Annotated in this window: 52 protein-coding genes (2 of these 52 only partly in view); 20 read left to right on the forward strand and 32 right to left on the reverse strand. The window is 63.5% G+C overall.

Annotated elements, in window-relative coordinates:
• Positions 1 to 974, reverse strand: partial view of a tartrate dehydrogenase gene (locus N675_RS04035; RefSeq protein ID WP_038038193.1) — the 5' portion only. 85 nt of this gene lie to the left of the window's left edge; the window shows 974 of its 1,059 coding nt (coding positions 1-974); the start codon lies at positions 972 to 974; the stop codon falls past the left edge of the window.
• Between the two features lie 15 nt (positions 975 to 989).
• Positions 990 to 1,838, reverse strand: a complete 849-nt coding sequence (locus N675_RS04040; RefSeq protein WP_038038194.1) for a M55 family metallopeptidase — start codon at positions 1,836 to 1,838, stop codon at positions 990 to 992.
• 136 nt (positions 1,839 to 1,974) lie between these two features.
• On the opposite strand from N675_RS04040, the gene pyrR reads away from it, so the two are divergent.
• Positions 1,975 to 2,544, forward strand: coding sequence for a bifunctional pyr operon transcriptional regulator/uracil phosphoribosyltransferase PyrR (pyrR, locus tag N675_RS04045; protein ID WP_038038195.1), 570 nt, complete (start codon positions 1,975 to 1,977; stop codon positions 2,542 to 2,544).
• A gap of 4 nt (positions 2,545 to 2,548) precedes the next feature.
• Positions 2,549 to 3,811 (forward strand): Zn-dependent hydrolase, encoded by a 1,263-nt coding sequence (locus N675_RS04050; RefSeq protein WP_038038196.1) that lies wholly within the window; start codon positions 2,549 to 2,551, stop codon positions 3,809 to 3,811.
• On the opposite strand, the gene N675_RS04055 is transcribed toward N675_RS04050, so the two are convergent.
• The 7 genes from N675_RS04055 to N675_RS04085 form a co-directional block, all read right to left on the reverse strand.
• Positions 3,803 to 4,654, reverse strand: a complete 852-nt coding sequence (locus tag N675_RS04055; RefSeq protein WP_038038197.1) for an alpha/beta fold hydrolase — start codon at positions 4,652 to 4,654, stop codon at positions 3,803 to 3,805. The two genes, N675_RS04050 and N675_RS04055, sit on opposite strands and share 9 nt — an antisense overlap.
• A 7-nt stretch (positions 4,655 to 4,661) precedes the next feature.
• On the reverse strand, positions 4,662 to 6,053 hold the full coding sequence (gene odhB, locus N675_RS04060) for a 2-oxoglutarate dehydrogenase complex dihydrolipoyllysine-residue succinyltransferase (RefSeq protein WP_038038198.1): 1,392 nt from the start codon (positions 6,051 to 6,053) through the stop codon (positions 4,662 to 4,664).
• Between the two features lie 18 nt (positions 6,054 to 6,071).
• Positions 6,072 to 8,873, reverse strand: a complete 2,802-nt coding sequence (locus N675_RS04065; protein ID WP_038038199.1) for a 2-oxoglutarate dehydrogenase E1 component — start codon at positions 8,871 to 8,873, stop codon at positions 6,072 to 6,074.
• Between the two features lie 333 nt (positions 8,874 to 9,206).
• Entirely contained in the window at positions 9,207 to 11,012 is a 1,806-nt protein-coding gene (locus N675_RS04070; RefSeq protein WP_038038200.1) for a copper resistance CopC/CopD family protein, read from the reverse strand.
• Positions 11,013 to 11,016: 4 nt separating this feature from the next.
• Positions 11,017 to 11,676 carry a hypothetical protein gene (locus tag N675_RS04075; protein ID WP_038038201.1) on the reverse strand — a complete coding sequence of 220 codons (660 nt, stop codon included), beginning with the start codon at positions 11,674 to 11,676 and terminating at the stop codon, positions 11,017 to 11,019.
• A 32-nt stretch (positions 11,677 to 11,708) separates the two neighbouring features.
• A complete protein-coding gene (locus N675_RS04080; protein WP_038038202.1) occupies positions 11,709 to 12,260 on the reverse strand; it encodes a hypothetical protein in 552 nt (183 codons plus the stop codon).
• Positions 12,261 to 12,333: 73 nt separating this feature from the next.
• Positions 12,334 to 13,608 (reverse strand): NAD(P)/FAD-dependent oxidoreductase, encoded by a 1,275-nt coding sequence (locus tag N675_RS04085; protein WP_038038203.1) that lies wholly within the window; start codon positions 13,606 to 13,608, stop codon positions 12,334 to 12,336.
• A gap of 159 nt (positions 13,609 to 13,767) precedes the next feature.
• Here N675_RS04085 and mgtE point away from each other — a divergent pair, with 159 nt between their 5' ends.
• The 3 genes from mgtE (at position 13,768) to N675_RS04100 (ending at position 16,882) form a co-directional block, all read left to right on the forward strand.
• Positions 13,768 to 15,123 carry a magnesium transporter gene (gene mgtE / locus N675_RS04090; protein WP_038038204.1) on the forward strand — a complete coding sequence of 452 codons (1,356 nt, stop codon included), beginning with the start codon at positions 13,768 to 13,770 and terminating at the stop codon, positions 15,121 to 15,123.
• Positions 15,124 to 15,191: 68 nt separating this feature from the next.
• The gene (locus N675_RS04095) at positions 15,192 to 16,190 is read left to right on the forward strand and encodes an MBL fold metallo-hydrolase (protein WP_231577929.1); all 999 of its coding nucleotides are present in this window, start codon (positions 15,192 to 15,194) and stop codon (positions 16,188 to 16,190) included.
• Positions 16,191 to 16,201: 11 nt separating this feature from the next.
• Positions 16,202 to 16,882 (forward strand): hypothetical protein, encoded by a 681-nt coding sequence (locus N675_RS04100; protein WP_038038205.1) that lies wholly within the window; start codon positions 16,202 to 16,204, stop codon positions 16,880 to 16,882.
• A gap of 80 nt (positions 16,883 to 16,962) precedes the next feature.
• On the opposite strand, the gene N675_RS13525 is transcribed toward N675_RS04100, so the two are convergent.
• Positions 16,963 to 18,354, reverse strand: coding sequence for an LGFP repeat-containing protein (locus tag N675_RS13525; protein WP_051914109.1), 1,392 nt, complete (start codon positions 18,352 to 18,354; stop codon positions 16,963 to 16,965).
• 57 nt (positions 18,355 to 18,411) lie between these two features.
• Positions 18,412 to 19,062 (reverse strand): ferritin-like domain-containing protein, encoded by a 651-nt coding sequence (locus N675_RS04110; protein ID WP_038038206.1) that lies wholly within the window; start codon positions 19,060 to 19,062, stop codon positions 18,412 to 18,414.
• A gap of 293 nt (positions 19,063 to 19,355) precedes the next feature.
• Here N675_RS04110 and N675_RS04115 point away from each other — a divergent pair, with 293 nt between their 5' ends.
• Positions 19,356 to 19,973, forward strand: coding sequence for a sigma-70 family RNA polymerase sigma factor (locus N675_RS04115; protein WP_038038207.1), 618 nt, complete (start codon positions 19,356 to 19,358; stop codon positions 19,971 to 19,973).
• A 49-nt stretch (positions 19,974 to 20,022) separates the two neighbouring features.
• Positions 20,023 to 20,790, forward strand: a complete 768-nt coding sequence (locus N675_RS13530) for an anti-sigma factor (protein WP_051914111.1) — start codon at positions 20,023 to 20,025, stop codon at positions 20,788 to 20,790.
• A gap of 6 nt (positions 20,791 to 20,796) precedes the next feature.
• Here the strand turns inward: N675_RS13530 and folK are convergent, their stop codons facing one another.
• The 4 genes from folK to N675_RS04140 are packed head-to-tail and all read right to left on the reverse strand — an operon-like array spanning position 20,797 to position 23,886.
• Positions 20,797 to 21,303 carry a 2-amino-4-hydroxy-6-hydroxymethyldihydropteridine diphosphokinase gene (gene folK / locus N675_RS04125; RefSeq protein WP_038038209.1) on the reverse strand — a complete coding sequence of 169 codons (507 nt, stop codon included), beginning with the start codon at positions 21,301 to 21,303 and terminating at the stop codon, positions 20,797 to 20,799.
• A complete protein-coding gene (folP, locus tag N675_RS04130; protein WP_051914113.1) occupies positions 21,279 to 22,124 on the reverse strand; it encodes a dihydropteroate synthase in 846 nt (281 codons plus the stop codon). The genes folK and folP overlap by 25 nt, the downstream gene beginning before the upstream one ends.
• Positions 22,090 to 22,506, reverse strand: a complete 417-nt coding sequence (gene folB / locus N675_RS04135; protein ID WP_038038210.1) for a dihydroneopterin aldolase — start codon at positions 22,504 to 22,506, stop codon at positions 22,090 to 22,092. The genes folP and folB overlap by 35 nt, the downstream gene beginning before the upstream one ends.
• A gap of 3 nt (positions 22,507 to 22,509) precedes the next feature.
• Complete coding sequence (locus N675_RS04140) at positions 22,510 to 23,886, reverse strand: DUF8173 domain-containing protein (RefSeq protein WP_038038211.1); 1,377 nt, start codon at positions 23,884 to 23,886, stop codon at positions 22,510 to 22,512.
• Positions 23,887 to 24,101: 215 nt separating this feature from the next.
• Here N675_RS04140 and N675_RS04145 point away from each other — a divergent pair, with 215 nt between their 5' ends.
• Positions 24,102 to 25,724, forward strand: coding sequence for a bifunctional aminoglycoside phosphotransferase/ATP-binding protein (locus N675_RS04145; protein ID WP_051914115.1), 1,623 nt, complete (start codon positions 24,102 to 24,104; stop codon positions 25,722 to 25,724).
• On the opposite strand, the gene N675_RS04150 is transcribed toward N675_RS04145, so the two are convergent.
• The 4 genes from N675_RS04150 to N675_RS04165 all read right to left on the reverse strand — a co-directional run bounded on the left by N675_RS04150 (position 25,721) and on the right by N675_RS04165 (position 29,158).
• On the reverse strand, positions 25,721 to 26,743 hold the full coding sequence (locus N675_RS04150; RefSeq protein ID WP_051914116.1) for a cation diffusion facilitator family transporter: 1,023 nt from the start codon (positions 26,741 to 26,743) through the stop codon (positions 25,721 to 25,723). The genes N675_RS04145 and N675_RS04150 overlap by 4 nt on opposite strands.
• Before the next feature lie 161 nt (positions 26,744 to 26,904).
• On the reverse strand, positions 26,905 to 27,090 hold the full coding sequence (locus N675_RS04155) for a hypothetical protein (protein ID WP_038038212.1): 186 nt from the start codon (positions 27,088 to 27,090) through the stop codon (positions 26,905 to 26,907).
• A gap of 42 nt (positions 27,091 to 27,132) precedes the next feature.
• Positions 27,133 to 27,903, reverse strand: coding sequence for a FadR/GntR family transcriptional regulator (locus N675_RS04160; protein ID WP_156100813.1), 771 nt, complete (start codon positions 27,901 to 27,903; stop codon positions 27,133 to 27,135).
• A 277-nt stretch (positions 27,904 to 28,180) separates the two neighbouring features.
• Positions 28,181 to 29,158 (reverse strand): tyrosine-type recombinase/integrase, encoded by a 978-nt coding sequence (locus tag N675_RS04165; RefSeq protein ID WP_051914118.1) that lies wholly within the window; start codon positions 29,156 to 29,158, stop codon positions 28,181 to 28,183.
• Positions 29,159 to 29,287: 129 nt separating this feature from the next.
• On the opposite strand from N675_RS04165, the gene ggt reads away from it, so the two are divergent.
• Positions 29,288 to 30,988 carry a gamma-glutamyltransferase gene (ggt, locus tag N675_RS04170; protein WP_051914121.1) on the forward strand — a complete coding sequence of 567 codons (1,701 nt, stop codon included), beginning with the start codon at positions 29,288 to 29,290 and terminating at the stop codon, positions 30,986 to 30,988.
• Here the strand turns inward: ggt and N675_RS04175 are convergent.
• The 4 genes from N675_RS04175 to N675_RS04190 are packed head-to-tail and all read right to left on the reverse strand — an operon-like array spanning position 30,985 to position 33,663.
• Positions 30,985 to 31,965, reverse strand: a complete 981-nt coding sequence (locus tag N675_RS04175) for an LLM class flavin-dependent oxidoreductase (protein ID WP_038038214.1) — start codon at positions 31,963 to 31,965, stop codon at positions 30,985 to 30,987. The two genes, ggt and N675_RS04175, sit on opposite strands and share 4 nt — an antisense overlap.
• The gene (locus N675_RS04180) at positions 31,962 to 32,402 is read right to left on the reverse strand and encodes a Rid family hydrolase (RefSeq protein ID WP_081886848.1); all 441 of its coding nucleotides are present in this window, start codon (positions 32,400 to 32,402) and stop codon (positions 31,962 to 31,964) included. The genes N675_RS04175 and N675_RS04180 overlap by 4 nt, the downstream gene beginning before the upstream one ends.
• A 14-nt stretch (positions 32,403 to 32,416) precedes the next feature.
• Entirely contained in the window at positions 32,417 to 32,830 is a 414-nt protein-coding gene (locus N675_RS04185) for a DUF1634 domain-containing protein (protein ID WP_038038215.1), read from the reverse strand.
• Positions 32,827 to 33,663 carry a sulfite exporter TauE/SafE family protein gene (locus tag N675_RS04190; RefSeq protein ID WP_038038216.1) on the reverse strand — a complete coding sequence of 279 codons (837 nt, stop codon included), beginning with the start codon at positions 33,661 to 33,663 and terminating at the stop codon, positions 32,827 to 32,829. Before N675_RS04190 ends, N675_RS04185 begins: the two co-directional genes overlap by 4 nt.
• Before the next feature lie 205 nt (positions 33,664 to 33,868).
• Between N675_RS04190 and N675_RS04195 the strand changes: the two genes are divergently transcribed.
• Positions 33,869 to 34,576: a cupredoxin domain-containing protein gene (locus N675_RS04195; RefSeq protein ID WP_038038217.1), complete on the forward strand. Its 708-nt coding sequence runs from the start codon at positions 33,869 to 33,871 to the stop codon at positions 34,574 to 34,576.
• A 70-nt stretch (positions 34,577 to 34,646) separates the two neighbouring features.
• Here the strand turns inward: N675_RS04195 and N675_RS04200 are convergent, their stop codons facing one another.
• On the reverse strand, positions 34,647 to 35,612 hold the full coding sequence (locus N675_RS04200) for a polysaccharide deacetylase family protein (RefSeq protein WP_051914123.1): 966 nt from the start codon (positions 35,610 to 35,612) through the stop codon (positions 34,647 to 34,649).
• A 122-nt stretch (positions 35,613 to 35,734) separates the two neighbouring features.
• On the opposite strand from N675_RS04200, the gene N675_RS04205 reads away from it, so the two are divergent.
• The 3 genes from N675_RS04205 to N675_RS04215 are packed head-to-tail and all read left to right on the forward strand — an operon-like array spanning position 35,735 to position 38,829.
• Positions 35,735 to 36,739 (forward strand): zinc-dependent alcohol dehydrogenase family protein, encoded by a 1,005-nt coding sequence (locus N675_RS04205; protein WP_038039283.1) that lies wholly within the window; start codon positions 35,735 to 35,737, stop codon positions 36,737 to 36,739.
• Between the two features lie 27 nt (positions 36,740 to 36,766).
• Positions 36,767 to 38,239, forward strand: a complete 1,473-nt coding sequence (locus N675_RS04210; RefSeq protein ID WP_051914125.1) for a gluconokinase — start codon at positions 36,767 to 36,769, stop codon at positions 38,237 to 38,239.
• A 53-nt stretch (positions 38,240 to 38,292) separates the two neighbouring features.
• Entirely contained in the window at positions 38,293 to 38,829 is a 537-nt protein-coding gene (locus N675_RS04215) for an MOSC domain-containing protein (RefSeq protein ID WP_051914127.1), read from the forward strand.
• On the opposite strand, the gene N675_RS04220 is transcribed toward N675_RS04215, so the two are convergent.
• Complete coding sequence (locus N675_RS04220) at positions 38,826 to 41,405, reverse strand: sensor domain-containing protein (RefSeq protein ID WP_038038218.1); 2,580 nt, start codon at positions 41,403 to 41,405, stop codon at positions 38,826 to 38,828. The genes N675_RS04215 and N675_RS04220 overlap by 4 nt on opposite strands.
• 177 nt (positions 41,406 to 41,582) lie before the next feature.
• Between N675_RS04220 and N675_RS04225 the strand changes: the two genes are divergently transcribed.
• From N675_RS04225 to N675_RS04240, 4 genes are all read left to right on the forward strand, one after another.
• A complete protein-coding gene (locus N675_RS04225) occupies positions 41,583 to 41,945 on the forward strand; it encodes a hypothetical protein (RefSeq protein WP_051914129.1) in 363 nt (120 codons plus the stop codon).
• Positions 41,945 to 43,918, forward strand: a complete 1,974-nt coding sequence (locus tag N675_RS04230; RefSeq protein WP_081886850.1) for an ABC transporter ATP-binding protein — start codon at positions 41,945 to 41,947, stop codon at positions 43,916 to 43,918. The genes N675_RS04225 and N675_RS04230 overlap by 1 nt, the downstream gene beginning before the upstream one ends.
• Before the next feature lie 381 nt (positions 43,919 to 44,299).
• Entirely contained in the window at positions 44,300 to 45,745 is a 1,446-nt protein-coding gene (gene glnA, locus N675_RS04235) for a type I glutamate--ammonia ligase (RefSeq protein ID WP_038038219.1), read from the forward strand.
• A gap of 165 nt (positions 45,746 to 45,910) precedes the next feature.
• Positions 45,911 to 47,284 carry a glutamine synthetase family protein gene (locus N675_RS04240; protein ID WP_231577930.1) on the forward strand — a complete coding sequence of 458 codons (1,374 nt, stop codon included), beginning with the start codon at positions 45,911 to 45,913 and terminating at the stop codon, positions 47,282 to 47,284.
• Positions 47,285 to 47,351: 67 nt separating this feature from the next.
• Here N675_RS04240 and N675_RS04245 read toward each other — a convergent pair whose 3' ends face one another.
• The 6 genes from N675_RS04245 to N675_RS04270 form a co-directional block, all read right to left on the reverse strand.
• Positions 47,352 to 48,158 carry an MIP/aquaporin family protein gene (locus N675_RS04245; RefSeq protein ID WP_051914131.1) on the reverse strand — a complete coding sequence of 269 codons (807 nt, stop codon included), beginning with the start codon at positions 48,156 to 48,158 and terminating at the stop codon, positions 47,352 to 47,354.
• Positions 48,159 to 48,172: 14 nt separating this feature from the next.
• Positions 48,173 to 50,461: a glycoside hydrolase family 15 protein gene (locus N675_RS04250; RefSeq protein WP_038038220.1), complete on the reverse strand. Its 2,289-nt coding sequence runs from the start codon at positions 50,459 to 50,461 to the stop codon at positions 48,173 to 48,175.
• A 29-nt stretch (positions 50,462 to 50,490) separates the two neighbouring features.
• Positions 50,491 to 51,849 (reverse strand): glucose-6-phosphate dehydrogenase, encoded by a 1,359-nt coding sequence (gene zwf / locus N675_RS04255; RefSeq protein WP_038038221.1) that lies wholly within the window; start codon positions 51,847 to 51,849, stop codon positions 50,491 to 50,493.
• A gap of 165 nt (positions 51,850 to 52,014) precedes the next feature.
• Positions 52,015 to 52,290, reverse strand: a complete 276-nt coding sequence (locus N675_RS04260) for a hypothetical protein (RefSeq protein WP_038038222.1) — start codon at positions 52,288 to 52,290, stop codon at positions 52,015 to 52,017.
• A gap of 5 nt (positions 52,291 to 52,295) precedes the next feature.
• Entirely contained in the window at positions 52,296 to 53,018 is a 723-nt protein-coding gene (locus N675_RS04265; RefSeq protein WP_051914133.1) for an HAD family hydrolase, read from the reverse strand.
• Complete coding sequence (locus N675_RS04270) at positions 53,015 to 54,364, reverse strand: M20/M25/M40 family metallo-hydrolase (RefSeq protein WP_038038223.1); 1,350 nt, start codon at positions 54,362 to 54,364, stop codon at positions 53,015 to 53,017. Before N675_RS04270 ends, N675_RS04265 begins: the two co-directional genes overlap by 4 nt.
• A gap of 234 nt (positions 54,365 to 54,598) precedes the next feature.
• On the opposite strand from N675_RS04270, the gene N675_RS13535 reads away from it, so the two are divergent.
• The 3 genes from N675_RS13535 (at position 54,599) to N675_RS04285 (ending at position 56,555) form a co-directional block, all read left to right on the forward strand.
• Positions 54,599 to 55,603, forward strand: a complete 1,005-nt coding sequence (locus N675_RS13535) for a CAP domain-containing protein (RefSeq protein WP_197066269.1) — start codon at positions 54,599 to 54,601, stop codon at positions 55,601 to 55,603.
• Positions 55,604 to 55,728: 125 nt separating this feature from the next.
• Positions 55,729 to 56,208 carry an MgtC/SapB family protein gene (locus N675_RS04280; protein WP_038038224.1) on the forward strand — a complete coding sequence of 160 codons (480 nt, stop codon included), beginning with the start codon at positions 55,729 to 55,731 and terminating at the stop codon, positions 56,206 to 56,208.
• A complete protein-coding gene (locus N675_RS04285) occupies positions 56,205 to 56,555 on the forward strand; it encodes a DUF488 domain-containing protein (RefSeq protein ID WP_038038225.1) in 351 nt (116 codons plus the stop codon). Before N675_RS04280 ends, N675_RS04285 begins: the two co-directional genes overlap by 4 nt.
• Here N675_RS04285 and N675_RS04290 read toward each other — a convergent pair.
• On the reverse strand, positions 56,552 to 57,042 hold the 3' portion of the coding sequence (locus N675_RS04290) for a TrmH family RNA methyltransferase (RefSeq protein ID WP_038038226.1). The gene runs 175 nt beyond the window's last position; only the last 491 of its 666 coding nucleotides appear in the window; the start codon falls outside the window, past its right edge; it ends in the stop codon at positions 56,552 to 56,554. The genes N675_RS04285 and N675_RS04290 overlap by 4 nt on opposite strands.

A 57,042-nucleotide genomic window follows, 5' to 3' on the forward strand; every position in this document is an offset into this window, starting at 1 on the left:
GCTGTCAAGCGCTCGAGCGCCGCCAGCACCCGCTGTGCCGCCTCGCGCTCGCCGAGATGCTCAAGCATCATCGCGCCCGCCCAGATCGTGCCGATCGGGTTCGCGATCCCCTTGCCGGCAATATCCGGCGCAGAGCCGTGCACCGGCTCAAACAGCGACGGTACGCCCGGCTGGGCGGCCAGGTTCGCGCTCGGCGCAAGTCCCAAGCTTCCCATAATCGCGCCACCAAGATCCGTCAGGATATCGGCGAACAGGTTGCTCGCCACCACCACATCAAAGCGCTCCGGCGCACGTACCAGCAGCGCCGCTGCCGCATCGACCAGCAGCGAGGTGACGGTCACATCGGGGTAATCGCGAGCCACCGCCGTGACAACGTCGTCCCAGAACGTCATGCCGTAGCGCTGCGCGTTCGACTTGGTCACGCTGGTGAGATGCTTGCGCCGTCCCCGCGCCAGCTCGAAGGCATAGCGCACCACGCGCTCGACATTGAACCGCGAGAAGACGGCCGTCTCAATCGCGACTTCGTGCGGCGTGCCAACATGCACCCGGCCGCCAACACCCGCGTACTCGCCTTCCGTGTTCTCGCGGATGAAGATCATGTCGATATCGGCCGGCCCTTTGTCACGCAGCGGCCCGCGCACGCCGGGCAGCAAGCGCACTGGGCGAACATTGACGTAGAGATCCAGCGCCTTGCGGATCGGCAGGATCAGTCCCCACAGGGTAATGTGGTCCGGAATCCGCGGCGGGTCACCGACCGCGCCAAGATAAATCGCGTCGAACTGCCGCAACTGCTCGACACCGTCCGCCGGCATCATGCTGCCGGTCTCACGGTAGTAGTCCGATCCCCACGGGAACACCTGCCAATCCAGCTTGGCCCGGCCAGCAACCGCGGCCTCAAGGACCCGCTGGCCCGCTGGGATGACCTCCTTGCCGACGCCATCACCTGGAATCACCGCAATGCGGTAGCTGCGCATCCCATCCCCTCCCTGCTACGCCAGCCAGCTCGCTGGCTCATAGAGCGCCGCTCGAATCGCCGCCCAGAGCGTCCGATACTGCTGCCACGGATCATCACCCACAATCCGCACCGTCACCGGCCCAAGCCGTTCGACACCGGCCGTCCGGCTCGCCCGATCGCACTGTTGCATCGTCAAGAAGTCGACTTCCAGCCGAAACGGTCGCTCTGGCTGATATGGCCGCATGTCCGGCAGCCGTGATAGCGCCCGCGCAGCCGCCGCGGTAATCTCAGGCCGGGTCGCCGATGGCGGCCGGCAGATCGCGGCATTGCGTCCACACGCCTCTTTCACCGCCACCGTCTCAATCTGCTCGCCGAGGAACGCCCGGGCTTCGGCGCAGGCCGCAGCATCGCCCGTGACCAGCACCACCGGGATGCCAAGCGCGCCGAGCACCGCCGCATTCAGTCCGCCTTCGCCATGCGGCCGCCCGTTCAGTCGCAACTCCGCCACCGCCGCGCCCGCAATCGTGTGCGGATGAATCGCGTTGAACGTCTTCGCCATCGCGTGATAGCCGATGAAGACCGCCGCATCGAAGGCAAAGCGATCCGCGCCCTCGAGCTGGCACCACGGCTTGGCATCACCGCTGCCAGAGAGCAGGTGCGCGGCCGGGTGCAACTCCTCAATCAACAGGTTGCGCATCGGCCCATGCCCATCGTTGACCAGAATAAACGTCGCCCCGGCTTGCACCAGCCCTTCGATCGCCGCGTTCGCATCGCCCGTCATCAAGCGCCGACCGCGGTCATACTCGCGCTCTCCCGGCATCATCATGTCGCCATGAACGATGCCACTAATCCCTTCCATGTCGACGGAGACAAACACCCGCATTGGCCATCCTCCCTCGTATGCCAATCCTGCGGCATTGTCGCGAGCATTTCCCGGCCTGCCAAGAGGGCATCGACAGGATTGGACCATGACCGGTAAGATCAGCACAGGAAAACGTGGCACACGGACAGGATGAGTGATGTCGTCACCGGAAGCTGCACGGTTTGAAGCCACGCTCGTCCTCGACGCCGCCGGATTAGCGGTCACTCTCGATCACCTCGCTGAGGCGATCGCCGCGCAGTTCGCTGGGCAAAGAGAGCTTGCGCTTGTCGGCATTCGGCGACGCGGAGACCTGCTCGCCCAGCGACTCGCCGAGCGGTTGGCCGCGCACCTCGGCTTTCGCCCGCCGATCGGCGCGCTCGACATCACTCTCTACCGCGACGACTTTGACAGCCTCGCCGAGCAGCCGATAATCGGCCAAACCGACATTCCCTTTGCCCTGCACGGCAAGACGATCATCCTCGTCGACGACGTGCTCTACACCGGCCGGACGGTTCGGGCCGCCCTCGATGAACTGCTCGATCTCGGACGGCCAACCCGCATCGCGCTCGCCGTCCTCGTTGACCGCGGCGGACGCGAGCTGCCGATTTGTCCCGATTTCACCGGCCTGCAGCTTCCCGTCGCACCTCATGCCCAGGTGCAAGTGCTGCTCGCCGAACTCGACGGCCGGGACGCGGTCGAGCATCTCCAGCCACGAGAAAGCGCTTGAACCGATGCAGTCACGCACGCGCGACTACGTTGTCAACGCCGAACGCATCCGCGAAGAACTCCGCGCCTTTGCTCGAATCGGCTATCGCGCCGACGGCGGCATGTATCGCCTCGCCTTCTCGCGCGCCGACCGGCAAGCGCGCCAGCGCTTCGTCTACCAGCTACGCCAGCTCGGACTCACCGTCGACGTTGACGCCTTCGGCAACGTCTTCGGCTGGCTGACTGATCAAGCGGCCGACCCAACCCTCCCGCCGATCCTCCTCGGCTCGCACCTCGATACCGTGCCCGGCGGCGGCCGGTTCGACGGCACGGCCGGCGTCGTTGCCGCTCTTGAGGTTGTCACCGTCGTACGCGAACATGGCCTGCGCCTCACGCGGCCGCTCGGCGTCGTCGCCTTCAGCTGCGAGGAGTCGAGTCGATTTGGACGAGGCACGCTCGGCAGTGCACTCGTCGCCGGCACGGTGACCCCCGAGGAGATCCTTGACCTGCGCGATAGCCAAGGCACGACCTTGCGGCAGGTTCTGGCCCGCAGCGGGCTCTACCCCGAACTGCTGGCCACAGTGCGCCGTCCGCCCGGCGCGTTCGCAGCCTACCTTGAACTGCACATCGAGCAGGGCCGCGTGCTGGAAAGCACTGGCGCGGTCATCGGCATCGTTGAGGCCATCGCCGCGCCGACACGTCTGCGCGTCACCATCGTCGGCCAAGCCGACCACGCCGGCGCCACGCCGATGCCCCTGCGCCGCGACGCCTTAACCGGCGCTGCCGAGATCATCCTGGCCATCGAACGGCTCGCCCTGTCGCACCCTGGCAGCGTCGGCACCGTTGGCGTCGTCCGCGTCGAGCCCGGCGCCATCAACGTCATCCCGGGTCGAGTCGAGCTGGGCATCGATCTCCGCAGCGCGGACGCCGGCACCAAGGCCGCGCTCGTCACCGCCGTGCAGCAGGCGATCGCGGTTATCGCTCGCGAGCGCGGCCTCGACGTCGAATGCGCCATCCTGACCGACGAGACGCCCGTGCCACTCGACCCTGCGCTCATCGCCTTGCTCGAGCAGTGCGCTGCTGCACGGCAGTTGCCATACCGGCGGATGATTTCAGGCGCCGGACACGACGCGATGCAGATCGCCCAGATTTGCCCAGCCGGCATGATCCTCGTCCCGAGCCGCGCCGGCATTAGCCACAACCCGCACGAGTGGACCACCCCCGACGACATCGCGCAGGGCACTCAGGTGCTGCTCGATGCTGCACTTGTGTTAGCAACATCAGGCTGACGATGACGACGCAGGCAGCAGTCCGAGACGCTCGAGGAACGCGAGCAGGACAGCGTTGAACCCCTCAGGGTTATCGGCCGGTGAGCCATGCCCGGCGTTCGGCACTTCAACGAGTTCCGCGTGGGGGCAAAGGTCAGCCAGCGCGAGCGTCATCGCGCGGTAAAACGGCTGCGTGTGCGCGCCATAGACCAGCAGCATTGGCCGATCAAGCGCGGCAATCACCCCCGGGCCAGGATCAAAGGCCAGCACAGCGTCGATCCACTGCGGGACGGAGAAAATGTTCCGTCGCCACTCAGCCATGCGGCGCGAGCCGGCCTTGTGCTGCCAGTCCGGGCCGAGGCGTGGCTCGAGGAAAATCGCGAGCGCCTCGTCGATCCGATCGGCAGCGAGCAACGCCCGCGCCTGCCGCGCCTCCTGCTCCAGCCGGACTCGCCCAGCATCATCACTGAGCAACGCCGGAATCGACGGTTCGACCAGCACGAGTGCATCCACGCGCTCGGGCCGAAGCAGTGCGAGCGCGAATGCAATCGTCGCGCCGAGCGAGTTCCCCAGCACCACAGCCCGCTCGACGCCCTCCGCGTCAAGCACGGCAAGGGCGTCGAGCGCCGCCTCTTCAATCGTCTGGCGAGGCTGAGGCGGCGGGCTTTCGCCGTGACCGCGAATATGGGGCACGATCCACCAGAACTGCGGCAGGCGCAGCATCTGATGGATCCAGTTCGAAGTCCCGACGAGAACGCCATGCAGGGCAAGCAGAGGCGGCCAGGCGCCCGGCTCGTGCCGCACCTCGTACGCCAGGAGTTCGCCGTCAGGGGCCGGAGCCCGCCGCAGCTCGGTCACTGGCATCAGCGGCCTATCCTTCGAGCAACAAGCGCTCGGGGTCTTCGATCAGCTCTTTGACCCGCACGAGGAACTGCACTGCCTCGCGGCCATCGACGATCCGATGGTCGTAGGTCAGCGCCACGTACATCATCGGGCGCACCACGATCTCACCGTTGACGACGACCGGCCGTTCCTCGATCTTGTGCATCCCCAGGATACCGACCTGGGGCGGATTCAGGATTGGCGTCGAGAACAGCGAGCCAAACACGCCGCCGTTGGTGATCGTGAACGTACCGCCGCTCAATTCCTCAAGCGTGAGGCGGCGTTCGCGCGCCTTACGCGCTAACTCTTCAATCTCGCGCTCGATCTGGGCAAACGACTTCCGGTCCGCATCCCGCACGACCGGGACAACGAGCCCTTCGTCGGTCGCCACAGCGACACCAATGTCGTAGTAGTGCTTCAGCACAATCTCGTCGCCTTGGATCTCCGCGTTGAGATAGGGGAACGCCTTGAGCGCGCCAACAACGGCTTTCGTGAAGAACGACATGAAGCCGAGGCTGACGCCATAGCGTTCGCGGAACTGGTCACGCCAGCGCCGCCGGAGCTCCATCACCGCGCTCATGTCGATCTCGTTGAAGGTTGTGAGCATGGCCGCGGTGTGCTGCGCCTCGACGAGGCGCTGTGCGATTGTCTTGCGGCGTTGTGTCATCCGGATGCGCTCTTCGCGGCGGTCGGCCGCGCCGACGACAAAGCCCGGCACTTCGACTGACGGCGCGCTTGGTGCTGCCGGCGTGCTCGGCACGGCCGCTGGCGCAGCAGGCGCCGCTGGCTGGCTGGCCGGCGCAGCCGTCGTGGTCGCGCCGTTTGTTGCTGGCGCGCTCGGCGCGGGAGCGGCCTGCCGCTGCTGGGCAAGGTAACGCAGCACGTCGTCGCGGGTGATCCGCCCACCCTCGCCACTTGGTGTCACCTGCGCGAGATCGATGCCATATTCTTCAGCCAGCCGCCGCACTGCGGGCGACGCTCGCACACCCGCAGCCAGTGCAGCGCCTGCGCTGCTCTCGACAGGAGGCTGTGACGGCGTTGTCGGTTGCGGGCTCGGCGGTGCGGCTGGCGCGCTGGGCTGTGCCGCCACAGCCGCAGGCTGGGCCTGGGCAGCGACAGCCGCTGGCTCAGCGGTGACCGCCCCGGCCTCGCCGAGCACCGCGATCACCTCACCGACTTGTACCGTCTCACCCTCACGCTTGAGGATCTGTTGCAGGACGCCGTCCTGCTCGGCCGCGACTTCAACGTTGACTTTCTCGGTTTCAAGCTCAACGAGCGCCTCGCCAGCCGCAACCCGGTCGCCCTCTTTCTTGAGCCACTGCCCGATCACGGCCTCGACGATCGACTCGCCGAGCGCTGGAACGCGCACCTCAATCGCCATTGCCCACTCCCATATGTGCTAGACGCGTGCAGCCCGCTCAGGCACGCCCTGGAGTGCCTCGGCCAGGATCCGCGCCTGCTCCCGCTCGTGCAACTCGGCGAACCCTTCGGCCGGGCTGGAGCGCTCCGGCCGCCCAACGTAGCGCAGCGGCCGGTCACCAAGCAGCGCTTGCAGCCGCGGCTGGATGAACGTCCAGGCGCCCATGTTCTTCGGCTCTTCCTGCAGCCAAATCCAGTCGACTGCCTGCCGGTAGCGCGCGATGACGTCAGCCAACTCCGCCTCTGGGAAGGGGTAGAGCTGCTCCACCCGCACCACTGCGACCTGCTGCTTGGCTTTCTCCCAAAGCGGGCTCGTGACAAGATCAACGAACACCTTGCCGCTGCAGAAGACGACGCGGGCAATGTCGTCAGGATGGCTGCGGGCTTCGGCGTCGTCAAGCACCGGCTGGAACGTCCCTTGGGCCAACTCGCTCAGGGCTGAGGCTGCCTTTGGATGCCGCAGCAAGCTCTTCGGCGTCATGACGATGAGCGGGCGCGGCATCACACGGAGCAGTAATGCCTGCCGCCGCAGCAGGTGGAAGTACTGCGCTGCCGTCGTGCAGTTGGCAACACGGATATTCTCTTCAGCAGCCAGCTGCAGGAATCGCTCGAGACGCGCACTGGAATGCTCTGGCCCCTGGCCTTCATAGCCGTGCGGCAGGAGCAAGACCATGCCCGAATCCTGGTGCCACTTCGCCCGGCCACTCACGATGAACTGGTCGATGATCACCTGGGCAACGTTGGCAAAGTCGCCGAACTGGGCCTCCCACAGCACCAGTGCCTCTGGCGCTTGCACGCTGTAGCCGTACTCGAAGCCAAGCGGCGCCGCTTCCGAAAGCGGGCTGTTGTGCACGTCGAAGCTCGCGCGCGCTGCTGGCAAGTGCTGCAAGGGGACGTAGCGCTCGTTGGTTTCGACGTCGAAGAAAGCGATGTGGCGCTGGCTGAAGGTGCCGCGAATCGTATCCTGGCCAGTCAAGCGGATCGGGATGCCGTCAGCCAGGATCGCGGCAAAGGCCAGCAGTTCGGCATGCGCCCAGTCAACCGGGCCATCGCCCTCGCCCACCTCGAGCCGCCGCTGGAGTTGACGGCGCAGCTTCGGATTGAGATGGAACGTTTCTGGTAATGCGTGGGCTTGGCGGTTGAACTCGCGCAGGCGCTCAAGCGGCACGGCGGTCTGAATCTCGAGCGCTCGCCCGTTGCTGCCCACCAGCCCATTCCCGCTGACGCCATCAGCATGCTGGGCCAACTCCTGGCGAATCTGCTGCAACGTGCCCAGCGCCTCCTGCACCATCTGCTCGGCTTGCTCGACCGTGACAAGCCCTTCGCTGGCAAGCCGCTCCGCCCAGATTGCCCGCACCGTCGGGTGCTTCGTGATCGTCTCGTAGAGCACGGGCTGGGTGAAGCTTGGCTCGTCACCCTCGTTGTGCCCCCACCGCCGATAGCCGATCATGTCGATCAAGATGTCCTTATGGAAGGCCTGGCGATAGGCGAAGGCAATGCGTGTGGCGATCAGGCATGCCTCGGGATCGTCAGCGTTGACATGGATGACCGGGATCTCGTAGCCGCGCGCGATATCGCTTGCGTACTGCGTCGAGCGGCCTTCCCATGGCTCCGTCGTATATCCGAGCTGGTTATTGACGATGATATGCACGGTGCCACCGGTGGTATAACCCGGCAACTGTGCCAGGTTGAGCGTTTCGGCAACGATACCCTCGCCAGGGAAGGCAGCGTCGCCATGGATCAAGACTGGCAAGCACGCATCGGCTGAACGCTTCGGCGCGCCTGGCGCTGAACGGTCATCCTGGAGCGCGCGGGCCATGCCTTCAAGCACCGGGTTGACAAATTCAAGATGGCTTGGGTTATTGGCAAGCACGACATGTACCGGCAAGCCATCACCGGCGGGACGGTCGGCCCCAAGGTGATACTTCACGTCGCCGGTATACCCGAACGTGCCGCCGCCTGCCTCAGAAACAGGCTCGCGATGGTGCAGCCCCATAAACTCAGCGATGATCGCTTCATATGGCTTCCCGAGCACGTGCGCCAGCACGTTCAACCGCCCGCGGTGCGCCATGCCAAGCGCCACTGTGGGAATACCGTTGAGTGCTGCCGAGCGCACGAGGAGATCGAGCATTGGCACGAGCATGTCGTTGCCTTCAATCGAGAAGCGCTTCTGCCCGACGAAGGCGCGGTGCAGGAACCGCTCAAAGACCTCCACCTGGGTCAGTCGCTCGAGCAAGGCCCGCTTTTCCTCCGGCGACAGCGGCGTTGCATAGCGCCCTGATTCGACAGCGTCAAGCAGCCAGCGCCGCTCAGCCGGCGCCTCGACATGGCCGAAGTCGTAGCCGATCGTGCCGCAGTAGACGTGGCGCAGCCGCGCAATCGCCTCGGCCGCATTCGCCGCGCCCTCGCTGAGCGGCCCTCCGACGACGCTCGCCGGCAAGGCCGCCAGGTCGGCTTCGGACAGCCCGTGGCTTGCGAGCTCGAGGGCAGGGTCGCCTGGCGGCGGCGATCCCAACGGGTCAAGGCGCGCGGCCAGATGGCCACGATGTCGAATGGCCTGGGCCAGGTTCACTGCCGCGACCACTTTGCTCAGATCAAAAACCGGCGCCACCCGACCATCTGGCGGCGCCGGCGCAGCCAACTCCTGCACGAGGCGAGGGCCCCAGTGTGCGAAGAAGGCTTGCCACGCCGGATCAACCGCATGCGGGTCACGCTGATACTGCTCGTAGAGGTCCAGGAGATACCCGAGGTTGATTCCTGTAAACTGCCGTGTGATTTGCATTGGTCTACCCACCCACCTCCGTGCACTGGCCTTCGTGCCTCCCAGATACCGGCAGGCATCCCCCACCTGGGAGGCTGGGCAGGGCCACCGCCATCTGAGGGCGCGTAACCCTCCCCCGGCACGAGGTGCCGCAACAACAATGATACTCGAGATGGGGCATTTGTGGGGCATTCAGCTTATCGCTCGGGCGCATTCACCTTATCGTGTGGTGGCTTTCCTGCCTGCCTACCCAGACACAGGGCCAGGGACCGATCTCCCAGCCTCTGGCCCTGTGCCGTCACCGATCGGCTCCGGATGGCGCATCGCGCGCGACGCACCCCGCAGCTGATCGGGTCACCGGCGAGGGCTGCCGCTCCCAACCGAGAGGCGCTGGCGCTGGCTGGCCGCTGGCACCACCGCGCGCCACCGCAGCCCGCCCACGATGCTGACAACGCCGCCGAGGACCACACCCGCGCCAACCAGCCAGACCAGCCACCCTGGCCGGGGCGCGGTCCAGGGCGCCGGCGGTGGTGTAGTGCCGATTGTCACCTGCCCAACGGCGCGCCAGTCGGTCATCCCCGGCCGGCGCACGATCAGCTCAAGCTCCCACGTTCCAGCCAGGCTCAGCTGACTGCCAACGGCGCTGAAACGCTGGCCACCGAGCGGCATCAGCGCCACTTCCTGCTCGCTCGTCGCGAGATCGCGCGGGGCAACCCGCAGCAGCACCTGGGTGGCAGGGTTCGCTGCCCCTGGCACCGCAACGTCTGCGGTATAGCGGTTCGGGCCAGCCATCCCCGGCTCGATCGTCAGGTACACCTGGCCGTGCTCGCCCGCGAGGGTGACAGCCACGCGCCCAGCCCGCGCCTCCACGACACTGCGCGCCGGCGGCAGGCTGACCAGGAGTCCCGTCACGGCCAATACCCCAAGGCCCAATGCGGCCTCCAGTACGAGGGTGCGCGCGAACCAGTGCGGGCCCTCAGCAAGCCGCGGCAGCGCAACCCATCGGTGGAGCGCAGCCAGCGCCAGCATCAGCACGACGAGCCCAAGCTTGACCGCCAGCGTCTGTCCATACGCGGTGGTCAGCCCGTCCGGTGTGCCGACGTCGAGCCAGGTCGCGTAGAGGCCGGTGAGCACAAGCGCGACCACACTCCCGAGAAACAGCGCCGAGCCCCGCTGCACCGCGGCGACAACGCGCGGCCGGTCACTCAGCGCCCGCAGCGTACCGAGCGTCAAGCTGACCACGATCACGCCACCGACCCAGCAACTCGCAGCCACGAGGTGCACGAGATCGGCCAGTACGGCAACGGGTGCGCCCACCGGCTGCGCCGCAGCGTGGCTCATCGCCGCCTGGACCAGCGCCGCCAGCCCCGCACCCCCCTCGACGATCCACCCGCGCCGCAGCCACAGTCCAACGCCCGCACCAGCGAGCGCGAGCAGGGCGAGCCCAAGCAACTGGCCGGCTTGGGTCGCGACCAGCGCCTGCCACACGGCTGCCGGGCCAAAACGGTGACGGCCGGTCAGCGCCTGGGCGAGCACGACCAGCCCCGTGCCGCTCAGAGCAAGCAGCCAGGCGACGGTTGCGGCACGCCAGACGCGCTGGGCAAGGCGGTCGGCCGCGGCTGCCTGCTCGACGGCGCGACGGATCAGCGCCCAACTGAGGAGGATGCCCAGCAGCCCTGCCAGGCCGATCGCGCGCAGCCCACGGGCCACGGCCGCGAGCCAGATCGGCGGGCCACTCGGTGCTGGCGGCGGCGGAGCAGGCACGACCGGCGCACTGCCAACGGTGAAGGCGACCAGCCCGCCCGTTTGGTGTCCGTCCAGCGTGGAGACGGTCACCCACTGCACGGTATAGGTGCCGGGCGGCAGCGTGGCAGGGAGCGGCAACACCAGGCTGTCAGCGGTAGGGCCGGGATGACTCGGCGCTGTCTGGACAGGTCGCCCCTGAGCGTCGAAGAGCTGGGCGTAGCTGTCCTGGGGCGCGATCGGCTCGGTGAACCAGAGGGTGACAGCAGCCGGTGGCGTCGGGAGGACGGCATTGGCGGGCGGGTCGCTGCGGGCGAGCAGGGCGTGGGCCATGACCAGCCCACGCCCCTCTCCGAGCGCGCACCCCATCCCAAGCAACAGGGCGAGGACAATCCCGCCCCAGCGGTGGGGACGCATCGCGTCAGTCTCCGCTCTGGCCCGGTGCCACTCGCGGTGCGGGGCGCATCGCCTGCGCCCGCCGCGCCGCCAGCAGCCCGCCAAGTCCAGCGATCAGGCCGAGCACGCCGACGACGAGGCCAGCAATGCCGAGCAGCCGCGCCTGATCCGCCGTGTGCTGGGCCTGCATGGTCATGTCGTGGACGGCCGCCAGCGGTGGTACCGCCGCCGGGAAGGTCAGCGTGCTGCGATCCTGCACAGGCGAGAAGGTAGTCGGGCTACTGGTAAAGCGCTCGTCAACGGACGTGCCGTTGATCGTGCCGAAGATGTGGAACGTGTAGTCGCCCGGCTGCGTTGGGATGAAATCGGCGGTGTACGAGCCAGGCTTGCCGTAGACCGCCCGCAAGGTCAAGGGCATGCGCTGCCCGCCGAAGAGTACTTCGGCCTTCAGCGTCTTCTCCAACCCTTCGACCGGCTTGGCATCCTGCCCTTCCCCTTGCGTCACCCGCAGGTCAAGGCCGTTCGGCTCATCGGCAATCGCAGGCTCATTGCGAAAGCCGACCGTTAGGGTGTATGGGCCAACATCGCGATGCTCATGGGCACTGGCCAGCCCGACAACGCTCACCAGCATGCTCACGGCGAGCGCCAGTGCCGCCAGCATGCGCAACCACCGCGCACCACGCATGACTGCTGCTCCTTTCGCGCTTTCGTTCGCGTTTACCCGACAGAAACTACTGCGAGTGGTCGTGCGTGGATCACGCGCGGGGGCGGCGGATCAGGGGTGACCGAGCGGCCTTGTCCCATCAGGGGTGCACCGAAGAGGACGCCCAGTTGATCACGACGACGAAGCAGCCAGGCCAGCGCCAGCGCCGCAGCCAGCGCCTCGCCGAACGCTGGCGTCACGGCCGGCGCCTGCAACTGAGGCCCGCTCGCCGTCGCCAGAGGACCCTGCACCTGGCGGCCCGCTGGCGTTTCAGCCAGAGGACCGCCGTGGTAGTGGCCAGGCAAGAGAAACAGCACGTGCGGGTGGGGCAGGACGTCGCCACATTGGCATGTCGTGGGAAACGTCAGGAGGCCGCACAGTAGCGCAAGGGTGAGCACGACACGCAGGCCACGCGGAGCACGCACCCGGCCAGTTGACGCTGCTACCTGGGTGAGCGCTGCCTGGCTGACGGATGCAACAGCCCCAGCGGCAAGCCACACGCCACCGCCGGTGGTAAGGTCAGCAGTGGAAATGGTCGGCAGGTTGCTCGTCAGTCCAAGGCACATTGGTCAGTCCGCCAGGGCCAAGCCTGCCGCCGTCGCTATGGTAACTATAGGCGAACGCACCGCGACCGTGTCGTCAGGAAAAGCTTGACGCATGCGACTGCAGTATGCCGGCCGCCTCAACCGCCGCTCGCACGGCCGCTGGCGAGTAGACTGTCGCTGGGTCAACGGCGTGCGTCATTGCTGCCACACGCTGCTGGGCCAGTACCGCATCCTGCCAGGTGAGCTGGCTGTAGGCCTCCCAGACGTCCTCGCCGACTGCTTGCTGGAGGCGGAAGGTAGTAAAGTCGTACATTGGCCGCAGGTCGGCATCGCGCGCCTGCTGGTACCAGGCAAGCGCCTCGGCTTCTGACCATTCGCCACTCCACCAGCGATCGAGCGCGTGCGCGAGCAGGCGAGCGCTCCGCATGGCGTCGCCGATGCCCTGGACGGAATGCGGATCTTTATGGCACCCGGCATCACCGACGAGCGCCCACCCTGGGCCTGCGGCAGTGCGGAAGAAATTCGGCAATTCGCCGGTGCCGTAGATCGGTGTCTCCTGGCGCGCCAATCCGACACGGTCCCAGATTTCAGGCCAGCAGCGCAACCCTTCCCAGAACCAGCGCCGCGCGTTGCGCCGCATCCGCGGGAACGCCGTGTGGTCAACACCAAAGCCAACGAGCGTCAGGCCATGGTCAGCGGGGAAGAGGAACGCCGCCGCATAGCGTGCAGCAAGTGCGGGGAACTCGCCACTCACGGCAAACGCACTCGGTGGGCTATCGATCGGCACGTCAGCGCAATAGGTGTAATACCAGGCGTAGAGGGGCGGAACAGCGTCGTACGTTGCGGCCTTGACCGCCTTGGCGACGAACGACGCTCGACCATCGGCCCCGATCACGATGCGACCGCGGGCTTCGTGCTCAGCCCGTGAGCGGCGCAGCCGATAGCGCACGCCACAGACACGGCCATCGTCCCACAGGAGGCCGGTCACCTGGGCCTCTTCGCGCACGGTGATCAGCGGATGCTCGGCCGCGCGAGCGAGCACAAGCGGATCGAGCACCTCGCGCCGGATGCAGAGTGCAAATGCGTGGCCAGCCTGCTCGGGAATCGGCGCAGCGACGTAGGGGAAGCGGATCCACTGCAGCCGGGGCGCCGGCACAGCGAGCACGGCATCGAGCGCGCCGATATCGCGCAGGACAGCCAGGGTATCTGGGAAGAAGAGGTGGGTTGACAGCGTCGGCCGGTTGACACGGTCGCGCTCGAGGACGAGCACTCGCGCGCCACGCTGCGCCAGGAGCACTGCAGTCGTCGCCCCGGCAAGCCGCCCTCCAACAAGAATAGCGTCGTAGTGCTCGGTGTCCCTTTGCAGCATGCCAGTATCCCTTTCCCCACTCTGTAGTATCGCACGGGCTGGCAACCGATGATTGCCGGCTCATGCCACGCGCTGTAGACTCGCCCAGGGCAGAGCAGCACCCTTCAAACGACCGGTTGCCGAGGCACTCCAGGGAAGCGTGAACGGAGAACGACGACCATGGCGACGGAAATGGGACATGCCACGCTGCTCATCACCGCTATCACGCAGCATGACCGTGAAGCGCTTGAGCACACCCTGTGGCAGCTCGCCGAGCAGGGGGAGCTGGCTGCGGCACTTGAGCAACTCAGCCCTGACCAACTCCGGCAACTGGCTGACCTGCTGGGCGATGAGACCTTGAGTGACATTCTCTCGGAACTCGAGCCGGATGAAGCAGCGAGCGTGCTGGAACGGCTCGGCTCAGCTGAGGCCGCCGACGTCCTCGAAGCCATGGCCCCCGACGATGCGGCCGATGTCCTCGCCCAGCTGGCGCCGGAGAATGCCAGCCAAATCCTTGTCGCCATGGAACCGCTCGAGGCCGAAGAACTGAAGTCGTTGCTCGCCTACCCACCCGACTCCGCTGGCGGCCGGATGACGCCCGCGTTCGTCGCCCTCTCGCCTGATATCCGGGTTGACCAGGCGATCGCCGCACTGCGCACGCTGGCCCAAGCCGCCGAGACGATCTACTACGTCTACGTGACCGACGAGCACGGTCACCTGCTCGGCGTCGTGTCGATGCGCGACCTCGTCCTCAGTCCGCCAGACCGCACCGTCGGCGAGATTATGGAAACTGACATTGTGAAAGTGCAGGCGACCGCTGACCAAGAAGAAGCGGCGCGCCTGCTGACCAGTGAGGGGCTGATCGCCCTCCCGGTGGTCGACGACCAGAACCGCTTGCTCGGCATCATTACGGCGGACGACGTTGCCGACATCCTTGAACAGGAAGTGACCGAGGACATCGAGCGACTCGGCGGTTCCCAGCCGCTCGATATCCCTTACATGAAGGCCAGTCCGATCCTGCTCTGGCGCAAGCGAGTTGGTTGGCTGCTGCTCCTCTTTATCGCCGAGATGTACACCGGCACGGTGCTCCGCCACTTCCAGCGGGAAATTGAACAAGTCGTGGCACTGTCCTTCTTTGTCCCGTTGCTCATCGGCACCGGCGGGAATGCCGGTTCGCAGGTCGTGACGACGCTCGTGCGCGCGATGGCGCTGGAGAAGATTGGCCTCCGCGACATTCCGCGCATTATTCCCAAGGAATTTGCCACAGCGATGTTGCTCGGCGCCGTCATGGCACTAGCAGCCTTCGCCCGGGCAGAAATCTTACAAGTCGGCACGGTCGTCGCCCTGACGGTGGCCATCGCGATCTGGGGGATTGTTCTCTGGGCGGTGACCGTGGCATCCGTCTTGCCGTTGGTCTTGCGTCGTCTTGGTATTGATCCAGCGGTCGTTTCCTCGCCCTTCATCGCAACGCTCGTTGATGGGACGGGACTTGTCATCTACTTCACCGTTGCACGCGTGATGCTTGGTTTGCAGTGATAACAGCAGCGAGGCAGCCAGCGTATCCTTAGACACTGCAGAAGGCGGCAGTACGAAGGGAGTGTGTGGTGGAGCCGATCGTCCAAGAGCTTGAGCCAGGAGTGTTTTCCATTGACCTCGTCTTCCGTGATGCACCGCAGGCGATTTTGGTCTACCTCATCGCGAGTCGGGAGGGCCTTACGCTCATTGAGACCGGCCCGGCTTCAACGATTGACGCGCTGCGAGCCGGGATCGCCGCAGCCGGTTTTGCGTTTGAGCAGGTCACGCAACTCGTCGTGACCCACATCCACCTGGACCATGCGGGAGCAGCTGGTGCACTGCTTGCTGCGCTCCCGAACGCCCGGCTCTTCGTCCATCGTCTGGGCGCGCCACATATGATCGACCCAACGCGGCTGTTGGCCAGCGCGGGGCGCATCTACGGCGACCAGCTGATTCCGCTCTGGGGCGAGACACTGCCTTGCCCAGCTGAACGCGTTATCCCGCTCGACGACGGCGATCTGATCGATGCCGGGAGCCGGACGCTCCGCGCCGTCGCAACACCCGGACATGCAAGCCACCACCACGCGTTCCACGATGTTACGAGCGGCGCGGTCTACACCGGCGACGTTGCTGGCATCCGTATCAACAGCCGGCCGTTCGTCTTCCCGCCAACGCCGCCGCCGGACATCGACCTTGGTCACTGGCGGCAGAGCATCACGCGGCTGCGTGCGCTGCGTCCGTCTCGTCTCTACCTCACCCACGGCGGGCCAGTTTATGATCCCGACTGGCACTTTGACGACCTGCTTGCCCGCCTCTTCCTCTGGAGCGGGTTGGTTGGCGCGCGGCTGCAGGCCGGCGACACCCCAGAAGCCATCACCGAGATGTTAATGCAACTCGGCGAGGCCGAATTCTTCACCACGTGCGGCGACGCAAGCACGCAGCCGGCCTACCGCTGGGCATCTGGCGGCTACCGCATGTCGGTCGACGGGCTGGTGCGCTACTTCCGCCGCCATGCTCCGAGCGCATCGGGGCTGTTGCGTGCGGACGATGTGCCCGGGGCAGCCAACCAGGCGGCAAGCTCGAGCTGAGGAGGCAGGCGATGACGGAATACCGTGCGCACGAGCAACCACTCCTCACCAGCCTGCTGGGCGAGGCGGCATCGTGGACACTGGAGAGCGACCTGCTGCACTTTGACGGGCATACAGCTGTGGTGCGCGTGACCCTCCGGCTCGACCTGCAGACGGTCAGCGCCCTCGGCTCGGCCTCGACTGACGAGGGTGCACCGCCAGTCGAGCAGGCCGAGGACCGTGCACTGACGCGGTTGCTTGCACGGCTCGGCCGCGCGAGCATTCCGGCTGAACCGGCGCGTCCGGCCCTCGCCGGCACGTTCTCGCCTTCGGGCATTGACGATCTGCTCACGCCAGCGCCACCCGAGCCACCACCCCCGCCACCACTCGAGACGGTCCAGCCACCGTTTACGGCGTCATCGCTGTCAGAAGAGCTTCCGGTAAGCGTTGTCTCCCCAACGCCGCCGGCGGGTCAGCCGCTCGCCAAAAATGCGGCAGCACAGACCGCTGGTCGCAGCCGCTCCATCCGACAGACGGAGTGGGACAGCTTCTGGCGTTGGGCGCGCAGCATGGGCATCCGCAGCCGTCCCGAAATTGAGGAACTGCTTGGGCAGAGCATTGAGGGGCTGTCTCCGCGGGAGGTTCGCACCGCACTTGAGGCGAAGCTCGCGCAGCGCCATGCTGGCACCAGCCAAGGGACAAGCCTGCGGTAGGCAGCAAAGGCGTAGCCGCCCGGCGCGATGCCAGGCGGCTACCGTTTGGGGTGGGGAATCGGGCGGGCAGGAGTGCACGGTTATGGATAGGGCACGCCGTAGCGCTTGTTGAGCACCTGGGCGCCGAGACGACCGAGCATGATGTCCCAGCGCTCCGGCCACTCGCCAGGGTGCCACTCGAGCCGAGCGCGCTCGAAGTACTGGACAACGTAGGTCTTGCCGTTGTCCGGGTTTTGCTCGCGGAACTCCTCGCTGATCGGGAAGCCAAAGATCTCGAGTCCGCCGAACTTCTGCCAGTAGCGCAGGAACCCGTGTCCGAGATAGTGGCCCGTTTGCGGGAAGTACACGACCTCGACCGAGTCGGGGACCATGCCACCGTTCCAGACCGGGGCGTTGCCCTGCGGCAGCGGGCGGAACGGCGGCTCATTCTCGCGCCCGGCCGTCACCTCGCGGCCGACGAGGCCGAGCAACACGTCGTAGCGTTGCGGCGCAGCGCCGGGGTGCAGTTCGAAGCGAGCCCGCTCGAAGTACTGCACCGTGAGGCCGTTCTCTTGCATCACTTCGGTCAGCGGGTATCCGAAGATCGCTAGCCCACCGAACGCCTGCCAGTAGGACAGGAACGCGCCCGAGACATTGTGGCCGGTTTCCTTGAAGTATGTCGCGCCTGGTTGGGGTTGTGCCGGCGCCGTAATACCTGGCATCGCCGGGGGCGTTGCCGCTGGCGAGCATGAGACCGATGGGCCAGTCGGCGCCGTGACCGTCACGTTCGCCTTGTTGATCGTCCCTGGCCCAGGATAGGTCACCTGCGGGCCACTACCACCAATGTAGCCGAGTTGCTGGAGTGTCTGGGCAGCTTGTCCAACGGTAGTGAAGAGCGCTTTTTCGAACGCGACATCGCTTGCCGGCCGGGTACCAAGTGCATAGTTAGCCAGCACCCGGTGTTCGGCCTCAGTGCCAGCAATCTGGAACGCGACCTTGACCAGTTCTGGCTGGTTCATCGCAGCGAACTCGCGTGCCGCCGCGATGTAGGCCGCGATAAATGCCGTCTCGAGTGAGACGATCGTGCTGAAGAGCTTGGTGTATGAGGACAGGATACTTGTATCAGGAACGGTAAACGTCTGCGTCAACGGCTGTGCCCCTGCGCTGAGCAAGTACTCGAGGTGAAACTCTTCCTCGGCCCGTGCTGCGTCAAGGATTGCCACGACAACATCAGGAATTGGCTTATCATAGCCGCCCTTCTTGGCGCTGTCGATTGCACCACCGAGCAACGTTACTGCCATTGATTCGGCGGTCGCTGCAATGTTAATGATATCCTTAACCGACTCAGGCGAGTCGGCGAGTACCGACCGGAAGAGCCCAAGCCGTGACATGAGCAGTCCGGCACCAGCAATACCGGCGCCTTTAAAGAGCGTGCGCCGTGAGACGCGCGCATTCGTTACCGTGTTCAAGAGATCGACTGGATTCGTGGCCATCGTTTCACTGCCTCCTTCTCCGTCTATCGCCAGCCAGTGCAGCACCGTCCGGCACCACTACGGTCGCAGCTGGGTTACCCCGGTGTTGTCGATCGAGCCGGGGCCGGGGTAGGTCACCTGTGGGCCGCTGCCGCCGATGAAGCCGAGTTGCTGCAAGGCTTGCGCAGCCGCGCCAACGCTGGTGAACATGGCCTTCTCAAAGGCGAGGTCGTTCGGCACACCCTGGAGAATGCCTGAGGCAATGGCGAAGAAGCGCAGGTGCGCTCGATGCTCGGCCTCGACTGCCCCGATCTGGAGTGCCAGCTTGACCAGATCAGGCTGGCCGAGAATCGCGAACTCCTGGGCAGCTGCCATGTAGGCCGCGATAAACGCCTCTTCGAGCATGATACCGGTCTTGAGCAACGTCGCCGGATCGGTCACGATCTTCGGATCGGGAATCGTAAAGGTCAGGGTCAGTGGCTTGGCCCCCGCCCCGGTCAGGACCTCATAGTGGGCTTGCTCTTCAGCGCGGGCTGCCGTGAGAAATTGCACGACTTCGGCGTTGACATTCAGCTGGCCATTTTTCGCGGCATCGATCGCGCCACCCAGCGCCGTGACTGCCAGTGCCTCCGCTGTCGCCGCGATGTTGATGATGTCCTGCACTGACTCGCACTGCTGCGCCGCTGCAGCAAGCCGTGCGAGCTGATTCGTGCTTACGGTCAATGACATGGGTTCGCCTCCTTCGCTTCCATTCTGACCAGACGGACGCGTGTACTGCGCTGGACTCGCTGTTGCGCTCGTCGGGACGTTCCCGCTGTTCCACCCTCCACCGCTTCGCCGCCGCTACCTCCTCTCCTGCATGCGTGCTGCCATCGCACAGTGCTTGCAACGGTGCCTACGGCAAGAGCAACAGGAATAGATCACCAGAGACGTGGCAAAGCGGCAATTTCTTGCTAGACTGACCGCAGAAACCGGGTCAGCCTTGGCAACGCAGATGGCGACCGGGGAGGGGAACTGGGCAAATGGTACGGAACAATGCGCCAAACGAGCGGGCTGCTGCCCAGCACGATCCCCGTACTGACGCGGAACTCTTGGCGGCGATCGCCGCTAGTGATCCTGACGCCCTCGTGGCACTGTATGACCGGTATGGTCGGCTTGCGTTCGGCCTCGCGTATCGCATCCTGGGCGACGCGTTTTTGGCGGAGGAAGTAGTGCAGGATGCCTTCATGAATGTCTGGCGCAACGCAGCCAAGTTCGATGCGAACCGTGGGGCCGTGCGCTCGTGGCTGCTGGCGATTGTCCACCACCGCGCTGTTGACCGACTCCGCGAATGGCGCGGGAAGGCACCGGAAGTCGACCTCGATGATGCTGCGCTGACCCTGGCTGCTCCTGACGTCTGGGGAGCGTTGCTTGACCAGCTCGAGCTGGAAAGCGTGCAACAAGCGCTTGCAGCGCTGCCGGAGGAACAGCGTCTTGCTCTCGAGCTCGCCTACTTCCAGGGTCTCACCCACCAGGAGATCGCTGAGCGAACCGGGTGGCCACTCGGTACGGTCAAGAGCCGGCTGAGGCTTGGCCTGGCCAAACTTGCCGACCTGCTGGCACCGTTACGAACACCAGGAGACCAGAATGCTCGGGGTTAACTCCCATGGCGCAGGCCCGCATCGAAACCTAGGTTCAAAGGAGCACGACGTGTGGGAACAGGAACACTCTAACCACGAGCAGATTCGCGACCTCCTCGGCGCGTATGCCCTTGATGCGCTGAGCGCTGAGGAGCAACAGCGTGTCCGTGCTCACCTTGCCCAGTGTGCTGAATGCCGAGCTGAACTTGCTCGCCTTCAGCTTGCTGTCCACGCCTTACCGCTCAGCGTCGCGCCGCGCACGCCCTCGCCCGAACTGCGCGAGCGCATCCGCGCGGCCGTCACTGCGCAGCCGGCTGCGAGCGAGCAGCCAGCGGCAACGCGCCACCGCTTGCCGCACCCGGCGCTAGAGCGTGCAGAACGTCCAGCAGAGCCGAGCAATGTTCGGGTCTTCCCGCGCTGGCGTGCGTTCGCTCCGTGGGCGGCCGTGGCCGCGCTCTTCATCGTGTGTCTCGGCTTGCTCGGCTGGAACCTGCAGCTGCGCCAGCGCGTCTCGCCCGCGCCGCAGGTCATCGCGCTGCAGCCGAGCAACGGCGCCCCAGTGCAAGGCCAGGTGATCTATCTGCCGGATCAACGGGTGGCAGTGCTGCGTGTCGAGCAACTCCCGCCGCTGGCTGCCAACCAGGTCTATGAGATCTGGTTGATCAAAGATAATACGCCGGCACCGGCTGGTGTCTTCACCCAAAGCCAAACGGCCTACGCGATACCGGCGGATATTCAGAACTATCAACTCCTGGCACTGACTGTTGAGCCGGGGCCATCGGGCAGCCCGCAGCCGACCTCGAAACCGTTCGCCGTGGCCTCGCTGCAGCGCACCTAGATGTTCTCAGTTGAGATCAGCCCATGCCGGGTCTGCTATCTTCCGGACGACCGCGCTGACGTCGCCGAGCGCGTCGAGCAACTCGGCGACCGTTTTGCCGAGGACGGGATGCCGAGCCGCTGGTGCCAGCTCCGCCAGCGGCACGAGCACGAACGCCCGCTCGTGGAAACGTGGGTGCGGCAGGGTTAGTTCCGGCGTCTGCATAACGACCTCATCGTAGAGCACGAGGTCGAGGTCGAGCGTGCGCGGGGCATTCGGAAACGGGCGCTGGCGTCCCGCCGCATCTTCCAGCACACGGAGCGCGGCGAGCACCGCCTGCGGCGGTAGCGTCGTTTCCAGGGCAACGACGGCATTCAAAAAGTCTGGCTGGTCAAGATAGCCAACTGGCGTGGTCTCGTAGAGCGACGAGACGGCCACAACGTTGCCGATCCCGCGCATCCCGCTTACGGCCAGCCGCAGAAACGCTGCTCGATCGCCGAGATTGCTGCCTAGGCTGATGAAAACCCGCGCCATCCACGCACCACCGCATCGGTCATCCGCACGACTCGCACCATCTGCGGCACATCATGCACGCGCACAATATCCGCGCCATTGGCAATGGCCAGGGCCACGGTCGCTGCTGTCCCCTCGACGCGATCGTCTGGCGGCGTGCCAAGCACGTGGCCGATCATGCTCTTGCGCGAGGTGCCGACGAGGATCGGCCGGCCCAGCGCGCGCAACTCGCCAAGGCGACGGAGCAACAGCAGATTGAGATCTGGCGTCTTGCCAAACCCAAAGCCCGGGTCGACGATGATCCGCTCCCACCGCACTCCCGCCGCCAGCGCCTGGTCGATCCGGCGCGCCAACTCCCGGACGACATCAGGAATGAGACGATCTGCCGATGGAATCTTCTGATCATGCATGATGATGACCGGCACGCCAGCCTCGGCTGCAAGTGTCGCCATGGCTGGATCGGCCTGCAAGCCACGCACGTCATTGATGATCGATGCACCAGCCTGGAGCGCCGCTTCCGCAACAACCGCTTTGGACGTATCGACCGAAATCGGCACCGGCACTGCCGCAGCGAGCGCACGAATTGCCGGAATGACGCGGCGCAGTTCTTCCTCCGCTGGCACCGGCTGATGCCCTGGCCGGGTCGACTCCCCGCCAACGTCGATGATGTCTGCGCCCGCTTCGACCATTGCCTGGGCCCGGGCTACAATCGCATCGAGTTGATCGACCAGCCCATCGCCGCTGAACGAGTCCGGCGTCACGTTGATGATCCCCATCACAAACGTCCGCTCGCCCCACGGCCACTGCTCAAGAGCTGCTGGCAGTCGCTGTGTCTGCGTCATGCCCTTCCTCCTTTGCCCGTCCGCGGACGACGCGCACCCCGACCCGTCCCGTTGCATGCCCGGGCATCGGGGAACTCATCTTCCAGACCGTCACCGTGACTCGCACGATCAAGGGGAACCGCGCAAGTACCTGCTCCGCTACCGCTTCAGCCACTGACTCAAGCAACTGATGCGGCGGCCCTTCCAGCACCTCGCGCACGGCGTCGAAGAGCGCACGATAGCTCACCGTGTCGGCAAGCCGATCACTTCGCCCGGCCGGACGCAAGTCGCACTGTGCGACGAGATCGACCTGGAAGCGCTGGCCAAGTCGTTGTTCTTCTGGATGCACGCCATGGTAGCCGTAGAACGTCAACCCTTCGAGGATGATCGCATCGTGTGTCATAGGTTACGACTCCGGCGAGGTGCGTGGCGTATCTGGCGGCGTATCCGACGGAGACAGTGGCTCGCTTGGTGGCTCGGCCGCTGCTTCGGACGTCGGCTGCGGGCCTGTCTCCGTCGTCGTGCTGGGCGGCGCTGGCTCCTCGATTGACCGAATCGCGACCGGCGCAGAAGCTCCCGTAGCAGCCGGTGCTGGTTTTGGCAGCCCCCACCCCGTCACATCCGTCCAGAATGCTCCCAAGCCAAAGACGGCAACCAGCAGGCTCAGCACCAGCGTCCACCAAAAGCCAACGACGCCCGGCAGTGGCACGAGCCGGATCAGCACGAGCACAGTCGTGCCAACAAGCATCGCGATCCACAGCGGGCCACGCCGGGTACTGCGCAGCCGTCCCGGCAAGATCCAGCGGACAAGCCCGAGACCGACGATGACCTGACTGAGATAGAGCACTGCGAGATACACCACCGTGACAAGAAACGCGACCGGCAAGCCCACAATGGTGACGGCGAAAATCACGGCAGCGAGCGGCCCAGCGAACAACACCACAATCCCCCACAGCGCGCTGGGCAATGGTGCGCGCGTGACCGTTACGCTGATCCGCGCTGACCGCTGGGGCAAGAGCAACACCAGCAGCGTGCCAGCGATCAGCGCCCATGCCAGCCGGAGCGCGACATGCTGGAGCCACGCCAAAGCCCGCTCGGTGAAGGTGCGCGGGGCTGGTTGAGGCGCTGTGTTCGTGTAGTGCGTTGTCCCACGCACTTGCGCATCTGATGCAAGTGTTGCCTGCCGCGGCGCCTCGTAGTCAAGGTCACCGCCAATGACAGCACCGGAGCCGAGCGTCAACGTTTGCACGGAGGCATGAACGGTGCCATCCACCTGACCCTGGAGCGTCAACTGCGACAGCGCAGCGCGGAGGTCACCCTTCACGTGGCCTTGCACAAGGCCATCGTTGCCGGCAATCCGCGCTTCATGGTCGACGGCCGCGTTCGGGCCGAGCGTGACCGACTGGCCAAGCAGTAACGCATCCCAGCCGACCGGCCCATTGATGCGCACCGTCCGACCGGCTGCCCGCACACTGCCACGGACCGGCCCGCTCACCTCGACCGTGTTGCCAAGCACGTTGACGTCACCGTCGACCGTGCCAGTGATCCGGACAGAGCCAGCCACGACAAAGACGTTACGCAGCACATGCCCGGCAATCGTAGCCGACCCACCAACAATGTAGACATCGTCGTCGATTGTCTGGTCTGCTGGGATCTCAGCGGGAGAAACTCCCTCAGAGAAGAATGTGGCGGCCTTCGTCGTGGGCTGCCACAGCCATAGCGTACTGGTAAGGCTGGCTACTATCGCTACCAGCACGCACCACCGCCACATGCGCTGTCGCATCCCGTACTCCTTCCCCATCCACACCCAGCCTGCTCTGCCCCGTCCAACCGAAAACGCCGGTTCAAGCGTGCCACATCAGGCAGGAGGATGGGTGAACTGGTATGCTTGCGGGCGTGTGACATCGAGCCGAGGAAGAAACCTGCCTCAGGAGATTGGGAACGTTGCCGGCCAGTCGCAAGCGCTGAGGCGGGTCATAGCCGAAGAAGGACAAGGTCATGGTCGTTGACATTGAAGAACGCAACCGCGAGCACCTTGCCCGCATCCTCGCTGACCTCAGTCGTCCTGATGCTTACCCGTACCCCGTCGACCACGTTGATATCGAAGAAACGCACATCTCCCTCGTATTCCTGGCCGGCGACTACGTCTTTAAGATCAAAAAGCCCGTTGACCTTGGCTTCCTCAACTTCACCACACTCGAACGCCGCCGCCTGTTCTGTGAGGAGGAAGTGCGCCTGAACCGCCGGCTCACGCATGGGGTCTACCTCGGCGTCGTTCCAATCACGGATACGGGGCTGCAATTGCGCGTCGATGGCAAGGGGCCGGTGGTTGAATACGCGGTGAAGATGCGTCGGCTGCACCAGGAGCAGACATTCCTGCGTCTGCTCGAGCGGAACGCCCTCCCGGTAGATGCTCTTGAGTCATTGACGCTTCGGCTCACACAGTTCTACCGACAGGACGCCGCCCGTGGGCCAGATGTCGATCGCTGGGGAACGCGCGATGCGATCTGGACGAATATCGCCGAGAACGTTGCGCAGACGCGTCCCTATGTCGGCAGTATCATTGCGCCAGTGCAACTGGAGTGGATTGAGCGTGTCTCACGCGATGTCCTTGACCGTGAAGCGGCCGCCTTTGACCAGCGGGTAGCCAATGGCTGGATCCGCGAGGGGCATGGAGACCTGCATCTCGCCCATATCTTCTTCGAGCGACCTGGCCCTGATGGGGTGCAGATCGTCGACTGCGTCGAGTTCAACCCACGGTTGCGCTGCGGCGACGTTGCCGCCGACATCGCGTTCCTTGCAATGGACCTTGACCATCACCAGCAGCCATACCTTGCAGCGCAGGTCGTTGCGCTGCTCACCGAGCAGTTGGCTGACCCAGACTTGCCCTGGCTTATCCATTTCTATTCGATCTACCGCGCCCACGTGCGGGCCAAAGTTGCCTGCTTCCGCTCCGACGACATCGCGCCGGAACTGCCCGAGGCACTCGCTGTCCGCACCGAGGCAGAGCGCTACATCGACCTGGCGACCTCGTACGTGATTGAGCCAGCACGCCCCATGCTGCTGCTTGTTGGCGGTCTTTCGGGCACGGGCAAAAGCGCACTCGCTCGGCGCCTTGCCCGTTCGCTGGGCACGACACTTGCCTCGTCCGATCTTGTGCGCAAGCAGCTCGCTGGCCGCTCGCCGACATCGTACGCACCGGTTCCGTATGGTGCGGGAATCTACACCGAGCAACTGACGACCCAGACCTACGAAACGTTGCTAAACCAGGCCGCGCAGGCGCTCCTCAGCGGCCACTCCGTTGTGCTGGACGCAACTTTCCTCGATGCCACCTGGCGCGAACGAGCGCGCGATCTTGCGCAGAACGCCGGGGCCGATGTACTGCTTATTGAGTGCCAGTGTCCGGAACCGGTTGTGCAGCAGCGGCTCCAAGCCCGTCCCCAGGAGCCAGGGCAGGTCAGCGAGGCGACGTGGGCAATCTATCAGGAGCAGCGTCGGCGCTACGGCCCGGTGATGAAACAAACCGCCGGTCTTCCCCATCTGGTTGTCACGACCGATCGCCCGACCGCCCAAGTGCTCGACGACGTGTTGCGCGCGCTCCCGCTGCGCCGCCGACTTTAGTCGTCTGATGACATATCGTCCGTGTGGTTGCCACCAGCGATTGGGGCGAGGCAGGCGCAGGATGCATCTGGGCTTTCCAGCGTGCAGCCGCGGAACGGCTCAGGGTGATGCGCCGGCGCTTCTGGTTGCAAGGTGACGTGGACGATGCCAAAGCGTTCGCGCAACAGGTGTGCCAAGCGGGCGAGCAGCGTCGGCCAGTTCACTCCTGGTCGGACTTCGACGTGGCTACTCAGCGCGATGACACCTGAGGTGAGTGTCCAAATATGCAAGTCGTGCACGGCCTCAACCCCAGGCACCGCTTCCATTGACGTCCGCACCTCGTCGAGGTCAAGATGGCGCGGCGTTGCTTCCAAGAGCACATCGACGGATTCGCGCACAAGCTGCCAGGCACTCCAGAGCACCAGTGCGCCGATCGCCAACGAAAGCACCGGGTCAGCCCAGTACCAGCCGGTTACCCACATGACACCTGCTGCGACAATAGCCGCGAGTGAGCCGAGGAAATCGCTGAGCACATGGAGCAGTGCCCCGCGAATGTTGAGATTGTGGTGATGCGCGCCGCCGCGTGACAGGACCCAGCTGATCAGGCCGTTGGCCACCATGCCAGAGACGGCAACGCCGAGCATGAGGCCCGTCTTGACCTCTGGCGGATGCTGGAGCCGCTGGAAAGCTTCCCAGGCGATGACACCGCTGATTGCGAGCAGCGCCGCCCCGTTCACCAACGCCACCAGAATCTCGGCGCGGTAGAGGCCGTACGAGCGCTGGGGCGTGGCCGGCCGGCGGGCCAACCAGAGCGCGAGCAACGCTAAGGCCAGCGCCGCTACGTCGCTCGCCATATGCCCGGCATCAGCGAGCAGCGCGAGCGAATTGGCCAGCCAGCCGCCAAGAAGCTCAATCACTGTAAAGAGCGCCGTGATCCCGAACGCAACGAGGAGCGGTCGGGCACTCGGCCGGCCGACGACCGCCTCGTGTTCATGGCGATGATCGTGCTCATGAGTGTCATGACGATGAAGCTTGACCATACACACCACTCCATCCACCAAACAGTATACGCCAGGCTATCCCCCAATAGGGATAACCTGGTACATCTCCTCTACTGCCAAGTCAGGCACGACAATTTGGGATTAAGGAGGTCTCTCAGGATAAGGCCCTTGCGGCCCAGCAGGCGATCTTTCAGACCATTTTATAGGGCACGAGTCACACCGTTTGTCGTACCACTTGTGGTGGCACCGGCTGGCGTCTGCTGGCTAGCTCCAGCAGCCGGGGTTGTGGGCGCTGCTTGCCGGCACGCTGCTACGGCAGCTGCTATGCCACCAAGGCCCAATGCTTTGAGCACCGCTCGGCGGCTAGCCATCATGTCATCCATCATCAATGGACCTCCATCCCCACATCAGATAGCTGAACGCCACACTTAACCCACAGAGGATTCGGCTTCCGGTGATGACAACGCTTTCGCCTTACTCGCTTGTACAGCTTGTTCAATGACCACGGGCTCAAACTCCCATGCTCGAGCACTCCCTTCCAAGTGCGCCCGCATGGCTGCCTCAGCGGCGGACGGATCGCGTGCAGCCAGCGCGCGATAGATCGCCTCATGCTCCGCCGTCACCGCCGCGAGCGACTCCCAGAGCAGATTGGTCACCTTGCGACTCGCGGCCAACAGCCAGCGGCAGGAATAGAGAATCCGGTCGAGCACCCGGTTGCCAACCGCCCAGCAAATCTCCATGTGGAAGAGCAAGTCTTGTTCCAAGTAGCGATCGGGATCAGCCTCAAGCTCATGCATGCGCGCCAGGCATGCCTCCAGCCGGGCCAGCCCTTCAGCACTCAGCATGGTCGCTGCCCGTCCGGTCACCGCAGGCTCGATCAACAACCGCACCTCATGGAGGTCAATCAAGATCTGGCGCACATCGACCGGATCAAGCATCTGAATCAGCAGGGGATTGAGGTAGTCCCACTCGCGCGGCGGCCGTAGCTCCATGCGCCGCCCGGATGAAACCCGGACGAGATCCAGTCCCTCCAGGATCCGCACCGCCTCGCGGGCAACGGTCCGCGATACCCCGTACTCTTCACAAATCTCTTGCTCAGATGGCAGCACCAGGCCAGGCTGCCCAGCCGCGGCAATCAGCTGCCGCCCTAAGTGCAAGGCCACCTGGAGCGGTAATTTCTGAACCATGACTTCCGGCACGTCTCACCTCGTTCCTGCCTGTTCCCGGCTCCCTTGTCAATCCGACCAGCTTCTGTATGGCTATCATGCTGTATGATAGCTGAGCACGCACACACTGTCAAGAGGGCACTGCCCCCTTTTCTGGCATGCCCAGTCCAGCACCACCCCGTGGTATGCCAGACGCACAGGAGCGGGCTCGTGCAGCGCCTGCCACAGCCGCCACCACGCTGTCCGCGCGGCAACGCGCGCCCGCTATCCGGCTGGTGCGTCACCGGCGCGTCACGGTCAACGGCAGAGTTCACACACGGTCTGGGGGAGACATTGGCGTGAGCGGCGGGGCAGCAAGCGCCAGGTAACGCCGCACGCTCAGTCGATTCCGGGCATCGTCGGCAAGGCCAAGCAAGGCGAGCAACTCGTCTTCGCTGGCCCCGGCACGTGCTTGTTCAACCGCGAACGTGTCACGCAGCACCTGCGGCGTCACAGGCTTGGTAATACCGGCTGCTTCCGCGACCCGCTCCACGATTTTGTTGACCGTCTGCGGCAAAACCGGCACAAGCCGATCGAGCGGCTCCTCGCTTTCCGCGACGAGTCGTTCGTAAATCGCGCGCAACTCCGCGGTCGCAGCCAGCTTGCGCTCACGCAGCCGGCGCTTTGGCCCTTCGGCGAAAACGTAGACAATTGGCCGTTCCGGATCTGTCCAGTCAATGTGTCCGGCCCGCAACCCCAGGACTTCGCTCCGCGTCAGTCCCAGGCGCAGCATGAGCCAGACCATCAGATGCGTCCGGGCGCTCTCGGCCGCGGCCGCTGCAAGAAGACGAGCTTGCTCGTCTGGAAAGAGCGGTTGAGGTGTTTTCAGGGGAATATGCTCGGGGTAAAACGAGGCCGTTGGATCTTCTTCCAGCACTTTCGCAGTGTTGATCAAGAACTTGAAGAAGCCGGAAAGCGTCGTCAAGCGCCGCTTGCGCGTTGACCGGCCTCGGCTCTCGTGCAAGAACGTGGCAACGTCGCGCCGGGAAATCGCACGGATTGGCTTGGGACCAATCAGTTGCTCAAATACGGCAAGATCATAGCTGTACGACTTGACGGTATTTGGAGGATGCCCAGCCTGCTCTAAGTGCCGCCGGTACCAAAACCGCGCGACCTCCAGGCTTGAGTCCGGCGTGAGCGGTGGCAGCAGACCGATGGTGCCCCGCAACCGCCCCCGAGCGTCTAGCTCAAACAGCGGCGGCTGAAACACCTTCAGCCGACGCTCTTCTCCGTGCTCCGTCCCGGTCATGCTCACCCCGTACGCCTGTTCGTCTCACTTCCAAGCCTATCTATCGATCCCGCTTCTGTCAAGGTGCAGTGGCTTGTGCTGATGCGCCAGATGCGTTAGCCTGCCCGCAGGACAGGGAGGGAGTGGGTGATGCAGCGGAGTGACTGGATTCTCGACCGAAAAGAAGCCGTGAGCCGTTATGGGATGGTCGCCGCCAAGCACGAGTTAGCGGCTGAGGTCGGTGCGGCCGTCCTTGAGGCGGGCGGCAACGCCATCGATGCCGCGGTCGCGACAGCCTTCACGGTCGGCGTAGTTGAGCCGATGATGAGTGGCATCGGCGGCGGTGGTCTGATGCTCATCTTCCTGGCCGAGCAGCGAGCGGTTGTCGCGCTCGACTACGGGATGGTTGCCCCGCGTGCGGCACGGCCGGACATGTACCATCTCCTCGACGCGACGAGTCCGAGTCTTTTTGGCTGGCGTGCGGTTGTCGACGATGCCAATATCCATGGCCCCTTAGCTATCGCCGTGCCGGGCACGGTTGCTGGGCTGGCGACTGCCGCAGCGCGATACGGCACGATGCCGCTCCACGAACTGCTGCATCCAGCCATCCGCTATGCGCGTGAGGGCTTCCCGGTCAGCTGGCACACGAGCTTTGAGATCACCCAGGACCTCGAACTGCTCAATCGCTACCCCTCAACACGGGCTATTTTCACGAAGGATGGCCTTCCGTGGCCCGTCCTGACTGGGCTAACCCAGACGAAGCTGGTCCAAGCCGACCTTGCACGCTCGTTGGAAGCCATTGCCAAAGACGGCCCCGATGCCTTCTATCGCGGAGAGTTAGGCCAGGCGATTGTCGAAGGGCTGCGCAGCCTGGGCGCGATCATCTCGCTCGAGGACCTCGCCCACTATCGTGTCCGCATTTCAGAACCGCTCTGGGGCACCTATCGCGGCCACCGCGTCGCAGCCATGCCAGCGCCCTCGGGAGGGCCAACGCTGCTCGAATCGCTGCACCTGCTCGATTGCTTCGACCTTGCCACTTCCGGCCACAACACCGAGCGCACGCTCCACATTCTCATCGAATGCTTCCGTCAAGCCTTCGTCGACCGCTTTGCGTATCTGGCTGACCCAGCCTTTGCGGACGTTCCGGTTGCGGGACTCATCAACCCTGCGTATGCGCGCGCCCAAGCTGCCACGATCACGGAGCGCGCCCGGCGTGTCATTGAGCCTGGCGACCCCGAGCAACTCGGCGTGCGCGAGCGGTACGCCCGCTCGATGCCACACTACGCGAGCACCTCAACGACAACGCACCTCTCGGTCGTTGACCGGTGGGGCAATGCCGTCGCGTTGACCCAGACCCTGCTTTCTGCCTGGGGATCACGTGTTGTCGCTCCGGGAACGGGCATTTTGTTCAACAACGGCATGATGTGGTTCGATCCCGAACCAGGACGCGCCAATTCGATTGCGCCCGGGAAGCGCCCGCTGGCCAACATGTGCCCCACCATCGTCTTTCGCGATGACAGGCCATTCCTTGTCCTGGGGGCAATGGGTGGCCGCCGCATCCTCAACGCCCTTGCCCAGATCATCAGCAACGTCATCGACCATGGCCTTGGTATCCAAGCGGCGATCACCGCGCCACGGATCGACTGCAGCGTCGATCCGACGAACGTGAGCAGCCGTATCGATCCAGCAGTGATCGAGGGCCTGCGGGCTCGTGGCCATCGGCTCACGGTCGTGGTCGAGGATGTCGGCAACGTGCCGTTTGCCAGTCCGGCCGGCATCCTCGTCGACGCCGACGGCACGCTCCACGGTGGGGCAAACCCGTACTATCCAGCCATGGCGATCGGGCTTTAGTGCTGCGCAAAGTGGGGGAGGACTGTTCGGCCCAGTAATGTCACTGCCGCGACGGGATCAGGGCCGAGCGGCGGGCCGAAGCTGAGATGCCGAGCCCCAAGCGCAACCAGTTGCTCGAGCCGTGGGATCAGCTCCGGCGGCCGACCAACAAGCGCAAGGTCGAGGACAGCCGATGGCACAAGCCGCAACGCGCGCTCGCGGTCACCCGCAACGAGCGCGTGTTGAGCCGGGAGCAGATCCTCGGGCGTCAGGCCAACGCGCGCCAGGGTTGCAGCATCAAAGGCCGGTCCGTAGTAGGCGAATTTTTCGCGCAATGCTGCCTCCGCTGCCTTGCGGTCTTCCGCGACCGAGCACCAGACGCAGGCAGCCAGGTCAAGATCGTCGAGCGAGCGTCCAGCTCGCGCTGCACCTTCGGCTACCGTTGCTGCCACGTCAGCATAGCGTTCTGGCGGGAGGAGCAGCGGCAGCGCACCATCAGCGAGTTCGCCGGCGAGTTGCAGCATCCGGGGGCCAAACCCGCCAAGATAGATCGGTACTGGTCGTGCTGGGAAGCGAAGGCACGCTGCCGCATCCCACCCGGGAACCGGTTCCCCAGCGAGCACACGGCGAATCTGCGTGACTGCCCGCCGCACAGTGGCAAGCGGCTTCTCCTGGGGAATGCCCACCCATTGCAGGAACTCGGCGGCACCCGCGCCAAGCCCAAGCCGGAACCGGCCATTGCTCAGTTCATCCAACGTTGCCGCAACCATGGCAAGTTCGGCAGGATGGATCGTGTAGGGGTTGGCGATACCAATGCCAATTGCAATGCGCTGGGTTTGCGCAAGCATCGAGGGAATCAGCACCAGTGCACTCCGCCAGAAGAGATCGTGGCTCACCCAGAGTTGGTCAAAGCCAGCCGCTTCAACACAGCGGGCAAGCACTGGATACGACGTTCCCGGCGCGTCGTTGTTGACCCGAATGCTCCAGCGCAGTGTCATTGGGAATCGGTCGCCGTGGAAGGCAGTGGACGCACCACCGCGCCGCTACCCGCAATAGCGTCTGCTTCGATTTCGACGAGATAGGCATCACCAACGAGCGCCTTGACCGCGACGAGCGTGTTGGCTGGGCGTACAGCGCCAAAGGCCTCGGCAAGTGCGCGGCCGACGGCTTCCCAATCCGCCGCGTTCGTCACGTACACCCGAACCCGCACAACGTCGGCAAGCGAAGCGCCGAGGCTCTTGAGCGCTCGCTCAATCTTGGCCAGAATGTATCGTGTTTGGGCTTCCGGATCGTCGCCGCCGACGAGGCGCCCCGCTTCGTCTGTCGCCGTAGTACCCGAGACGTAGATGTGATCGCCAACGCGCACTGCGCGGGCGTACCCCACCTTCTCCTCCCAGATCGTCCCTGACCCAACCCAGAGCCGTTCCATCTCCATCCTCAAACTCCTGATCAGCGAATAAACAAGCTGACCGTCAGCACGATCAAGACAAAGAGCGTAATGGCGGTGAACTTCCAGTCACGATCAGCGAATGCAAAGTAGATGACTGAGGCGACCACACGGGCATACGGCGTCAGCATCAGCACTGAAAGGCCGAGCCAGATAACACCAATCGAGCGATCGTGATCGTTCACCACACGGCGGATACTCTGGGCGATAACGTCGAACAGGTTGGCCCCCGTAAATGGGAGATGAAACGTCAGCTGCCCGGTCGTAAGCCAGTGCCAGGCCAAGCCCAGGATCACCAATCCGGCGCTGATCAGCACGCCGATCGACAGCGCAGTGCCAATAACCACTTCAATATCGAAGCCGCCATGAGGAACGGCTTCCTCCATTCCTGCAGAGCGCGCTGGCTCAGCCTTCATACATACCCCCCGATTCCACGGATAATCATCTGGATGCCGATCAACAAGAAGACAAATAGGAAGAAGGTCCGCACCGTGCGGTTTGACAACCGGACCAACAGCCGCGTGGCGAGAAACGAGCCGCCAAGCACGCCAAGCACGGTCGGCCCAGCGAGTCCGCTGTCGATCAAGCCACTGGCCAAATAGACGCTCGTGCCAGCGAGCGCTGTCACGCCGATAATGAAATTGCTCGTGGTCGTCGAGACCTTTGGCGGCAGCCCCATCACGCGGTCCATCGCCAGCACCTTGACGGCTCCTGCGCCGATGCCGAGCAGGCCCGCGATCACACCGGCGCAAAACAGGATGAGCCCTCCCCATATCGCATTCGTCGCGTGATAGGGAATGCTGCGCCGCTCGGCGAGATCGTAGTATTCCCCTTTGAGCGCAAGCCAGCGCGAGATCCGATCAGGGGTTGCAGGATGATAACTGGTCCGCGGTTTCTGGAAGAAGCTCGTTGCCCAGGAAAAGAGCAAGACCAGTCCAAACGCAATAAAAAGCGGCCGCTTCGCCGCTGAAAGCGTAATGGTCGCACCGATGAGCGCGCCGATGATCGTAAACATCTCGAGGAACATGCCGATCCGAATGTTCGTGATACGGTCGCGGACATATGCGGCCGCTGACCCGCTTGAGGTTGCGATCACCGTTAAGGCGCTGAGGGCAATTGCGTGTTTGATGTCATAGCCAAACAGGGTGAGGACCGGCGTTAGCACCACGCCGCCTCCCAACCCGCTCATCGCGCCAATAAAGCCCGCCAAGATCGCGGCCAGCAGCGCGACCCCAAACGAGACGTGCACCTATCCCCCCTTTCGGCACTCATCCGTGACAAGCGTGCCGGGCGTATTATACCCCTGCCTTCTCGCTGTCCTGAACCTTCCGATCACCTATCTCGAACACGAGCTGAGGCATGGCCCCAATCCACGCGTGCGCCTCGCGCGTAGTGATAGCAGAGCGCTGGCGTTCACCAACCAGCATCAGCTACGTATCTGGAGGGGCATTGCAATGACACGCCTTCACCTGACGCTCGCGTTCACACTCGTTCTCCTCGTACTCGGCTCACCGATAGCTGCAGCCCCAGCCACCGCTCAGGGGGAAACCGTCAGTCTGACCCTGACAGAGTTTCGCATCACGCCAAATACCCTTAGCGTCCCGGCTGGTGTTCCAGTGACATTCGTTGTCCGCAACGCTGGGCAGGTGCAGCATAACCTCACGGTCGAGTTGGAAGCACAAGGGATTGAGCAGACACTCTTCGCAACCAACCTCGCCCCAGGTGAAACCCGTCAGGCAACGTATACATTCAGCGCCGCGGGCACATGGGAGATGTACTGCCCGGTCGACGGCCATCGGCAACTCGGCATGCAAGGGACCATTACCGTCACCGCTCAGGCAGCGACACCGACGGCAGCAACTGCTCCCTCGCCGACGGCAACGCCCGCCCCGACAGCATTACCAACGGCAACGCCATCGCCACGCGCAACGCCAACGCCCGCCCTAACGCCGACCTCCGCGCCAGCAGCGCCAGCGACGCCAACGCCGCGGCCGGCGCCAACGGCAACACGAGTTCCTGCGGTCACCCCAACGCCGATCCCACAAGTCATCCCGGCAACCGGCCACGGTGCAAGCCGGCCGTCCTGGCTCGCCGCTGTGCTCTTGATGCTTGGAATAGCTGGCATCGGATACGGACTCCGCGCGCGCCGTCGAGCCGAGTAGGGAATTCGTTTTCCCGCTCTCAGCCAGGCCCCACCGCTCGTGTTGAGTGAGGAGAGCATGCTCTCCTCACTCAACTTCCAAGGATGTCGGCAAAACCGGCAAGCGTGAGATCGCCTTGAATCCGCACCCGTGGCAGGACGAGCGGCGCATCCGTGGCCCGAGCCCATCCTGGCTTGGTCGTCACTGCAAGGGTAAAGCCAGCGCGTTGTACCGCTGACACAACCGTCTCGTTGAAACGGCCGGCAGGATAGGCGAAGGACTCGATCGGATGGCCGAGTTGGGTCTCGAGCGTTTGCTTGCAGTCAGCCACTTCATGCTCGAGGGCAGACGCATTCAATTGAGTCAGGTCAAGGTGATGCACCGTGTGCCCGCCAACCTCGACCAACCCTGAACGATCGAGTTCGCGGAGCATGTCCCAGGTCATGTATTGCGGGTTGCCGACAACGCCGGTAATGATGAAGATCGTTGCCTTAAAGCCATGCCGCTTCAGCACGGGCCAGGCAGCCGTGTAGAAGTCACGGTAGCCATCATCGAACGTCAAGACAATCGGCTTGGGAGGTAAGCCGATCTTCCCAGCGCGCACTTCCGCCAGCTCATGCAGCGTCAACGTGGTGTAGCCGTGCGCTGCCAACCAGTCCATCTGAGCGGCAAACGTTTCGGGATCGACTGAGAGCGCAGCTCCCAACGGATCATTGGCTGGCTTTGGGCGGATATAGTGATACATCAAGATCGGTACTGGCGCGGTCTGGCCATGTGGGGGCAAGGTCGGCGTCGGCGAGGGAGTACTGCGCGCTGGAGGCGGCGTTGGCCGCGTCAGGCCAGCAGCGCGGTCATCGGGCAATGTCACGGTCGCGAGGGGCGTTGGCGAAGGAGCAACCGGAATCGCCGTTGTAGCTGGTGTGGTGATACGCTCCTGGGCTTCGACCGCGCGCGGCGCAGGGTGCTGGAGCAACTGGTTCAGCACAAGCCGTCCCCCAACAACCACGCCGAAAAGAACGCCGAACAAGACCGCCGTCTGCACAAGCCAGCGTAGCATTGCCCTTCCCCCTTTGCCCCTCAAAGTGTAGAGGCAACGTCACTCCACCGTCGAGGACTGACGCGGTATAGTCTCCATGAAGACGGGCAGCGGGCGCAACGAAGGAGACCGCCATGCCAGTCATGCGTGCTATGGTGTTGGAAAGCCCGGGGCAACAACTGCATCTGCGTGAGCTGCCGATCCCGCAGCCTGGCCCGGGCGAAGTCCAAATTCGCGTCCATGCGTGCGGTGTTTGCCGCACCGACCTTCACATCGTCGATGGCGAACTGCCTCACCCGGCGCTTCCGCTTATTCCCGGGCACCAAATCGTCGGGACGGTCACGGCGCTTGGGCCTGGCGTTACCCGCTTTCGCGTTGGCGATCGTGTTGGCGTGCCGTGGCTTGGGAGCACCTGTGGAACCTGCCGGTACTGCCAGCGAGGGCAGGAAAACCTCTGCGATGCCGCCCAATTCACCGGATACACGCTCCCGGGCGGGTACACCGAATACACGGTTGCCGACGCCCGCTACTGTTTTCCACTTCCCGCTGGCTACCCCGACCTCCAGGCCGCGCCGCTGTTGTGCGCTGGGCTTATCGGCTACCGTGCCCTGCGGTTTGCCGGCGACGCGGAGCGTGTCGGCTTCTACGGCTTCGGAGCGTCGGCGCATATTCTGACGCAGCTTGCTGCCTGGCAGGGACGTCAGGTCTATGCGTTCACGCGCCCTGGCGATACCGCTGGCCAGCACTTTGCCCGTCAACTCGGGGCAGTCTGGGCAGGCGGCTCTGACGAACTCCCCCCAGTGCCACTTGATGCTGCTTTGATCTTCGCCCCGGTCGGCGCGCTGGTTCCACAAGCCCTCCGCGCCGTCGCCAAAGGCGGCATCGTCGTCTGTGCTGGCATTCATATGAGCGATATCCCTGGATTTCCCTATGCACTGCTCTGGGAAGAGCGCGTGGTTCGCTCTGTCGCCAACCTCACGCGCCAGGACGGCGAGGAGTTTCTGTCGCTCGCCCCGCGCGTGCCAATTCAGACGGTCGTCCAGCCATATCCGCTTGAAGCTGCGAACGAGGCCTTGGCTGACCTGCGCGCTGGCCATGTGCACGGCGCAGCAGTGCTCGTCATCGACGCCAAGCTCTACACGCCGTAAGCTGCGCCACACGCGGGAGGAAAGGCAGTGGAGCAGGTGCGCGCGCCGCTTGTCCTGAGTCTTGACCTGGGTACATCTTCGGCCCGTGCTGCGCTTTTCGACGGCACAGGCCAGCGCTGCACTGAGCCACGCCGCGTCCATTATGAACTACGAACGACACCCGACGGCGGCGCAGAACTTGACCCTACAGCGCTGGCTACTACGGTTGAAGGGCTCCTTGACGCGCTCCTCCAGGAAGTCAACCAGCCCATCGACGCCGTCGCGCTCTCAACATTCTGGCACAGCTTGCTTGGAACCGACGCGCAGGGGCAGCCGACAACGGCAGTGCTTACGTGGGCCGATACCCGCGCTGCGGCGGTCATCCCTCGGCTGCGAGATCGGCTCGATCCCGCTGCCCACCATGCCCGCACTGGTGCATTTCTCCATCCAAGCTATCCGGTTGCCCGGCTTGCCTGGCTCCGCGAAACCGCGCCGGACGTTTGGCGCCGCACCAGGCATTGGCTCGCCTTCCCTGATTGGCTGTTTCTTCGCTGGTTCGGCGAGCCGGTCAGTTCGATCTCGATGGCCTCTGGCAGTGGACTGTTCGCACACTCGCAGGCTGACTGGGATCAGCTTACGCTCGATGCGATCGACCTCTCCCGCGACCACCTTCCCATGATTGCCGATGAGGCGCTGACCAACCTGCGTGCAGCCTACCGCGCGCGTTGGCCAGCGCTGGCTGCAGCCCGCTGGTTTCCTGCCTGGGGAGATGGCGCCTGTAACAACGTGGGCAGCGGAGCAGTCGGCCTTGATCGGCTGAGTCTGATGATCGGCACATCCGGCGCAATGCGCTTACTCTGGCAAGCGCAGCCGTTCACGCCACCCGACGGCCTCTGGCTGTATCGCCTCGACCGCGATTGGATCCTCCTTGGCGGCGCGTTGAGTGAAGGCGGCGGCTTCATCGACTGGCTCTTCGAAACCTTCCAGCTGCCGGATCGACAAGCCGCTGATGCCGCCCTCGCCAACCACCAGGCCGACCAGCACGGCTTGCTCTGGCTGCCGTTTATCGCTGGTGAGCGCAGTCCCGGCTGGGCCGGCGCTGCCCGCGCGACACTCACCGGACTCCATCTCCAAACAAGACCGCTTGCGATCCTGCAGGCCGCCTTTGAAAGTGTTGCCTGCCGTTTTGCGCTCGTCGCGCGGGCGATCGCCGCGGCCGTCCCCGGCGAGCGGACGTTGATTGGCAGCGGTAACGGACTTGCTGCCTTTTCATCATGGCAAGCGATCCTCACGGATGCGATCGGATTGCCACTCGCCCTCGTGGACGACCCCGAGGCGTCGTTGCGCGGGGCAGCCCTGGTTGCACTCGCCCGACTCGGGGTTGCGAGCTTGCCAGCGCTTGCCCGCCCACTCGCCGACAGCTTGCCAACGCGATTGCCGAATCCCGATCGCCGTGCCTACTATGACGACCTCATCACGCGCCAGCAAGCGCTCTACGCTGTACTCGTCGACAAGCCATAAACCATCCTGTCAGAAGAATAGAATGAGCCGAATTGAGAGGAGCAGTCCGCGCGATGGAACAGCATGCGATTCCCAGCCCACGGGTTGGCCGCGTTGTCGGCGTCTGTTTGCGCCCAACGAGCGGCGTTCCAAAGTACCGACAAGAAGCCATTGTGATTGGGCCCGACGGTGTCGTTGGCGACTATCACGCTGGTCCGGTGAATCGGCATCGCAAGAAGGGACCTCCCGAGCCGAACCATCGCCAGCTGACCCTCGTTGCCCAAGAAGTGCTTGACGAACTCAATGCGCTTCTTGGCACCACACTCCACGCCGGTTCACTGGGCGAAAACATCACCGTCGAGGGGCTTGGCGACCTCAGCGACCTTGCGCCCGGCACACTCCTCCGCGTCGGCTCGGCAATTCTCGAAGTGACTGGGCAGAATCAACCCTGCAAGACGATCGCGGTCTACCACCCACACCTCGTCAAATTGATCAACGGGCGACGTGGCGTGACTGCCATCGTGCGGCAGCCAGGCATTGCACGACCGAATGATCAGGTCATGGTGCTTGGCCCGCTACCGGAAAGCCAAACTGGCGACGCGACCGCTTAAGGCGTTTCGCGCTTCCAGCGCTCGAGGAATTGCCGCAGCGCTTCGAGCGCGAGTGGCGGCGCAATCACGTACCCCTGGATGCGATCACAGTTGGCATCCTGCAACCAGGAGAACTGCTCTGGTGTTTCGACGCCTTCAGCCGTCATGCCCAGCCCGAGCGCCTCTCCCATCTGCAGGATTGCCCGGAGCAAGGCCGCACTCGACGGATCGTGCCCCAACCCAATGACGAGTTGACGGTCGATTTTGAGCCCGCTGACCGGCAACTCTTTGACGTAGCGAAGCGACGAGTGGCCAGCGCCGAAGTCGTCGACGACAACAGCAACGCCAAGTGCACGCAAGCGCTGCACCTGGCCAGCGGCCTTCTCTGCATCGAGCATCGCGCTTTCAGTAATCTCAAGCGTCAACCGTTCAGGCGGCAAGCCAGTCCGCGCAAGCGTGCTCGCGACTAACCGCGGCAGGGTTGGGTTCAAGAGGTCAAACGGGCTCAGGTTGACACTCACGCCAACATCGCGGAGGAGCGGATGCAGAGTAACCCAGTCAACGGCCTGGCGGCACGCCCGCTCGATCACCCACGCTGTCAGTTGACGGATCAAGCCCGTTGCCTCAGCGACCGTGATGAATTGCGGCGGCGGAATCAGCCCCAGTTCCGGGTGTGGCCAGCGCAACAGCGCTTCAAGCGTGACTGGCCGGCGTGTATGCACATCGATCACGGGCTGAAAGACAAGCTGTAACTGATCTGTCTCGATCGCCCGTCGCAAGTCTTGTTCAATCCGCTGGCGCGTCGCCGTCTCCTCACGCATGCCCGGGGTGAAACGGGTCATAATCAGCCCAGGCTGGCGTTTGACTTCGGCCAGCGCGATTTCCGCATCGCGCACGACTTCGGCCGGCGACTGTCCCGCTTCGGCAATTGCAAGGCCGGCCCGGAAACTGACGAAGAGCAACTTGCCTGCTACTTCGTACCACCCCTGGAGCGAAGTGGTCAACGACTGAGCCCACCGCTCAAGCATGACGGCGTTGCCAGAACCGGTGAAGCCAACGGCAAAGACGTCCCCGCCAAGCCGCCCAACACAGGCTTCGACGTCAAGCACCTCTTGCAGGCGTGCCCCAATCGCTGCCAGTGCACGGTCGCCAACCTCGTGGCCAAGGACGTGGTTAATGAGCGAGAACCGCTCGATATCAAGCACGAGGACACCGAACGGTTGCCCAGCCTCACGCGCCCGTGTAGCGAGGTGCTCGCATGCTGCAAGAAAGCCTGCGTGACTTGCCAGGCCTGTCACCGCGTCTTCGTAGGCCAACCGGCGGAGTTGCGTTTCCAACCGCCAGCGTTCGGTGACATCGCGCAGCGTTGCAATAACGCCGCGCACTTGTGGGTCATGCAGGCAGTTGAGGCCAAACACCTCGAGTTGCCGGACCTCACCCCCAGCGCGCCGCGCCGTGAATGTCAGCGAGCAGTGCAGCCCTGGATGGCGCAGCACGTGCACAAACCACCGGGTGAGAGGGGTATGATCGTCATCGCCTGCCAGGGCAACGATCGGTGCCCCAATGAGCGCGCTTGGTGGCTGGCCAGTCACTGCTTCCATTGCTGCCGACGCAAAGCGGATTACCCCATGGTCGTCGAGTACCAGAATGGCATCGGGCACGCCGGCAATCAGCGAGCGCAGCCAGGCATGTTGCTCAGTCTCACGCTGTTGTAGCCGCTCGCGGCCAAGCACCATGCCCAGCCCTTGGGCACCAATCGCCACCAGCGATTCGCTCTCCCCGTCGCTCGCACCCATCCCCCGCGTTGCGATGACCAGCACACCAGTGCCAAGCGTTGCCTCACGAACCGGCGCCAGGATCAACCCTGCCGCGCCGCTCGCGCGCTGGAGCGCTTCCAGCGCCAAACTGAGCGCAGTCGGGACGATGGCCGCTGTCGGATAGCTCAGCGGTTCACCAAGCCCAGCTAATGTTTCAGCAAGCCCCGGCTGGGCAGCCAGCTGCAACAGCGCCTCCCGCGCTGCTGCGATCGTTCCCCACGTCCAGCAGCGTGGCTCGGCCTCGCCTGCATCCCACCAGAAGAACGCCGCTCCAGTGCCGTTCACCACATGGCATAGCCCTGCCAGCGCCTCCTCAAGGCCAGATTGACTGCCAGCACGCTCAGCTGCGACCCACGCCAGGAGCCATCGCTGCAGCGCCAGCGCCCGTTGCAGCCGAGCTTGCAGGCGTGTCTGCTCACGCCGATCGAGCAACAGCCCAACCCAGCCGACAGGTTGACCAGCCTGATCGTGGAGGAGCGCGCCAGTTTCGTGGATCCAGGCAATCTGTCCATCACCGCAGACAAGCCGATACTCGCGTGATTCCACGTCAGGCGCACGAGCGTGCAGCGCCGCTTTGGCCCGGTCTTCGGCCAGGACCCGCGTGCTCCACCGCTCCCATTCGCCGAATCCGAACTGCTGCCGCGCTGCCTTGTTGAGCCAGCGCACATCAAAGTCTTCGCTCGTCGCGATCGAGCCTGGCAACGCCAGCACATCAAGCCACATCACAAGGTGATGGAGGAGCGGATGGGTTTCGTCTTTGGGAAGTCCGGACTGTGGCATTCGCCCTCCGCCTAGGCGCTCACCATACGGCGGCCTCATTCCCACCCCATACACCGTCAGCCGACGGCACGTCTTCATTGCTATGGTATCGGCACAATGCATCCAGTCCTCAATACCGTCACGGCAGTTGCCACCGGGAGTACCCTTAGTCCGAGAAAGACACGATCGGAGGTCCTCATGGCTTTCTACCTTGTGCGTGCTCGCCCAATCCCAGAGCGGCTGGCAGCCCTTCGCCAGCAACTCGACGCCCACGCCTTCCGTGAGCTTCGTCCATTTGGCCGCGCGCTCACGACCGCACTTGAACAGGCGCGACGTGATCCAGCGACCGGTTGGGCCCTGTGGGAGGAAGAAGACTACTGTACGCCGCCGTTGGCCATGGAACGGGCTGCGGTGCTCGATCAGTACTTCACCGATCTGACAGTCCAGCCGGTGCAGCGTGACGAAGGCTGGGCCGCAATCGCCCACCTGCCATCGCTCTGGCAGCACACGCCGCTCACGAGCGACGATGGTGCAGACGAAGGAGGCCGGACGCACCGGTGATGCTCCCGGATGCCCCGCGGCCCTGGCACGGCGGTTGGCGTCGTGCCGAGGACTCCCAGCCGTTGCGGCTCAACCGAACACTGCTCCGGCGCATTCTCCACTACGCCGCGCCCTATCGCTGGGCCTTACTCGGCACGCTGCTCACCATCGCCCTTGGCGCTGCGCTCGACACACTTCAGCCGCAGTTACTCCGCATGGTGATCGACCAGGCGCTGCCGCATGATACTGTGCCGGGCAATCCGCGTCTGCTTGCCTTCTTGAGCCTCGGCATCCTGGCCCTGCCGCTGGCCAGCGGGCTTGTCGGTGTCTGGCAGCGGCAACTCACCGCGTCGATTGGGGAAGGATTGATCGCTGACCTTCGCCGTGACCTCTATGCCCACCTGCTTCGACTCGGCTTCCGATTCTTCACCAGCGTGAAAACCGGCGAAACGATGGCGCGGATCACCACCGACGTTGTCGGCGCCCAACGCGCGATTACTGGCACGGCCGTCAGTGTCGTCACCAACGGCGTGCTGCTTGCCGCGACCCTTGCTGCCATGCTCGCGCTCGATTGGCGTCTAACTACGCTTGGGCTGCTTGTCCTGCCGATATTCATTTTGCCTTCCTGGCATGTTGGGCAACGTCTCCGCCAGCTTACCCGTCAGCAGCTTGAGGCCAATGCGCGGCTGCACGGCCAACTGACGGAGACGCTGAACATCAACGGCATCCTCCATGTCAAGCTGTTCGGCCGCCGCCAGGCTGAACAAGCCCGCTTTGTCAAGCATGTCCAAGAACTCCGCGACCTCGGAATCCGCCTCGCGGTCACTGGCCGCTGGCTGATGGTTGCCCTTGGCCTCGGTGCCGCAATCGGCAGCGCGCTCGTCTATGGTGTTGGTGGCCTGCTCGTGATTCATGGCCAGCTTACCACTGGCGCGCTTGTCGCGTTCGCGGTCTATCTGGCCCGGCTCTACGGTCCGGTCACGTCGCTGGCTAGCGCACGGGTCGACCTCGCTACGGCACTGGTGAGCTTCGAGCGTGTCTTTCAGGTGCTCGACACACCCGTTGAGATCGACGAAAAACCTGGAGCCATTGCCCTGGCTCGTCCTCGCGGAGCGATCACCTTCGACCACGTCTGGTTCTCCTACTTCGAGCTTCCCACTCACGCTGCACTCGGCTTTCACGCTGACGACGCTCCTCGTCCAGCTCCCGCCCCGACTCAGGGCCGCTACTGGGCGCTGGAAGACATTTCGTTTCAGGTTGAACCAGGCGAATTCGTCGCACTCGTTGGGCCAAGCGGCGCTGGCAAATCGACGATTACCTACTTGATCGCCCGGCTCTATGATCCAACTCGTGGCCGGATCCTGCTTGACGGCATTGATCTGCGCGATCTGACACTTGAAAGCCTTGCGCGGGCGATTGGCATGGTACCGCAAGAGCCCTATCTCTTCCATGACACGATTGCCGCTAACTTGCGCTTCGCCCGGCCAGACGCCACAGATGCCGAACTTGAAGCAGCCGCCCGCGCAGCCTTCATTCACGAGCGCATCCTTGAGCTACCACAGGGCTACGACACCATCGTGGGCGAACGAGGGTATCGGCTGTCTGGGGGAGAAAAGCAGCGCCTTGCCATTGCCCGGTTGATCCTTGCTGATCCCCCGGTGCTGGTTCTTGACGAGGCCACGTCGTCGCTTGACAGTGAATCCGAGCAGGCTGTTCAACAGGCGCTGGCGACCCTTATGCGTGGCCGCACAACCATCGTCATTGCCCACCGCCTCTCGACGATTCTGGCCGCCGATCGGATCCTGGTGCTCGACGGCGGGCGGCTGGTCGAGGTCGGCCACCACAACGAACTCCTGGCTCGCAACGGCCGCTACGCTCGGCTCTACCACACCCAATTCCGCCATCCGGCGAACGGGCAGGCAGAACATCGCCGCACCGGCAATGATGCGGTCGTGTCTACCGATGCTGGCCTGCTGACGGCTCCAGAGTCTTGACAACCAGACAAGGGTGAAGTAAACTAAGTACTGCGATCCTGATGGGTTGCCGGTTTCCGGCACAACGGTCAGCGCAGGCTGACCGGCCCTTGGCCCGCATGGGCCTTGTGTAAAGGTCGCGGCGTCCGGCGTTTGCCGGCTCCGCGGGCCGCTTACGCCGACGAGGGGCGTGCCGGACAGTAAGCGCCCGTCAGGATCGCGTTTTTTCTCGGCTGCTTCTCCTCTCTTTTCCTACCTCACCGCCAAGTTGTGCATAGTGCACAATCTCCGACGCTGCCCTTGAGGCACATTCCCATATGCTCCCACGTGGCGTCTGCGTATTGTCATCTGCTGGTGACGCGGCGCGGGCCGCTTCCACACGTGGACAACGGGAGGTGCAGCATGTACGGCCATTGCAAGACACCGGATGACGTCCTTCAGCTCATCACCGAGCACAACATCCAAATCGTCGATCTCCGCTTCACTGACTTGCCCGGCATGTGGCAGCATGCCTCGATCCCTGCTTCGCAGCTGACGGCGAAGTCGTTCGAACGAGGCATCGGCTTTGACGGCAGCAGCATTCGGGGATTCCAAGCGATTCAAGAAAGCGACATGCTCCTCATGCCCGATCCCACAACGGCCTTTATCGATCCATTCCTCAGTGTGCCCACCTTGGCGATCATTTGTAATGTCTATGACCCGGAAACACGCACACCCTATTCACGCGACCCGCGCTATGTCGCGCAAAAAGCAGAGCATTTCTTGAAGTCCTCAGGGATCGCCGATACGAGCTACTGGGGCCCAGAGGCGGAGTTCTTTATTTTCGACCACCTTGCATACAGTGTCCTTCCGCACTCGATGGGCTACGCCATTGACTCGCGCGAAGGGTATTGGAACACCGGCAAGAACGGCAGTGAACCAAACCTGGCATACAAGATTCGCCCCAAAGAGGGATACTTCCCCGCGCCGCCCTCTGATACCTTCCAAGATATTCGCAGCGAAGCGGTCCTCGTGCTCGAGCAGATCGGCATCCCGGTTGAAATGCACCATCACGAGGTCGCAACAGCCGGCCAAGGTGAGATTGACCTCGAGCGTGACACGCTGACCGCCATGGCTGATAAGGTGATGATCTACAAGTACGTCATCAAGAACATTGCACGCAAGCACGGCTGCGTTGCCACGTTCATGCCAAAGCCGCTCTTCGGCGACAACGGCAACGGCATGCACACCCACCAGAGCCTCTGGCGCGGCGGCAAGAACCTGTTCTATGGAGATGGCTACGCTGAACTCAGCGAGGACGCGCTCCACTACATCGCTGGTCTGCTGACGCACGCTGATGCGCTGCTCGGCCTGACCAGCCCCACGACGAACTCGTACAAGCGCCTCGTGCCACACTACGAAGCACCGGTTAACATTGCCTTCTCCAAGCGCAATCGCAGCGCGTGCATCCGCATTCCGATGTACACCACCGGCCCGGAAAATGCGGCCAGCAAGCGCATCGAGTTCCGACCACCCGACCCAAGCTGCAACCCCTATCTTGCCTTTGCTGCCATGCTCATGGCCGGGATTGACGGGATTCGGCGTGAACTCGATCCTTCACCCTTCGGGCCACTCGACATCAACACCTATGACCTGCCGCCGGACTTCTGCGGCCGTGTTAAGAGTGTTCCAGGCTCGCTTGAAGCCGTGCTTGACGCCCTCGAGCGCGACCATGAGTGGCTCCTCGAAGGCGACGTCTTTACCACTGATCTGATCACGACCTGGCTCAGCTATAAGCGGGAAAAGGAGCTCCAGGAGGTCAGTATCCGTCCCCATCCGTACGAGTTCTATCTCTACGCTGATATCTAGGCCCTTACCAGCACGTCGGTATCTATGGTGGAAGCGGGAGAGGAAAGGAGCGATGCACAAACTGAGGACATAAGGAGTACACTCATGGTGCATGACAAGCATCATGCGCAGGACAGGAATGGCTCATACCCGTGGATTGAATCGCTTTGGAAAAGGAGGACAAGGTTGGCGGTTGATACGCGTGTGATTGGTCGGCAGCTTCCAACGCCAACTGCTGACGAAGTGCTCAAGCGTGCTGAAGAAGCGCGGGTTGAGTTCGTTAGCCTGCAATTCACCGATATTCTTGGCATCGTCAAGAATGTCACCGTGCCGATTGATGTCTTTCCTCATATCATCGAGGAGGGGCAGTGGTTTGACGGCTCGTCGATCGAGGGCTTTGCGCGAATCGCCGAAAGCGATATGTACCTCATGCCCGACCTCTCGACTTTTGCCGTCATTCCCTGGAGCACCGGCGAGACGACGACCGCCCGTGTCATCTGCTGGGTCTACAACCCGAACGGCGAACTCTTCCCGGGCGATCCGCGTGTCGTCCTGCTGCGCCAGCTCGAGCGTGCTGCCAAGCTCGGTTATGTCTACAACACTGGCCCGGAGCTCGAGTTCTTCCTGTTTCGCAAGGAAGATGGCAAGATTTCCCCATTGCCACACGATCAGGGCAGCTACTTCGACCTGACGACTGACCTGGCCGATGAAGTGCGCAAGGACATGATCCGCGCCCTGCAGGCGTTTGGCATCAAGGTCGAGGCTGGGCACCACGAAGTCGCTGTCGGCCAGCACGAAATCGACTTTGAATATGCCGACGCGCTCACCACCGCGGACAATGCCATCACGTTCAAGTACACCCTCAAGGCCATCGCGCAGCAGCATGGCCTCCATGCCACCTTCATGCCCAAGCCAATCCAAGGGATCAACGGCTCGGGCATGCACACGCACCAGAGCCTGTCTTCACTAGAAACGGGTGAGAATGTCTTCGTCGACCAGAACGATCCCTACGGGCTCTCGGAAGTCGCCAAGCGCTTCATCGCTGGTCAGCTCTACCATGCACGCAGCATGTGCGCGGTGCTCGCCCCGCTCGTCAATTCCTACAAGCGGCTTGTCCCGGGGTATGAGGCGCCAGTGTACATTAGCTGGGCACGACAAAATCGCTCCGCTCTGATCCGGGTGCCAGCTGTCCGCGCCGGCCGCGTCCAAGCGACCCGCATCGAGCTGCGTTGTCCGGATCCCTCGGCCAACCCCTACCTGGCATACGCTGTCATGCTTGCTGCCGGGCTCGACGGCATCGAGCGCGAGCTGCCATTGCCTGAGCCAGTTGAGGAAAATGTCTATCACTTCACTGAAGAAGACTTGCGCCGCCGCAACGTCGGCGTCCTCCCAGCCACACTTGGCGAGGCGATGGAAGAGCTGGCCCGCGACGACGTCATTCGCGAGGCGCTCGGCGAGCACGCTTTTGAGCGACTCCTCGAAGCCCAGAAGCGTGACTGGGATGCCTATCGGCAGTATGTCACGCAGTGGGAGCTCGATCGCTACCTCGAGATCTACTAGCGCAGTCACGGCAGTGTCTTTGGGCCGGAGCGTCAAGGCACGCTCCGGCCTTGTGTTTCTTTTCTCCTTAGCTCTGCTCAACCACTCCCGGCCGGCGCAGGATGCCGTGCGGGTCATGATGGAAATGGGCCAGCTTGGCAACTTCGGTTTCAATCCCCGTACGCCGCACAAGCACAACGGCAATGGCCGCCCCGAGCAGCGGCCCAACCCAGTAGACCCAGTACGCTGTCCACACATCAGCAGCAACGGCTGAGCCAAGCGTCCGCGCTGGATTCGTGCTCGTTCCAGAAATCGGTGCTTCCAACGCGACCATGACGGCATAGAGCGGCGGCAGCATTAGCGGCGTCACTGGACGAAGTCTCCGATGATGGAGGAACAGCAAAATCCCACCGACGAGGCAGAAGGTCGTGGCTGCTTCACCGAGACAGGCTGCTCCCACTCCCTGAGGACCGGGAGTCGTTGCCCCGTACGCGATACTCGCCCCCATCGTTCCCCAGAGGCGAAGAACCAGTCCACCAATCGCTGCCCCGAGTAACTGCGCCACGACATACCCCGGCACGTATCGCCCGCGTATCGTTCCTGTCCACCAGAACGCGATGCTCACAACGGGATTAATGTGCGCACCGCTCGTCTTGCCGATCCAGGAAAACGCAATCGCTGCTCCGGTGGTGCCAAAGAGCATCCCCGTCAGGGCACGGCGCTCCCAGGGTGCCGGCAGCCAGTGCACGACTGGACTGTCAGCGCCGAAATCAAGGATGACCCACGAACAGCCAATGGCCACAAGGAGCGCAGTGCCCAGCAACTCGGCGAGAAAGAGCGGCCCTGGGAGACCGAGGAGTGACCATCCTGTGGTGGCGCCACTGCGCGCGTTCACTGCCGCGTTGCCCCTTATGTCATCGCGGTCGCGCGACGGACCTGGTAGTCGCGCCCTTCCCACCGGTTTTCGTCCGGGAAGAAGAACGTGAACTCGAGGCTCGCGTGCTCTCCGAGTTCGACCTCAACGCCGTGCAGCCCAAACGGCAGCGGTTGACTTGCTCGATCCGTGACATGCTGCCACCCATCGACGCCGACGTGTAGCTGGAATGGCCGCCGATCTTCAATCAGTAGCCGTTCGCCGTCACCGATGCTGTCCAGCGGCACGTCCCGTCGCCAATGCCGAACTCGCGGCTTTGGGGCAACACGATAGCGTTCGGCCACTGCAGCGAGTTGCTCAATCGGCTTGCCAGTCGAGAGCGCGAGGACCAACTTGACAAACTCGGCATGCGCCCAAAGCAACGGCATCGCGCTTCCCGTCGGCTTGCCGGGAAACAGTCCTTGATCCGGGATGGGGTCACTGTCCCACACCTGCTCAGGAATCAAGCCGCCCTTGCCAGCTCCACGGATCATCGCGAACAGATAAGGCAGCGGATCTTCGCCAGCCACCAGGGCATAGTGCCCTCGCTCTCCTGAAAGGAGCGGCCATGCTCGACCAATGCCCGTGCCATCAAATGGGCGGCCATCGGCATGCTCACCATAGCCATCGTCGTTGTAGCGGTGGTAGAAGGGTCCACTCGGAGTGTCAACCCGTAAGATGGCGTCAACCAGCCGGACCGTATCCCGAATGCGTGGGTCGTCCGGCGCCCGTAAGCCAAACCGGACCAGTGAGAGAAACTCCAGGCCGATGAGCTCAGCCGCTGGTAAGATCACGCCCTGCCGATTGTGCACATCGACTCGTCCTCGGAGACCAAGCGCTCCTGGCGGGCGAATCCGGACATAGTGTCCTCGGATTCCATGAGCACGGTCGAGCGGCGTGTCTTCAACATAGGTCCACTCTTCTATGCGTTGATTCCAATCATCGGCGAGGTCGAGGGCGTAGGCAGCTTCGTCGCCGTCGAGCAGGCCGAGGAGCGCGCTGGCCGCCAGGGCGGCGATCGTTGCGGCAAGTGTGAACGGGTTGATACCAGCATTCTCTTCCCAACGATCCTGGGGGCTGCATGGCCCCTCGCGCGCTAAAAACCCAACTGCTCGCCGTACCATCGCCTGCACTGTCTCGATCAGTCCACTGAGATGACCCAATTCGGCGAGTTTCGCCGCTAATAAGACAGGGAACGCTGTTTCATCCAGCTGGATACCTGTCCAATACGGCCGGCCATCAGGGTACACGTTCTGCGGCCAGTGGCCATCGGTGGCCTGGATTGCACTGAGGTATGCCAGCTGTCGCCGCGCGTCAGCGGGTAGGCCGAGCGCGAGGAAGGCCAAACCGGCTTCAACAGCATCGCGCGTCCAGACCAGATGATAGCCGCCGGGATCGTCACGTGAATTCCCCCAGGGGATGGAGAGGCTCGCGACCATCGCCCCAGGGTATGTGCGATCCTCATGCGCCTTCAGCACGAGGAGCGAGCGCTTGACCATGTCTAACACGTCTGGTTGGGCTGACGGCAACTGGATACCTCTCGTGAACCGCCGCCATTCCTGGAGCACTTGGCTACGCGCACGGTCGATCCCGTCAGCGAGGCTACTACGGGCTAACGTCACCGCGCCATCCGGCGTGGTTGCAAAGGCAAGCGCGAGTACTCCCTCGGGTTCAGCGAGTTCGCCCATCAATGCGACGTTGCCATCCTCCGCGCGGTCAAACGTCCACGTCATCCGCCCATTGTGGGCCATGTCCTGCCAGCCATCGGAAAATCCGACGTACCCAGCGCTTCCCCGCAGAAATCGACCGACCAGGGCAACGGCACTCTGGCCTTTCTGCGCCAGCAGCGCCTCACCGGCAACCCACGCCGTGTTGCCCCAGCCTGAACCACCCAGATGAGGTGCCAAGAGTGGATAGAGCCGCATGCCGTCGCCTTCGAGGCGATAGGCAATGAGCAACACGTCACGGTCTGGGTCTGGAACAACGCGGAGCGTCAGCCGATACCGTTCATGCTCATGGATAATCACCGGTAGTGGCGTCGCTGGATTGGGGGTTGTGAGGGTGTAGCGGTTGACGCGTTTGACTTCAGCCCAGAAACCGTCCCCAGCCACCAGGAAGCCCAGATCGCGAATTTGCGGTTCGCCCGTTGCTGGCCAGAAGACTTCGTTGATGATTCCATGGCTTATCGTGAACCAGAGCCGACTGGTGCTGAGGGCCGTCCCAATGAGATCTTTATCGCTTGACGACCACGTCGGCGCGATGCCTGGTTTGCCAAATGCTTCCATCCTACGCACTCCTGTACAAAACCAGCAGGCTACTTACCAATCGGATCCCAGCTGTCACCAGGATCAAGCAACGCGTGCTGGCTCTTCGGCCCTTCCGATCCTTGTTCGTATGGCTCCGGCTCTCCCTGTTGCCACGCTCGCAAGATCGGGTCGACGATGCGCCAGGCTTCTTCGACTTCGCCTTCGCTTGGGAAGAAGGACAGGTCACCGTCGAGTAAGGCGAGGAGCAGCTCTTCGTACGCACCATATTCCGGCTCTTGGCCGAGCGCGGCCTGGAGGCGCAGCTGCTGTGCTTCGTCACCGTGGCGGGTTGACAGCCACAACTCCAATGCCCCGGGCTTCATGCGAAAGACCAGCCGCCCAGGCGGCAAGGTGCCGAGCGGCGCCGCAGGAGCCGGCCTGAACACGAGCGCGATCTCCGCCGCATCGGCAGCCAGACGCTTGCCACTGCGCAGATAGAACGGAATCCCTTGCCAACGCCAGGAATCGACATACAGCTTCATGGCCGCGAACGTCTCCGTTCGCGAATCCGCCGGGATGCCCGGTTCGTTGCGGTACCCGACGTATTGGCCGCGCGCTGCAAACTGATCGACGTTCCCGGGTGGAATTGGCCGGACTGCCCGCAGCGCCTCAAGCTTGTGTATGCGGAGTGACTGGGCATCGAGGCGTGCAGGGGGCTCCATCGCGACGAGGGCGAAGAGCTGCAGCAGGTGGTTCTGGAGCATGTCGCGCAAGGCGCCTGACCGGTCATAGTACCGAGCCCGGCCTTCCAGACCCAATGTCTCCGCGTAGGTAATCTGGACAAAATCAACGTGATAGCCATTCCAAATCGGTTCAAGGAAGCGGTTGGCCAGCCGCACGTGCAGCAAGTTCTGCGTCGCTGCTTTGCCCAAAAAGTGATCCATCCGGAAGATCTGGTCCTCGCGCCAGAACGCGTGCAGCGCCTGGTTCAGGGCTTGCGCCGAAGCCAAATCCGTCCCGAAGGGCTTCTCGACGGCGAGACGCCGGAACCCCGAGCGCTCATCAGCTACGCCCAACGTGCCTAAGGCTTGCGCTGCCTGAGCAAAGAGATCGGGGGGCAACGCAAGGTAGAAGACCGCATCCCCTGACAACTGCTTCAGCCCCTGAAGCCCCTCCGCACTCAACTCCGCCGCCTGGTAATGGATCCGCTCCTGAAAGCGCTCCCACGCTTTAAGCGGAACGCCTGGCAATGTGCGGAGTAACTCGGCCACGTGCTGGCGCAGCTGTTCATCCGACCAGTCCCGCGTCCCAAATCCAAGGATGGTTAACTCTGGCAGCTTGCCCTGGGCAAACAGGCGAACCATGGCTGGAAGAATCAACCGGCGCGACAAGTCGCCGGTGATGCCAAACAACACGAACTGGATCACCGCACCCTCCTTCGCCTCCGACCTCTCTGACGGTGCACTGCCGTCTGCTGGTCACCTTTAGGGTGCTTCGGATCCATCGCTGTTGGCAAGCACAGCCTATGCAAAACACGCCCCAGGGCAGTCTATAGTGCCCTGGAGCGTGTGCTTGCTAAAGGCAGAGGAGCATTACTCGGGCGAGGCGGTTTCGGCCGCTGCCTGCTGAGCGAGCCGACGACGGAAGGTTCGGACTTCCTCCTCGTGGCCCTCAGTCGCAAAGGTGACGCGCGATTGGTTATTCCCATCAGCACGGATAATGAGCTCGACAAACCCAGCTGCGTCCTCATACCGCAGCCGTTCGCCTTCGTTGGCCACGAGCTCCATCCCCAGTTCGTCGCCAAAATACCGGCGTGCTCGCTCAATGACCTCGTTCGGTCGCAGTCGGAACGGATGCGTCTCAGCCATCTGCCTCACCCCCTTTCAGCGTAATCAGCGAGCAGTCGTTGTATTGCACCAAGGACGTCCTCGACGTTGGCAAGGTTCGGAAGCACAGCATCAGCACCAGCAGCCGCGAGCGCCACTGTATCGTAGCGGCCAGTGGCCACCGCCAACGCGCGTGCACCAGCTCCGTGGGCCGCGGCAATGTCGCGCGGCGTATCACCTACGAGCACAGTCCTCGCCGGTTCAAAGCGACCGCCATAATAGGCGGCTGCCTCAGCACACGCGAGCGCCACAAGCGCGCTCCGTTCTTCAGCCTGATCACCGTACGCGCCGATCGGCAGCCAATCTGCTAATGCAGTAGCGGCAAGCTTCGCTCGTGCCACAGCCCGCACGTTGCCGGTTAGCACGCCAAGAGCATAGCCAGCGTCAGCTAGACGCGGCAACACGGAGCGCACGCCTGGTAGCACCCAACTCATCCGCTCCTCAGTCTTCAGTCGCTCACAGTACCATTGCCCAGCAAGCGACAGCGCTGCTGCAAGGCGCTCTTCAATGTGCTCAGGTGGTACTCCAGCTCGTTCCAGTGCGAACCGGGCAATTTGCCGATCAAGCATCCCAGCCAGTGGCACCCCGTCAAGCACAACCGTAATGCCAAACGTCTGCTCAAGCGCATCGCAGAGTACGCGTGCATGCACGGGATCCCCAGCACGCAGCAGCGTTCCATCAATATCGAAGAGCACGCAGCCACGGATCATGCAACATGCACCTCAGGGTAGGCATGGCAAAAGCGCGTCACAATCGCAAAGAGCGCTTTCGTTGCAAAGCGTATCGTATCGACCGAGATTCGCTCGTTATGGGCATGGGCCAGGTCAAACTCTTCTGGATGATCACGCATGGGCATAAAGCCATACACCCGCACGCCTGGCAAGTGGCGAGCATCGGTCGCTCCTGGCACAAGGTACGGCACGACGTGCGACCCTGGGTCAATTTCGCCCATCACCTCGCGAATCGTCACAAAGAACGGCGTATCCGGCGGTGCTTCAATTCCACTTGCCATCGAGAGTGCTTCAACGTGAACCCCTGGACGCACAAGCGCTTGGATCGCATCGACGAAGGACTGCGGGTCTTCACCCGGAAGAATCCGCCCGTCAACGTCAACAGTGACCTCGGAGGGAATGACGTTAATTCGATGCCCACCGTGCACTATCGTCGGCACAGCTGTATTGCGCGTCATTGCATAGAGCATACGCTGCTCGGGCTCAGGCAGTGGCAGTTGCTGCAACATCGTCCAATCGGGTTGCTGGATTGCCTGTTCGACAACTGCCGCGACGTTCCCGCCGACAACGTCGCCAATCGCGCGAAGCATCGTTTGCACCGTCGGCGTGAGCACCGTCGGAAACTGGTGCGTAACGAGCGCCATAATCGACTGGGCCGCTCGTTCCATTGCTGTGTCAGGGATTGGCACCGAGGCATGTCCTGGCTGGCCACGCGCAATCAGCCGCAGCCGCGTCGCTCCTTTCTCGCCGGTCTGGCAGAGGTAGAAGTGATGGCCAGCGAGCGAGAGCCGCGTGCCGCCTCCTTCATTGATCGCATACTCAGCGTCAATCAGCTCTCGCCGGTTCTGCCACATCCAGGCCGCACCATAGCGCCCTCCAGCCTCCTCGTCGGCAAAGACGGCAAAGATGAGGTCGCGGTCGAGTTGCAGCCCGAGCCGTTGGACGAGCAGCATGACCATTAACTCACACGCAACGAGTCCCTTGGTGTCGACGGCGCCCCGCCCCCAAATCCACCCATCAAGCACTTCTCCGCCGAACGGGTCATGCATCCAATAGGCCGGCTCAACGCTCACCACGTCGCTGTGCGCCATCAGCAGCAACGGTCGCGCGTTGCCGTTCCCGCGAATCCGCGCCACCAGATTGCCGCGCCCAGGTGCACTCTCAATGACGTCTGCGGCAATCCCTTCGCGTTGCAGCACCTGCGCCAGATATTGGGCTGCTGCGGTTTCATTTCCTGGTGGATTCACCGTGTTGATCCGGAGCAACGCTTGCAGGTGCCGGACAGCTTCTTCCTGCACCTGTTCCCAGACCATTGTTGCGGTCATCTGCCTATCCTTTCCCTGACCCGGCTCTGTGCCTGATCGATCCAGCACCAGTGCTCAGCGTAGCACGTCAGCCAGCCGACTGAGTGCTTTTGTCCCTATGACCATTCTCCCCGCCTCTGTCTCCCCCTCATGTCCGCATGCCACTAGCCGGAATCGGCCATGAAGCGTTCCTCTCGGCCGCCGACAACTCCCAGTGCAGGGGACCAACCGTCTCCGTGGGAACAAGGGGGGTTCATGCGGCAGAGACGGATGCGAAACTGGATTGGCACACTGCTTGGCCTAACGGCCAGCCTGTTCCTCTGGCTCGGCTTCTCAGCGGCCGCGGGCGCATCCGCGCCAACTGGTTATGACGTCGCCCCAATTTTCCAGCAGTTTTACACCGCTCATGGCGGCGTTCGCATCTTTGGCTATCCCATCAGTCCACCGGTCGATGAAAACGGCCGGCTTGTCCAGTACTTCGAGCGTCAGCGACTCGAGTACCATCCCGAATTGGAGCGTGCTGGGTTCTCCGTGCTTCCTGGTCTCGTCGGTCGGGAAGCGGCGGCGATTGAAGGGCGCACGTTCGGTCCGGTTGCTCCCCAGCCAGGCCTGCAGTACTTCCCACAGACAAGCCATAACCTTGACCCGCATTTCGCCGACTTCTGGGCAAGGAACGGAGACGTGCTCGTCTTTGGCTATCCCATCTCTGAGGGCTTTACCGAAAACGGCGTGCTTGTCCAATACTTCGAACGAGCACGCTTTGAATACCATCCCGAGTTTGCTGGAACGCCCAATGAGATCGAGCTTGGCCTGCTTGGACGCGTTGTGTGGGAGCAGCAGAGCCATGTTGTCCACTTCTCAAGCCTCTCGCTCGCTGAGCAATTAGCCGCTGCCCTCAACGAGGCGCGTCAGCAGAATGGTCTGCCGCCGCTCACGCTCGACCCAGCCTTGACCCAAATTGCGCAACTCCGCAGCGACGACATGGCCCAGCGCAACTACTTCAGCCATACGACGCCAGAAGGCACGACCGTCTTCGACCTCTTCGGCCAGTGGGGCATCCGGTGGAGCTACGGCGGCGAGACGATTCAACGCAATAATTTCCCAATTGACCAAACTGCCGCCGAAGCTGCTCGCTCGCTGCTCGCCAGCGCGCCTCACCGCGCTATCATCCTCGACCCACGCTTCTCACTCTTCGGCGTCGCAGAACGAACGTCAGCCGACGGCATGCACTACTACACCGTCGTCTTCGTCCAACCGTAACGCAGTACGCTCAACCTCTCCCTCCCATGTTCCCGCAGCCCGACGGCGCATCCCCCAGCAGCGCCGCCTGGGCTGCCTCCTCTGTGGTATCGTGACCTTAGGATGCGTGATGGACAGGAGCGCCCATGTCTGACCTCGAGCTCCTCACCCGACTCGTGGTCGCCACACTCCTCGGCGGCGCCCTCGGACTTGAACGCGAATTGACCGCCAAGCCCGCTGGGCTCCGCACGCATATGCTCGTTGCCGAGGGAGCCGCCCTGTTCATGCTTGCTTCGCTCCTGATCGCCCCGTACGGTGGCCCAGACAATCCAACCGACCTTTCGCGGATCGCGGCGAACGTTGTCACGGGCGTCGGCTTCCTCGGTGGGGGGATGATCTTGCGTGCCCGCGACCGGGTCTATGGCCTGACAACTGCAGCTGGTATCTGGGTAGCTGCAGCGATCGGCATGCTTGCCGGTGCCGGAGCCTACTTCCTGGCGGTGGCTGGCACAGTCGTCGGCCTTGCCACCATTACCGCTGGACGCTGGGTCGAGCGGCGGCTTAGCCGTGTCTCGCGAGCTGGCGTTGGTGAGACAGCGGAGCCAAGCGACGAGGAGGGCGCATGATCAAGCTCAAGCGTGTGTACGATCCCGCCGAACCAAGTGACGGCAAGCGGTTTCTCGTCGAGCGACTCTGGCCGCGCGGAGTGCGGAAGGATGCACTGCCGCTTGACGGCTGGCTGCGCGATGTCGCTCCAAGCGATGAACTCCGCCGCTGGTTCCACCATGATCCCGCCCGCTGGGACACCTTCCAACAACGCTACTGGGCTGAACTCGAGACCAAACCCGAAACGTGGAAGCTACTGGTGGAAGCTGCCCGTCAGGGAGACGTCACGTTGCTCTTCAGTGCTCGTGATACGGAGCACAACAACGCCGTCGCCCTGAAAGCGTTCCTCGAATCTCGGCTTGGCTAGCTGCTCGCTTCAGGCTCGTCTACACTGAGAGGTAGCGCGTCTGGCAGCGCGCGCCCCTCTCGCTCCAACCACTTCAGCAAGCGGCGTTGTCGTTCAGCGAAGGGGAGCTTCGGCTGGTTGTACGCGCCGGCCAGGCGGCGCTGCCGGAATGCTTCATAGAGAATGACTGCGCACGCAACCGAAATATTCAGGCTCTGGACCATGCCAACCATCGGGATATACACCGGTGCATCAGCCAATCGCACCGCTTCATCGGACACCCCACGTTGCTCATTGCCAAACACCAGCGCGACCGGCTGGGTGAGATCGAGGGTATAGATGTCAAGGCTTTTACTCAAATCACCGAGATACGTCGCATAGATTTGCATTCCTTGCGCACGCAGCGCGGCGTAACACTGCGGAATATCGGGATGCACGACAATGTCAAGCCATTTCAGCGCACTGCCGGAGACGTGCTCGCTCAGCTCCGGCAGGGCCTCGATGGTGT

It is taken from the genome of Thermorudis peleae (assembly GCF_000744775.1).
Taxonomy (GTDB): domain Bacteria; phylum Chloroflexota; class Chloroflexia; order Thermomicrobiales; family Thermomicrobiaceae; genus Thermorudis; species Thermorudis peleae.

Bases quoted from the DNA above. Each gene is read 5' to 3' on its own strand.
- N675_RS04040 (WP_038038194.1), bottom strand. From the start codon at position 1,838: ATGCGGGTGTTTGTCTCCGTCGACATGGAAGGGATTAGTGGCATCGTT.
- pyrR (WP_038038195.1), top strand. From the start codon at position 1,975: ATGTCGTCACCGGAAGCTGCACGGTTTGAAGCCACGCTCGTCCTCGAC.
- N675_RS04050 (WP_038038196.1), top strand. From the start codon at position 2,549: ATGCAGTCACGCACGCGCGACTACGTTGTCAACGCCGAACGCATCCGC.
- N675_RS04055 (WP_038038197.1), bottom strand. From the start codon at position 4,654: ATGCCAGTGACCGAGCTGCGGCGGGCTCCGGCCCCTGACGGCGAACTC.
- odhB (WP_038038198.1), bottom strand. From the start codon at position 6,053: ATGGCGATTGAGGTGCGCGTTCCAGCGCTCGGCGAGTCGATCGTCGAG.
- N675_RS04065 (WP_038038199.1), bottom strand. From the start codon at position 8,873: ATGCAAATCACACGGCAGTTTACAGGAATCAACCTCGGGTATCTCCTG.
- N675_RS04070 (WP_038038200.1), bottom strand. From the start codon at position 11,012: ATGCGTCCCCACCGCTGGGGCGGGATTGTCCTCGCCCTGTTGCTTGGG.
- N675_RS04075 (WP_038038201.1), bottom strand. From the start codon at position 11,676: ATGCGTGGTGCGCGGTGGTTGCGCATGCTGGCGGCACTGGCGCTCGCC.
- N675_RS04080 (WP_038038202.1), bottom strand. From the start codon at position 12,260: ATGTGCCTTGGACTGACGAGCAACCTGCCGACCATTTCCACTGCTGAC.
- N675_RS04085 (WP_038038203.1), bottom strand. From the start codon at position 13,608: ATGCTGCAAAGGGACACCGAGCACTACGACGCTATTCTTGTTGGAGGG.
- mgtE (WP_038038204.1), top strand. From the start codon at position 13,768: ATGGCGACGGAAATGGGACATGCCACGCTGCTCATCACCGCTATCACG.
- N675_RS04100 (WP_038038205.1), top strand. From the start codon at position 16,202: ATGACGGAATACCGTGCGCACGAGCAACCACTCCTCACCAGCCTGCTG.
- N675_RS13525 (WP_051914109.1), bottom strand. From the start codon at position 18,354: ATGGCCACGAATCCAGTCGATCTCTTGAACACGGTAACGAATGCGCGC.
- N675_RS04110 (WP_038038206.1), bottom strand. From the start codon at position 19,062: ATGTCATTGACCGTAAGCACGAATCAGCTCGCACGGCTTGCTGCAGCG.
- N675_RS04115 (WP_038038207.1), top strand. From the start codon at position 19,356: ATGGTACGGAACAATGCGCCAAACGAGCGGGCTGCTGCCCAGCACGAT.
- folK (WP_038038209.1), bottom strand. From the start codon at position 21,303: ATGGCGCGGGTTTTCATCAGCCTAGGCAGCAATCTCGGCGATCGAGCA.
- folP (WP_051914113.1), bottom strand. From the start codon at position 22,124: ATGACGCAGACACAGCGACTGCCAGCAGCTCTTGAGCAGTGGCCGTGG.
- folB (WP_038038210.1), bottom strand. From the start codon at position 22,506: ATGACACACGATGCGATCATCCTCGAAGGGTTGACGTTCTACGGCTAC.
- N675_RS04140 (WP_038038211.1), bottom strand. From the start codon at position 23,886: ATGCGACAGCGCATGTGGCGGTGGTGCGTGCTGGTAGCGATAGTAGCC.
- N675_RS04145 (WP_051914115.1), top strand. From the start codon at position 24,102: ATGGTCGTTGACATTGAAGAACGCAACCGCGAGCACCTTGCCCGCATC.
- N675_RS04150 (WP_051914116.1), bottom strand. From the start codon at position 26,743: ATGGTCAAGCTTCATCGTCATGACACTCATGAGCACGATCATCGCCAT.
- N675_RS04155 (WP_038038212.1), bottom strand. From the start codon at position 27,090: ATGATGGATGACATGATGGCTAGCCGCCGAGCGGTGCTCAAAGCATTG.
- N675_RS04165 (WP_051914118.1), bottom strand. From the start codon at position 29,158: ATGACCGGGACGGAGCACGGAGAAGAGCGTCGGCTGAAGGTGTTTCAG.
- ggt (WP_051914121.1), top strand. From the start codon at position 29,288: ATGCAGCGGAGTGACTGGATTCTCGACCGAAAAGAAGCCGTGAGCCGT.
- N675_RS04175 (WP_038038214.1), bottom strand. From the start codon at position 31,965: ATGACACTGCGCTGGAGCATTCGGGTCAACAACGACGCGCCGGGAACG.
- N675_RS04180 (WP_081886848.1), bottom strand. From the start codon at position 32,402: ATGGAGATGGAACGGCTCTGGGTTGGGTCAGGGACGATCTGGGAGGAG.
- N675_RS04185 (WP_038038215.1), bottom strand. From the start codon at position 32,830: ATGAAGGCTGAGCCAGCGCGCTCTGCAGGAATGGAGGAAGCCGTTCCT.
- N675_RS04195 (WP_038038217.1), top strand. From the start codon at position 33,869: ATGACACGCCTTCACCTGACGCTCGCGTTCACACTCGTTCTCCTCGTA.
- N675_RS04200 (WP_051914123.1), bottom strand. From the start codon at position 35,612: ATGCTACGCTGGCTTGTGCAGACGGCGGTCTTGTTCGGCGTTCTTTTC.
- N675_RS04205 (WP_038039283.1), top strand. From the start codon at position 35,735: ATGCGTGCTATGGTGTTGGAAAGCCCGGGGCAACAACTGCATCTGCGT.
- N675_RS04215 (WP_051914127.1), top strand. From the start codon at position 38,293: ATGGAACAGCATGCGATTCCCAGCCCACGGGTTGGCCGCGTTGTCGGC.
- N675_RS04220 (WP_038038218.1), bottom strand. From the start codon at position 41,405: ATGCCACAGTCCGGACTTCCCAAAGACGAAACCCATCCGCTCCTCCAT.
- N675_RS04225 (WP_051914129.1), top strand. From the start codon at position 41,583: ATGGCTTTCTACCTTGTGCGTGCTCGCCCAATCCCAGAGCGGCTGGCA.
- N675_RS04230 (WP_081886850.1), top strand. From the start codon at position 41,945: ATGCTCCCGGATGCCCCGCGGCCCTGGCACGGCGGTTGGCGTCGTGCC.
- glnA (WP_038038219.1), top strand. From the start codon at position 44,300: ATGTACGGCCATTGCAAGACACCGGATGACGTCCTTCAGCTCATCACC.
- N675_RS04250 (WP_038038220.1), bottom strand. From the start codon at position 50,461: ATGGAAGCATTTGGCAAACCAGGCATCGCGCCGACGTGGTCGTCAAGC.
- N675_RS04260 (WP_038038222.1), bottom strand. From the start codon at position 52,290: ATGGCTGAGACGCATCCGTTCCGACTGCGACCGAACGAGGTCATTGAG.
- N675_RS04265 (WP_051914133.1), bottom strand. From the start codon at position 53,018: ATGATCCGTGGCTGCGTGCTCTTCGATATTGATGGAACGCTGCTGCGT.
- N675_RS04270 (WP_038038223.1), bottom strand. From the start codon at position 54,364: ATGACCGCAACAATGGTCTGGGAACAGGTGCAGGAAGAAGCTGTCCGG.
- N675_RS13535 (WP_197066269.1), top strand. From the start codon at position 54,599: ATGCGGCAGAGACGGATGCGAAACTGGATTGGCACACTGCTTGGCCTA.
- N675_RS04280 (WP_038038224.1), top strand. From the start codon at position 55,729: ATGTCTGACCTCGAGCTCCTCACCCGACTCGTGGTCGCCACACTCCTC.
- N675_RS04285 (WP_038038225.1), top strand. From the start codon at position 56,205: ATGATCAAGCTCAAGCGTGTGTACGATCCCGCCGAACCAAGTGACGGC.